At 49.5% G+C, this 57,671-nt stretch carries 49 protein-coding genes (2 of these 49 running past the window's edge); 18 read left to right on the forward strand and 31 right to left on the reverse strand.

Going from position 1 to position 57,671, the window contains the following annotated elements:
* Positions 1-14 carry the start of a tetratricopeptide repeat protein gene (locus tag AB9P05_RS24215; protein WP_371911483.1) on the reverse strand. 706 nt of this gene lie to the left of the window's left edge, so the window shows 14 of its 720 coding nt (coding positions 1-14); its start codon is at positions 12-14; its stop codon lies off the left edge, out of view.
* A 50-nt stretch (positions 15-64) separates the two neighbouring features.
* On the reverse strand, positions 65-1,474 hold the full coding sequence (locus AB9P05_RS24220; RefSeq protein ID WP_371911484.1) for a DUF4157 domain-containing protein: 1,410 nt from the start codon (positions 1,472-1,474) through the stop codon (positions 65-67).
* 310 nt (positions 1,475-1,784) lie between these two features.
* Between AB9P05_RS24220 and AB9P05_RS24225 the strand changes: the two genes are divergently transcribed.
* Entirely contained in the window at positions 1,785-2,870 is a 1,086-nt protein-coding gene (locus AB9P05_RS24225) for a DUF6544 family protein (protein WP_371911485.1), read from the forward strand.
* 46 nt (positions 2,871-2,916) lie between these two features.
* Here the strand turns inward: AB9P05_RS24225 and AB9P05_RS24230 are convergent, their stop codons facing one another.
* Positions 2,917-3,321 carry a DUF3592 domain-containing protein gene (locus AB9P05_RS24230; protein WP_371911486.1) on the reverse strand — a complete coding sequence of 135 codons (405 nt, stop codon included), beginning with the start codon at positions 3,319-3,321 and terminating at the stop codon, positions 2,917-2,919.
* Positions 3,322-3,801: 480 nt separating this feature from the next.
* Here AB9P05_RS24230 and AB9P05_RS24235 point away from each other — a divergent pair, with 480 nt between their 5' ends.
* Together AB9P05_RS24235 and AB9P05_RS24240 are read left to right on the forward strand one after the other, a co-directional pair.
* A complete protein-coding gene (locus AB9P05_RS24235) occupies positions 3,802-4,593 on the forward strand; it encodes an SGNH/GDSL hydrolase family protein (protein WP_371911487.1) in 792 nt (263 codons plus the stop codon).
* 68 nt (positions 4,594-4,661) lie between these two features.
* Complete coding sequence (locus tag AB9P05_RS24240; protein ID WP_371911488.1) at positions 4,662-5,300, forward strand: methyltransferase domain-containing protein; 639 nt, start codon at positions 4,662-4,664, stop codon at positions 5,298-5,300.
* Between the two features lie 221 nt (positions 5,301-5,521).
* Here the strand turns inward: AB9P05_RS24240 and AB9P05_RS24245 are convergent, their stop codons facing one another.
* The 3 genes from AB9P05_RS24245 to AB9P05_RS24255 all read right to left on the reverse strand — a co-directional run bounded on the left by AB9P05_RS24245 (position 5,522) and on the right by AB9P05_RS24255 (position 7,373).
* Positions 5,522-6,142, reverse strand: coding sequence for a YdeI family protein (locus tag AB9P05_RS24245; protein ID WP_371911489.1), 621 nt, complete (start codon positions 6,140-6,142; stop codon positions 5,522-5,524).
* Between the two features lie 87 nt (positions 6,143-6,229).
* Positions 6,230-6,751: a PRC-barrel domain-containing protein gene (locus AB9P05_RS24250; RefSeq protein WP_371911490.1), complete on the reverse strand. Its 522-nt coding sequence runs from the start codon at positions 6,749-6,751 to the stop codon at positions 6,230-6,232.
* A 4-nt stretch (positions 6,752-6,755) separates the two neighbouring features.
* A complete protein-coding gene (locus AB9P05_RS24255) occupies positions 6,756-7,373 on the reverse strand; it encodes a hypothetical protein (RefSeq protein WP_371911491.1) in 618 nt (205 codons plus the stop codon).
* Positions 7,374-7,508: 135 nt separating this feature from the next.
* Here AB9P05_RS24255 and AB9P05_RS24260 point away from each other — a divergent pair, with 135 nt between their 5' ends.
* Positions 7,509-9,293 (forward strand): mechanosensitive ion channel family protein, encoded by a 1,785-nt coding sequence (locus tag AB9P05_RS24260; RefSeq protein ID WP_371911492.1) that lies wholly within the window; start codon positions 7,509-7,511, stop codon positions 9,291-9,293.
* A gap of 208 nt (positions 9,294-9,501) precedes the next feature.
* Here AB9P05_RS24260 and AB9P05_RS24265 read toward each other — a convergent pair whose 3' ends face one another.
* The 5 genes from AB9P05_RS24265 to AB9P05_RS24285 form a co-directional block, all read right to left on the reverse strand.
* On the reverse strand, positions 9,502-10,197 hold the full coding sequence (locus AB9P05_RS24265; RefSeq protein WP_371911493.1) for a hypothetical protein: 696 nt from the start codon (positions 10,195-10,197) through the stop codon (positions 9,502-9,504).
* A 147-nt stretch (positions 10,198-10,344) separates the two neighbouring features.
* Positions 10,345-11,160 carry an IS3 family transposase gene (locus AB9P05_RS24270; protein WP_371911494.1) on the reverse strand — a complete coding sequence of 272 codons (816 nt, stop codon included), beginning with the start codon at positions 11,158-11,160 and terminating at the stop codon, positions 10,345-10,347.
* A gap of 8 nt (positions 11,161-11,168) precedes the next feature.
* Complete coding sequence (locus tag AB9P05_RS24275) at positions 11,169-11,471, reverse strand: transposase (RefSeq protein ID WP_371911495.1); 303 nt, start codon at positions 11,469-11,471, stop codon at positions 11,169-11,171.
* A gap of 89 nt (positions 11,472-11,560) precedes the next feature.
* Positions 11,561-12,115, reverse strand: coding sequence for a hypothetical protein (locus tag AB9P05_RS24280; protein WP_371911496.1), 555 nt, complete (start codon positions 12,113-12,115; stop codon positions 11,561-11,563).
* Position 12,116: 1 nt separating this feature from the next.
* Positions 12,117-14,252, reverse strand: coding sequence for an ADP-ribosyltransferase domain-containing protein (locus AB9P05_RS24285; RefSeq protein WP_371911497.1), 2,136 nt, complete (start codon positions 14,250-14,252; stop codon positions 12,117-12,119).
* Here AB9P05_RS24285 and AB9P05_RS24290 point away from each other — a divergent pair.
* On the forward strand, positions 14,220-14,366 hold the full coding sequence (locus AB9P05_RS24290) for a transposase domain-containing protein (protein ID WP_371911498.1): 147 nt from the start codon (positions 14,220-14,222) through the stop codon (positions 14,364-14,366). The genes AB9P05_RS24285 and AB9P05_RS24290 overlap by 33 nt on opposite strands.
* A gap of 31 nt (positions 14,367-14,397) precedes the next feature.
* Here AB9P05_RS24290 and AB9P05_RS24295 read toward each other — a convergent pair whose 3' ends face one another.
* The 4 genes from AB9P05_RS24295 to AB9P05_RS24310 form a co-directional block, all read right to left on the reverse strand.
* Positions 14,398-15,162, reverse strand: coding sequence for a PoNe immunity protein domain-containing protein (locus AB9P05_RS24295; RefSeq protein WP_371911499.1), 765 nt, complete (start codon positions 15,160-15,162; stop codon positions 14,398-14,400).
* Positions 15,163-15,167: 5 nt separating this feature from the next.
* The gene (locus AB9P05_RS24300) at positions 15,168-15,539 is read right to left on the reverse strand and encodes a hypothetical protein (protein WP_371911500.1); all 372 of its coding nucleotides are present in this window, start codon (positions 15,537-15,539) and stop codon (positions 15,168-15,170) included.
* A 551-nt stretch (positions 15,540-16,090) separates the two neighbouring features.
* Positions 16,091-16,723, reverse strand: coding sequence for a hypothetical protein (locus AB9P05_RS24305; RefSeq protein ID WP_371911501.1), 633 nt, complete (start codon positions 16,721-16,723; stop codon positions 16,091-16,093).
* Between the two features lie 3 nt (positions 16,724-16,726).
* On the reverse strand, positions 16,727-16,936 hold the full coding sequence (locus AB9P05_RS24310; protein ID WP_371911502.1) for a hypothetical protein: 210 nt from the start codon (positions 16,934-16,936) through the stop codon (positions 16,727-16,729).
* Between the two features lie 77 nt (positions 16,937-17,013).
* Here AB9P05_RS24310 and tnpA point away from each other — a divergent pair, with 77 nt between their 5' ends.
* Positions 17,014-17,460, forward strand: a complete 447-nt coding sequence (gene tnpA, locus AB9P05_RS24315; protein WP_371906921.1) for an IS200/IS605 family transposase — start codon at positions 17,014-17,016, stop codon at positions 17,458-17,460.
* Here the strand turns inward: tnpA and AB9P05_RS24320 are convergent.
* Positions 17,393-19,117, reverse strand: coding sequence for a hypothetical protein (locus tag AB9P05_RS24320; RefSeq protein WP_371911503.1), 1,725 nt, complete (start codon positions 19,115-19,117; stop codon positions 17,393-17,395). The genes tnpA and AB9P05_RS24320 overlap by 68 nt on opposite strands.
* Before the next feature lie 129 nt (positions 19,118-19,246).
* Between AB9P05_RS24320 and AB9P05_RS24325 the strand changes: the two genes are divergently transcribed.
* The 4 genes from AB9P05_RS24325 to AB9P05_RS24340 all read left to right on the forward strand — a co-directional run bounded on the left by AB9P05_RS24325 (position 19,247) and on the right by AB9P05_RS24340 (position 20,627).
* Positions 19,247-19,435 carry a hypothetical protein gene (locus AB9P05_RS24325; protein ID WP_371911504.1) on the forward strand — a complete coding sequence of 63 codons (189 nt, stop codon included), beginning with the start codon at positions 19,247-19,249 and terminating at the stop codon, positions 19,433-19,435.
* A gap of 63 nt (positions 19,436-19,498) precedes the next feature.
* Entirely contained in the window at positions 19,499-19,744 is a 246-nt protein-coding gene (locus AB9P05_RS24330) for a transposase (RefSeq protein WP_371911505.1), read from the forward strand.
* A gap of 66 nt (positions 19,745-19,810) precedes the next feature.
* Entirely contained in the window at positions 19,811-20,023 is a 213-nt protein-coding gene (locus AB9P05_RS24335) for a hypothetical protein (RefSeq protein ID WP_371911506.1), read from the forward strand.
* A gap of 31 nt (positions 20,024-20,054) precedes the next feature.
* A complete protein-coding gene (locus AB9P05_RS24340) occupies positions 20,055-20,627 on the forward strand; it encodes an IS3 family transposase (protein ID WP_371911507.1) in 573 nt (190 codons plus the stop codon).
* 90 nt (positions 20,628-20,717) lie between these two features.
* On the opposite strand, the gene AB9P05_RS24345 is transcribed toward AB9P05_RS24340, so the two are convergent.
* The 6 genes from AB9P05_RS24345 to AB9P05_RS24370 form a co-directional block, all read right to left on the reverse strand.
* A complete protein-coding gene (locus AB9P05_RS24345; RefSeq protein ID WP_371911508.1) occupies positions 20,718-21,119 on the reverse strand; it encodes a hypothetical protein in 402 nt (133 codons plus the stop codon).
* Positions 21,119-21,700, reverse strand: coding sequence for a hypothetical protein (locus AB9P05_RS24350; protein ID WP_371911509.1), 582 nt, complete (start codon positions 21,698-21,700; stop codon positions 21,119-21,121). The genes AB9P05_RS24345 and AB9P05_RS24350 overlap by 1 nt, the downstream gene beginning before the upstream one ends.
* A 170-nt stretch (positions 21,701-21,870) precedes the next feature.
* Positions 21,871-22,221: a hypothetical protein gene (locus AB9P05_RS24355; protein WP_371911510.1), complete on the reverse strand. Its 351-nt coding sequence runs from the start codon at positions 22,219-22,221 to the stop codon at positions 21,871-21,873.
* On the reverse strand, positions 22,221-22,613 hold the full coding sequence (locus tag AB9P05_RS24360) for a hypothetical protein (RefSeq protein WP_371911511.1): 393 nt from the start codon (positions 22,611-22,613) through the stop codon (positions 22,221-22,223). The genes AB9P05_RS24355 and AB9P05_RS24360 overlap by 1 nt, the downstream gene beginning before the upstream one ends.
* Positions 22,614-23,007: 394 nt before the next feature.
* Entirely contained in the window at positions 23,008-23,430 is a 423-nt protein-coding gene (locus AB9P05_RS24365; protein WP_371911512.1) for a hypothetical protein, read from the reverse strand.
* Between the two features lie 110 nt (positions 23,431-23,540).
* Positions 23,541-28,427 (reverse strand): fibronectin type III domain-containing protein, encoded by a 4,887-nt coding sequence (locus AB9P05_RS24370; protein WP_371911513.1) that lies wholly within the window; start codon positions 28,425-28,427, stop codon positions 23,541-23,543.
* Between the two features lie 260 nt (positions 28,428-28,687).
* On the opposite strand from AB9P05_RS24370, the gene AB9P05_RS24375 reads away from it, so the two are divergent.
* A complete protein-coding gene (locus AB9P05_RS24375; RefSeq protein ID WP_371911514.1) occupies positions 28,688-29,314 on the forward strand; it encodes a helix-turn-helix domain-containing protein in 627 nt (208 codons plus the stop codon).
* A 632-nt stretch (positions 29,315-29,946) separates the two neighbouring features.
* On the opposite strand, the gene AB9P05_RS24380 is transcribed toward AB9P05_RS24375, so the two are convergent.
* Together AB9P05_RS24380 and AB9P05_RS24385 are read right to left on the reverse strand one after the other, a co-directional pair.
* Positions 29,947-30,708 (reverse strand): hypothetical protein, encoded by a 762-nt coding sequence (locus AB9P05_RS24380; protein ID WP_371911515.1) that lies wholly within the window; start codon positions 30,706-30,708, stop codon positions 29,947-29,949.
* Between the two features lie 1,593 nt (positions 30,709-32,301).
* Positions 32,302-33,411 carry a glycoside hydrolase family 43 protein gene (locus AB9P05_RS24385; protein ID WP_371911516.1) on the reverse strand — a complete coding sequence of 370 codons (1,110 nt, stop codon included), beginning with the start codon at positions 33,409-33,411 and terminating at the stop codon, positions 32,302-32,304.
* A gap of 303 nt (positions 33,412-33,714) precedes the next feature.
* On the opposite strand from AB9P05_RS24385, the gene AB9P05_RS24390 reads away from it, so the two are divergent.
* The 4 genes from AB9P05_RS24390 to AB9P05_RS24405 all read left to right on the forward strand — a co-directional run bounded on the left by AB9P05_RS24390 (position 33,715) and on the right by AB9P05_RS24405 (position 41,907).
* Positions 33,715-36,798, forward strand: a complete 3,084-nt coding sequence (locus AB9P05_RS24390; protein ID WP_371911517.1) for a SusC/RagA family TonB-linked outer membrane protein — start codon at positions 33,715-33,717, stop codon at positions 36,796-36,798.
* Between the two features lie 22 nt (positions 36,799-36,820).
* The gene (locus AB9P05_RS24395) at positions 36,821-38,590 is read left to right on the forward strand and encodes a RagB/SusD family nutrient uptake outer membrane protein (RefSeq protein WP_371911518.1); all 1,770 of its coding nucleotides are present in this window, start codon (positions 36,821-36,823) and stop codon (positions 38,588-38,590) included.
* Positions 38,591-38,613: 23 nt separating this feature from the next.
* Positions 38,614-39,744: a carbohydrate binding domain-containing protein gene (locus AB9P05_RS24400; RefSeq protein ID WP_371911519.1), complete on the forward strand. Its 1,131-nt coding sequence runs from the start codon at positions 38,614-38,616 to the stop codon at positions 39,742-39,744.
* An 84-nt stretch (positions 39,745-39,828) separates the two neighbouring features.
* On the forward strand, positions 39,829-41,907 hold the full coding sequence (locus tag AB9P05_RS24405; protein ID WP_371911520.1) for a family 43 glycosylhydrolase: 2,079 nt from the start codon (positions 39,829-39,831) through the stop codon (positions 41,905-41,907).
* A 104-nt stretch (positions 41,908-42,011) separates the two neighbouring features.
* Here AB9P05_RS24405 and AB9P05_RS24410 read toward each other — a convergent pair whose 3' ends face one another.
* The 4 genes from AB9P05_RS24410 to AB9P05_RS24425 all read right to left on the reverse strand — a co-directional run bounded on the left by AB9P05_RS24410 (position 42,012) and on the right by AB9P05_RS24425 (position 49,091).
* Complete coding sequence (locus AB9P05_RS24410) at positions 42,012-44,363, reverse strand: T9SS type A sorting domain-containing protein (RefSeq protein WP_371911521.1); 2,352 nt, start codon at positions 44,361-44,363, stop codon at positions 42,012-42,014.
* A 104-nt stretch (positions 44,364-44,467) separates the two neighbouring features.
* Positions 44,468-45,676 carry a hypothetical protein gene (locus AB9P05_RS24415; RefSeq protein WP_371911522.1) on the reverse strand — a complete coding sequence of 403 codons (1,209 nt, stop codon included), beginning with the start codon at positions 45,674-45,676 and terminating at the stop codon, positions 44,468-44,470.
* Positions 45,677-45,828: 152 nt separating this feature from the next.
* A complete protein-coding gene (locus AB9P05_RS24420; protein ID WP_371911523.1) occupies positions 45,829-46,929 on the reverse strand; it encodes a helix-turn-helix domain-containing protein in 1,101 nt (366 codons plus the stop codon).
* Positions 46,930-46,940: 11 nt separating this feature from the next.
* A complete protein-coding gene (locus AB9P05_RS24425) occupies positions 46,941-49,091 on the reverse strand; it encodes a trypsin-like peptidase domain-containing protein (RefSeq protein WP_371911524.1) in 2,151 nt (716 codons plus the stop codon).
* Between the two features lie 320 nt (positions 49,092-49,411).
* On the opposite strand from AB9P05_RS24425, the gene galB reads away from it, so the two are divergent.
* The 3 genes from galB to AB9P05_RS24440 all read left to right on the forward strand — a co-directional run bounded on the left by galB (position 49,412) and on the right by AB9P05_RS24440 (position 55,184).
* On the forward strand, positions 49,412-52,204 hold the full coding sequence (gene galB, locus AB9P05_RS24430; protein ID WP_371911525.1) for a beta-galactosidase GalB: 2,793 nt from the start codon (positions 49,412-49,414) through the stop codon (positions 52,202-52,204).
* Positions 52,205-52,214: 10 nt separating this feature from the next.
* Complete coding sequence (locus AB9P05_RS24435) at positions 52,215-54,173, forward strand: sialate O-acetylesterase (protein ID WP_371911526.1); 1,959 nt, start codon at positions 52,215-52,217, stop codon at positions 54,171-54,173.
* Between the two features lie 84 nt (positions 54,174-54,257).
* Entirely contained in the window at positions 54,258-55,184 is a 927-nt protein-coding gene (locus AB9P05_RS24440; protein WP_371911527.1) for a hypothetical protein, read from the forward strand.
* 35 nt (positions 55,185-55,219) lie between these two features.
* Here the strand turns inward: AB9P05_RS24440 and AB9P05_RS24445 are convergent, their stop codons facing one another.
* The 3 genes from AB9P05_RS24445 to AB9P05_RS24455 form a co-directional block, all read right to left on the reverse strand.
* Entirely contained in the window at positions 55,220-55,759 is a 540-nt protein-coding gene (locus AB9P05_RS24445; protein WP_371911528.1) for a hypothetical protein, read from the reverse strand.
* A 248-nt stretch (positions 55,760-56,007) separates the two neighbouring features.
* The gene (locus tag AB9P05_RS24450; protein ID WP_371911529.1) at positions 56,008-57,309 is read right to left on the reverse strand and encodes a hypothetical protein; all 1,302 of its coding nucleotides are present in this window, start codon (positions 57,307-57,309) and stop codon (positions 56,008-56,010) included.
* Positions 57,310-57,321: 12 nt separating this feature from the next.
* Positions 57,322-57,671, reverse strand: the 3' end of a protein-coding gene (locus AB9P05_RS24455) for an endo-1,4-beta-xylanase (RefSeq protein ID WP_371911530.1). It continues 805 nt past the right edge of the window; 350 of the gene's 1,155 nt are visible here — the last part of the coding sequence; its start codon lies off the right edge, out of view; it ends in the stop codon at positions 57,322-57,324.

Here is a 57,671-nt window from a genome sequence, read left to right on the forward strand (position 1 = left end):
TAAAGCTTATTCAAAGCCCAAATTTAAATCATTTCTTTTACCCTCAGCCGGTAAACAGGCTGTATTATCCTTTCATGGTATCAATAAGGGACTTAAGCTGTGTTTGGCCAATCGTAATCCTGAGGGACACAGGCAGGTCTTCTAAGAGGGCATCCTGGTAATTCCCATACCTTTCTCTGCCCGCCTGGGTATCGGCAAGTATGTTTGAGTCAAAGTTCTGCTCTGTATCTTTTCCCGGAATCACCGCCTGCATATCTACCCCCTCCGCACCTCTGGCTGAGGACAGAAAGCGCATATGTTCGGGGATAATGTCCTGGGAGATGACGTTCTCATCGCGTGGCTGTACCGGCCTGGGGCCGAGCTTTCTGTTTTGCTGGAGCAACTTAGCGGCTTCCACACCCTCTTCGCTACCCAGCGATTTGCCTATAAGCTCCACCACCATTTTTATTACGGCTGCTCCCTGGGGGTTCCAGGAAAGCTTACCTTCTCTGCCGGATTTTTTCTTTTGAGCTTCCATCTTGCCATACACGAAGGTGAAAGCCCTGTAGGCATCTACAGGAGAAAAAGCCGTATCGTCTGACTTTTTTTCTACGTGCATATCTGCCTCGTTGGTCGCGGGTACATAGGTGCCCTTCACCAGACCAAACTTGAAGGGAATGCCCTTAGACTCATCTATGGGGTCTGATCCTTTTTGTATGACCGCCTGCCGTTGCACCGCTGTAGCACCGGCGTCTGTTTTTGCCTGCAGAGGGGAGCTTGCCGTGGCTGCATCGCTCTGCAGGGCTTTGCCGCCCATGATGTCCGCCTCTCTCTCCAGCTTCACGTCATCATTTACATTAACCCCCTGGGCCATTTGAGTGGTGGGTTGAACCCGGCCCTGCTTTTGCTGCACCACGTGCCAGGCCTCATGGGGCAGGTACTTTTCCTGTCCGGAGGCCACATGGATATCGGTGCCCTGGGCGTAGGCATGAGCTTGCAACTGGGCAGGCTTAGGGGAGTTATAGTGCACCTTAACATCGTCAAGGGAGTGGCCGGAGAGGTTTTCTATACCTGTCTTCAGCGAGTCGGGCATGCCCGTTTTGTTTTGCTTAGAGGCAGGACTTTCCATTTTTTGCGCCGGTGAGGGCTGGTTGGCGCCTGTTTTTTGCAACTGGGCCAGGGGGGACTGAACGGGGCTATTTGCCGCTAAATCTTGCATGGCTTTAAACTGCATGGCTTTTGGACCTGTGGCTGCCTTATGCTGCATGGCCTTAAGCTGGACGGCCTTAGGGGAGTGAGCCGACTTATGCGCCAGCGCCTTCATCTGTACGGCCATAGGACCGCCCGTTTGTGAGCCAGGGCCGGCGCTGGTAGTAGTCGCTGCCTTGGTAGCCTTATCAGGGTTATTATCAGCCACGTACGAAGGGTGGTTTTCGCTTGCGGCAGTCAGCGGGCGGCTAGAGGAGGCCTGCGGTAGATGGGTGTATTTTTCCATATAAGGGTACCGGTTGGTTGAGTAAGCGTATCAGCATGTACTTACTTATTACTAAAATGCAATTAATTATCCATAACAACACATGGGGAGTGCCAAGGGTGAGCTATGAGCTATTGCTTGGAGTACTATTTTACAGAAAACAGGCCTATTTGCAGGCATGTCTTACATAAGGGGGTTCAGTCACAGGGAGCCTGAGCCTATGCTAAAAACCGGAAGCAGATATGTGCGAAAAATAAGGGATATGTGTAAATTCCTGCCTGCGTTAGGGACAGGGGCTGTTTGGGCGTTTGTATTTTTTTAAATTCTACTAATGATAATCCGGATACTACTAATGGTTATCGCAGGCCTTCATGCCGCCATTCACCTGCTCGGCTTTGTCAAAGCCTTTGGCCTGGCCCGGGTAGAGCAGCTAAGTAAACCCATCTCCAAACCTGCAGGTGTATTATGGCTGGTGGCTGCCGGCCTGTTCTTCTATGGTCTCCTTCTGTTTCTATTAAAAAACAAACTTTGGTGGGCTTGTGGTCTGGCCGGTATTGTGCTATCCCAATCCCTCATCATGCTGTATTGGCAGGATGCCAAGTATGGGACTATCGCTAATGCCATCCTTCTGCTTGCCTGCATAGTTGGCTATGGGCAGTGGGACTTTATACGTACTGTAGAGAGTGAGGTGAATACGCTTATAAAGAGTGCAGGTCAATCACACGCCCTGGCAGAGGGGGTAAGTGCCGAGGCTTTACCTGCGCCTGTAAAGCGTTGGATGCAATTTAGCCGTGCGGAGAAAGTCAGGAGCTCCCGGACAGCCCATCTGTACCAGGCAGGCCGTATGAAACTATCTCCCGAGGGAGACTGGAAGCAGGTACAGGCAGAACAGTGGTTTACCCTGCAGAGGCCTGGCTTTTTATGGAGTGCGCAGGTAGGCAGCGGTTCCCTCTTGCAGTTTAGCGGGAGAGACCGCTACACGTCTGGTAAAGGGAGCATGCTCATCAACCTCTACTCCCTGGTCCCCGTTGTCAATGCTTCCGGCATGCAAATAGACCAGGGCGTAGCCGTCAGGTACCTGGCAGAAATGGTATGGTTTCCACAGGCAGCCATGAGCCCCTACCTGCGGTGGGAACAGACCGGGCCGCTACAAGCCAAAGCTACCCTCGCTTACATGAGCACTGAGGTAAAAGGTGAGTTTACCTTTAACAGCATAGGCCAGGCAGTACGCTTTGAGGCACTCAGGTATTATGACAAGACGGGCTCCATGGAAAAATGGGTGATCGATATAGATGAGGACAGCTACAGGGCTTTTGACCGCGTGCGTGTTCCCACAAGGGCCCGTGTCACCTGGCAGCTCGCCGGGGGCGGCTTTACCTGGTATGAGCTTGAAATAAACGGAGTGGAATATCAGTGATTAAGCCCGGTGAGCTTGGTACAGGATCGGGAAATGAGCAGATCCCTTATAGCCCGGGAGAGATAGCCAGAAATAAGGCGGCCATAAGCCCTATGCCCCCTATACTCATCAGCAGCAGAGGCAGGTAGGTCATAGTCAGAGGAGAGTCGATCATAACCTCCCCAGGATTATCCCTATCATACTTTACCGAGACGTTAGACCCTTCGGGTTTAGGAGAGTTGTAGCCAACTGATAGCTGTTTGGTGATCCATTCATCGGCCTCAGCAGTCTTAAAGCGTATCACCGGATAATACCGGATTTCCTTGCGGATGGAATATTTGGCTTCATTCCTGAATATGATCGCAGTGGCAGCCTCACCATTACGCCTCAGGTGAGAAGATTTTTGCCATAATTGCAGACCAAGCGCGGTAAATGCAAGGCCTATCAGACCGCAAATGATTATTTCTTCCATAGTTCTCTTCCTTTAAGCCCCTAACCGTGAAGCTAAGCGATAAAATTTCCCTCCTGTGGCAATAGGAGGGGAGCGGATAAAAATCGCTCCAGCGAGTTTTTATCCAGGGAAGTTCCGACTTTTGCTGGCCCGGCATTCCGGTGGTACATGCAGAATGTTCTTGGGCAGATACTTCGTTCTAATTACAACATTTGTTTAGCCTTCCCTGTATGCCAATCCCGCCGGAATACACTCCCTACCCACAAGGTGAGGAATGGTTAAAGAGCCTGTTCACACGCTTGTTTTGACAGATACGCTTTAAAAGCCGGCTCCACCTCACAAATATATACACGGCATCAGTCACTTCCACCCCCGGCCCTGCGCCATGTAATGAATAAAGAGTTATCCCGCCGTTTTTTCAACAGTCTGTGATACAGCGCCCTGCCTTCGAAACAGCTTAGTGGACTCATTCGTATGAATGGTCAAGCAGATACCCATTCTATGAACATCAGGTATACACTAGGCTGCCTTGCACGTATCCCCCTTTTGCCCCTCATGTATTATCAGGGAAAGCAGATAAGAGCCCGGGTTCCCAGGCTTCCCGAAGCTACAGGTACAGAAGGCTTTGCCGAGCCAGGCAAGGCTACCTCCAAAACGATCAGGCTCCTATCTGTGGGGGAGAGCACCATTGCCGGGGTAGGGGTGCACACCCATGAGGAGGGCTTCACCGGGGCATTGGCCCGCTTGCTGGCAGAGGCGCTGAAAGCGGTTGTACACTGGAAAGTATATGCACGCAGCGGATATACAGCCGCCAGGGTAGCAGGCAGTATCGTTCCTGCCATGACTGATGAAACCGTAAACCTGATTGTGATAGGCCTGGGGGGCAATGATGCATTTACCTTAAGGTCTCCACGCCAGTGGAGGAGGGATATCCGCCGGCTTATTGAAGGCCTGCAGGCAAAGTACCCCCAGGCCCTTATTGTCTTCTGCAATATGCCCCCCATCAAAGAATTTCCTGCCTTTACCCCCCTTATACGGTTCACTATCGGTAACCTGGTGGAGATATTAGGCCAGGAGCTAATGGCTACGGTAAAAGATTACAATAATGTCTATTATGCAGAGGAAACCATCAGCCTGCCGGAATGGGTGGCCCGGTATGAGCTGGATCAGGACGTAAAGGCCTTCTTTAGCGACGGCGTGCACCCCTCCGGACTTACTTACCGCACCTGGGCCCGGGACCTGGCCAGCCGGGTAATAATTGATAAGCTACTACCCTCCTTAGCAAGGGAATAAGCATATAATAAGGTGCCTTCCTGGAGCATAATAAAATAATCTCACCGCCTAATTAAAATCTGATAGTCATGACGAGCAACGAATGGTTGGATAAATGGAACGAGCGCTATAGCCAGGAAGGGTATGCCTATGGTACAGCGCCTAATGCTTTTTTCAAAGAACAGCTTCAAAAGCTGAAGCCCGGTAAGCTCTTACTACCTGCAGAAGGGGAAGGGCGCAACGCTGTTTTTGCGGCCGCTAATGGCTGGAAGGTGGAGGCTTTTGACATCAGTGAGGCGGGCCGGCATAAGGCGTATTCTCTGGCCAATGAGCATGGCGTGAAGCTCAACTATACAGTAGGCCCACTACCGGAATTAGACTTTACCCCGGGCTATTTCGATGCTATTGGGCTGATCTACGCCCATTTCCCGGCTGACATCAGAGAAAAATACCACCAAGTCCTGCAAGGATATCTGAAAGAGGGTGGGGTAGTCATCCTGGAGGCTTTTGGCTCTGATCATCTTCGCTACCGGGATAAGAATCCGGCCATTGGCGGACCGGATAAGCCAGAAGCATTGCTTTCGGTAGAAGAAATTCAGCGTGACTTCAAAGGATTTGATATACAATTGCTTTGTGAAAAAGAAGTGGAACTGAGCGAAGGGAAATACCATATAGGCACAGGCTCCGTGGTACGCTTTATCGGCAGGAAGAAAGTGAAAAACGCATAGCCCCCGCGTGGATAATCCTGGTAGGCTTGTAGAGCATTTATTTGCACCCTCGCCGCAAAATTTCTTTCACAAGGTGAAACTAAATGTGCTAAGAGAGCCATTTACTTGCTACAGGGGGCATTTTTGCTGGTCGCCCACTTCCCGCACCCCTACCCGGGAAGAGAATCTGGCACTTACCTTAAAGGCTATACGATAAGTTCGGGCTGACTATGCCGGCCGGTTTACTTATCGTGCATCCCTTTGCCTTCCAATATCCGGTCCCGGTGCTTCACTATTCGGCCTTCCAGTGTTTTACTTTGCTTAGGTTGTGAAAAGTGCAGTATGTAGCCCCTTTGCCTGCCGGGCGTAAGTGCTTCAAAGGCTGCTTTGAATGCACTGTCTTCTTCAAAGCGGGTCTTCAGTTCTGCAGGCAAGGGCTGAGGTTCCTTGCTGAAGGCCACCTTTTTGCCTTGTTTTTCCAGCCCTATAGCCTCATTTATATAATCTTGGAGAATGGAAGAAATGGCAGTCACCTCTGCCCCCGATGTAAACCGTACCTGCCTCACAGCCTGTGAGTTTTCTCCCGGAGCTTTTAGCAGATTCCTATCATCTTTTAGTAAAGAACCTTTAAAAAAGGCAACAGCAGCATATTCCTTAAAGGCCGATATGAGAAGTATATTTTTGTTCTCATACGTATAGCAGGGCTGTGACCACTTTAACTCCTCTTTCAGGCCCGAAGCCAGTACCACCTTTCGTAGTTCAGTAAGAGCCTCCCGGTGGGCGGTTACCTTGCACGCTGCCGTACCTGCCAGAGAACAGCGCCCGCACCCCTTTGTCAGGTAGGTATCTATTTTAGCATTCACAGGATAAATGTAAGCTACAATAACAAAAAAAACACCTGTTTCCACATAAGGGAATACAGGTGAGTATTGCGTTCAGCCTGTCAGCTTCTATCTTCCCTGATATTGCTGGTGCCTGAATACATCTCTGTCGTAAAAAGCGGCATCGGTCACTTTATTCCTGTAGCCTGTTTCTGAACCAGTAAAGTGCTCTACCACATAGACCTCGTAAGCAGGATCTATAGCTTTATTCTTTTCTACTCGCTCCGTAGTATCAAATGTGTTGCTATCGATCTTGTCAGTATAAACCTCTTTATGTTCATTATCCAGACGCACCATACCTATAGGTACAATCAGGTGATTGTCTCCCTCCTGATTTATATATTCATGGGTGCCGCCTGTCTTGCCCGTCTTCAGGGGTTTATGCTCCTTGTCAATGATTTTTTTATCTATTTCAACATCGAGGTAGCGAACCCTCATGGCATCTTTACTAACCAGAAAGTTATCTACTTTACCTATATGCCTGCCATCTCCATCAACCAGGTCCCATCCTCTTACATCAGGATCGTCATTGGCCACCTCATATTTAGAGAGTTCATGCAGGTAATGCAGGTTTCTTTTATCGTTACTCATAGTCTTAGCTGTTTTGGTTGTTCATTGCTTGCAGTATGCTGGCTGACTGATCAAAAAAGCCCTTTACAGTCTCTTTCTGATCAAGTGTAGGCTCATCAGGGTTCATACCCTCACTGTACTCTCTCAGCGTTTGTACCTCATCATTCAGGTCAGGATATTTTGCCTCCTGAATATTTGAGAAAGAATTTACTACCTGCTGGAAGCCATCTTTTATAGTATTGGCATGCGTCAGTTTCAGAGGGTCTTCACGGATGTTATCCGCTTTTTCATTAAGTGCCTGCCAGTCCTGATCAAAATTAAAATCAGTACCGTTGGCGGCAGACTGCATAGCCATAGTAAGCATGGTGAAGGCTCTATGGGTATATTCATGATCCAGTCCCATTTGCGCGCCATTCTGATTCAGATAGCTGACGTAATCTTCTATAGCCTCTGCCTGGTTGGTATTTTGAACCCCTTCCGCATCGTCTGTTGACTGCACTTCCTGCACCTCGGTGGTTTCAGCAAGTCTTTCGGTGTCATCATCGTCATTCAGAAGGAAAAAACCGAGGAGACCCAGTACGACTATAGCGAGTAATATCCAGGGCCATACAGGCTTCTTCTTCTTAAGTTTAATTTCTGCCATAATTATCTGTAGTTTGGTTGCTTGTATAACAGTATAAAAACCAGATAGTTAATTTTTATACATGGCCCCTGGCCGTAACTCTATTATGTTGGAAGCGTAGACAGTAGTTGAACCATTTTTTAGAGACAAAAACACATGCGCACAAAATTTCAGGGATTTTTTCTGATCACTTACCTGATATTATTCATTTTAACCCCCCTCCCCGCAACCCCCCAATCCCTACCTCTGATGGGCCGGCAGGATAACACCGAGGAGGAAAGACAACCTTCCTATCCGCCGGATGAGCTTAACCGGCGCACACCCAGGGGCGCCATACTTGGCTACCTGGATGCCATGTCAAATGAAGACTACGAAAAGGCCGCCCGCTACCTGGATACGAGTGATCTGGATGGCAACCTCCGAAACACCCCCGGTACCGAGCTGGCTCGAAGGCTGCAGGTATTGCTGGACCAGAACGGTAAGATAGAGCCCGGCGCCCTGCTTAGTGATCAGAGCAGCGGCCAGTACAACGATAACCTTGCTGCTAACCTCGATCAGGTAGGTACCATCCATCTGGAGAATACCTCCATACCCGTACTCGTGGAACAAACCACTGGTAAGGAGGGAGGCCCCGTGTGGCTCATATCCTCCACTACTTTGCAGCAATTGCCTGAAGATGTGGGTAAGGTGTCCGCCATAAGCGTCAATCGCCTGCTGCCGGATCGCTTTATCATTAATAAGTGGGGAGGTGTACCCGTAGGCCATTGGCTTGTTATGGTGGCGCTCATATTTGCGTCCTATATGCTGGCACTCCTCATCACGGCAATAGTGGTATACCTTATTAAACTATTGGGCAGAAAACGAATGAGCGACCGCGCGCTGAGGCTGGTAAATGCCTTTGCCATTCCTATACGTATCTACATGGCAGTATGGATACTTATATGGAGCGCACAGCGTCTGGGTATCTCCATTATTGTCAGGCAGTACTTCAGTCAGGCCACCGTGATCGTGGCCTGGATAGCCATCCTGATCCTTGTTTGGAGACTTATAGATGTGTTCTCCTCTTTTGGTGAACGCCGCATGACCAAGCGAAACAATATGGGGGGGCTCTCCGCCATCATGTTTTTCCGCCGTGGCTTTAAGTTTCTCCTTATTGCAGTTGGTATCATCACTATTCTCGATACCTTCGGTTTTGATGTGACCACCGGTATTGCCGCCCTCGGTATCGGTGGTATCGCCCTCGCCCTGGGAGCTCAAAAGAGCGTGGAAAACCTGGTTGGTAGCCTTACCGTAATATTTGACCAGCCGGTTAGGGTAGGGGACTTCTGTAAGGTAGGCGATACCGTAGGTACAGTGGAGAAGATAGGTATGCGTTCTACCCGTATCCGTACCCTGGGCCGCACCATTGTTACCATACCTAATGGAGACTTCTCAGCACAGCGTATTGAAAACTACGCCCACCGTGACCGCATCTTATTTAACCCCACTATCAGTTTGCGCTACGAGACCTCTCCCGACCAGATGCGGTATATACTCGTGGAAATACGTTCGCTGCTTTACGCCCATCCGCGTGTAGATCCTGACCCAGCCCGGGTACGCTTCCTCGGCTTCGGGGCCGACTCCCTTAATGTCGGCATTCATGCCTACGTTTTCACGCAGGATTTTAATGACTTTCTCGAGATACAGGAAGACCTTAATCTGCGCATAGCAGATATCGTGCAGGCCAGCGGTACCGGTTTTGCCTTCCCTTCACAGACCTTGTATATGGCGCGTGATACCGGCCTCTCAGAGGAGCGGACAAAGGCAGCCGAGGCCCGGGTAAAAGAGTGGAAAGAGAAGGGCGAGATGCAACTACCCAAATTTGACCCCGAGCGCGTGGAAGAGCTCAGGGGCAGTATCCAATACCCTCCCCTCGGGTCCAGCAGTCAACCAAAGGAATAGAAGAAAAAAGAGGCTGTCTCAAAAGGCAGTCTCTTTCTTTTTGTTCAAAATATAATTTTACATTCCTCGTAACTACCGCGGGGTTGCACCCCGTGGTTGCCATTTCCGCGAAGTTGTACTTCGCTATGCAGAGTGTTTCAGGTGATTCTCAAAATATTGTTTGGCATGAAAATAGGCGGTGCTACTTTTAAGACAGCCCCTTTTTACTTTAGTACGTTTGATCCAGCTCTTTCCGGATGTCTATATCCTGGTAAGTGGATATCTCATGGTGGCAGTTCAGGTCAAAGTAGTCCCTGAACCGGTTTTCCTTCATGCACAGGCTTATTTCCGGCGGTGTCAATATCCGCTTTGGCAGGGGAACCATGGGGGTGGCTATCAGCAGGTCAAAGGCATCCATCCCCGGCGTCCAGTCTATTTGCAGCAGGCCGCTCTCGTTTATCACAGGGGGTTCGTCACCTATCTGATAGTCACTTATGTCAAGGTTATAGGCATTATACAAAGACCTCCAGCCTGCACGAAGCCCTTCGGCCTGCTCATCAGGTACAGCCGGGTTTATGAGCAGCCCTACCGCACCGTGCGGTCTGCAAAGAGCAGGCTCGTCCTCAGGCGCAACCCCTTCTGCCACTGCCATGGCAAAGGCCTGCCTTTTCAGGTCTTCAAAGTCCGTCACCGGCTGGTTAAAGGGAAGTCCGTAAGCCTGTCCGGGCAGGGTAGTCGGGTGGTTGCACAGTACCATCGTGTAGGTGTTTTGCCGCGATACAGACTGCCTGCCGTAGCGGATTCTCACCGTTACCGGTACCTTATTTTCGGCAGGGAGCAGGCATTCCCTGCGCCACTTTTGCCTCACCGGACGTTCGTCCCACAGCAAGGACCCGACTACCATCACGCCTCCTTTTAAGTTCATCCTTTATGCTCTATGTTGGGTTAACCATGCAGCCTTTTATAGCCGTCAAATCCCGAAATTTACAAAAATATATTCAAAGGGCTGATTTGCTGGCTATTGGTAACACTCCCCATTTATTAGACCATCAGTTGGTTAGTCTTAGTTGAATTAGGCAGCTAGTTTGAACAACTCGACAGGTTTTATTCTGCCGATACCCTGATGCCTTCTTTTGTTGTTATACTTTTCGATAAACTTATTTATCCCCTTGTATAGGGTTAGCCCATCGTCTGCTGGGTATAAGTATACATGTTTGTGCTTTAATGTCCTGAAAAACCGCTCAATAAAGGTATTGTCCGTGGCTCTGCCCTTTCCATCCATACTTACTCTTATACGCCGCTCTTTCAAGGTTTCTACCCAGTGTGAACAGGTGTATTGGCTACCTTGGTCTGAGTTAATGATTTCTGGCTTACCATATTTTTCTATACAGGCTGTCAAAAGGGTTGTTTGGGTTTCTTTGTCCAGGCTGTTGGATAATTGCCAGCCTACTATATAGCGGCTATATACATCGATTATCCCCGTCAGGTACATAAACCCCTTTGCCATGGGAATATAAGTTATGTCAATAGCCCAAACCTGGTTCCTTCTGTTCACAGTCAGATTTCTCAGCAAATATGGATAGACATACTTTGCCTGCCCCAGCTTACTTAAATTACGCTTCGGATAGATCGGTTCTACGCCCATTTTGCGCAACAGCCGACGGATACGCTTGACATTATAAAATAAACCCTGCTCACGTAGCTCATCCTGCATACCGATAACACCCAAGGTAGGATCTTCGGTAAACAATCGATCCATGGTTTCCATCAAGTCCAGGTTCTCTATAGACTCGCCCACAGGCTTATAGTAAAAGCTGCTGCGAGGGATATTTAAAACCTCACTCTGTTTGCGTATACTAAGCTGATGACTTGGATCAACCAGAGCCAATCGCTGTTTTAAAGGCCGGTTTTCTTCAAGGGGGCGGCCCCCCGCCTTTTTTTTAGAAAGTCATTCTCAACCTGTAATTGTCCGATCTGCTGATAGAGCTGGTCCACATTAATCTGTGGCTCCTCTTTTGAGCTTTTCTCCCCAAAAGCTTTATCAGCATTTTGCTGAAACTCACGTTTCCACAACGAGATCTGATTGGGATGAACTTCAAAACGCTGAGCTAACTCAGACAACGTCTGTTGCTCTTTAAGGGCTACTATAGCCACTTTTGCCTTAAAGGCAGGTGAAAATTTTCTCCTACTTCTTTTCATTACTATCAGTTAAAGGTAACTAAAAATTATCATCTTAACTGATGGTCCCAATTTTGGGGAGTATTACACTCCCTGCAAGAACGGTTGGCTCATTTGCTTATCTCAGCCAGTCTCAAAAACATATCATACAATTCTCCAATTTTCTGCTTTACTTCGGGTTGATCGTATGATATTAAAACAGGAATTTTATCAGGCTTTATCCTTTCTGTATAGCTTTTAAAAGCTACTTCTATTTCTTTTTTTGATGGAAAAGTGATATCTCTTTTATACAGTGAAAAATCAATAATATTTAATTGAGTCTCGCAAAAATCGAGTAATTCTTCAGTTAAATGTTTCTGTTCGTTATTGATCTTATGACTTACTGCTTTAATGTAGGGCATTACTTCGATGATTTTAGAGTATAGATTTACCTCTTCCAGTTCCATTGACACATCTTTACCAGCCCTTCTTTCCCTAGCCAGCTTAAGTAATCTCTTGGATTGTTTATCTGAAGCACTTAGAGCAAACCACTCGTAATTTTCTTTTACAATTTGCAACAAATGCAACCTTTGTTCAGCAGAATCATCTAATCCGCCTTCCAACCTCCTTTTATCACCATTTTTTATTGTGGTGGTAAGAAATTCATAAAATTGTCGATTCTCCATATTACTCTATCAATTTAAGCAACACTTTTCTGCCCTCTGCAAGTACCGTCAACGGATCTTTAGGATCTAGGAATTTAAACCCATCTTTAATGTTGACAACCTCAAATTTTGTCCCACTCTTGAATAAAATTTCAGCTTCATGTGGTAAACATGAAACATCACAAATGTTATACCCTTTTGGATTTACAATTTCATACAATACATCCTCCATAAAAGCGGGTTTTAGTGCAGTACTCAACTCAGTCGAAGATGATTTAAAGTCAGAGAATGGGATTTCATCCCCCACGTTCCAGGTCTTTGCAAGTGCTGCTTCCTCACCCTTAATACCTCTAAAAACTTTATCTCCATTATACTTAGGGAGTTTTTCCATTCCAGAGTTAAGTAGTTCTTTAAACGCCCTGTATTCATCTGTCATTGGAATTTCACCCCTCAAAGCTTTATTCAAGTCTCTATGTGCATTTGTTGTATAATGCCTTATTGCTGTTAATTCTTCAAATGGAATTTCTGGAAAGGTGGTATGAATATTTTGAATAATTATTTCCTGGTATGATTCCAAAACTGCTGGATCGGAAAAGAATTTCAGTGTTTTAATATCAGTCCTTCTGGCACTGTTTTCTAAAAGTTTCCACGCCTCTACCAACCCCGGTTCGGCTTCAAATTTAGCCAAAAGGCTGGCATCTGAAAGGGTTTCGTCCAGTTTAGACAAGGTCGTGCCATCAAGGTTCAGACCTTTGATTTTAGCTATCAGCTTTTGGCTACGAATGCTGTTCAGGTGGGGGTAGCCAGCAAAAAGGGCCTCAGGAGTCATGGATTCCCCTCTCACTCTCTTCGCCTCTTCAGCCTGTTCGATGACCTCATCCAGCCTATCCGCGGCCTGGGACTCTCCCTGCGCGCGCAGGGCCTTGCTGGCCTTACGGCCATTCGTCACTAAATCAGTCAGCACATCCGCACTGAAAACGGTCAGGTCTACGGTGATACTGATCCAGTAGTAATTATCCACAAACCAATCGCCTCCTTCATCTCGAATGGCCTGCTGAATGTCAGGCCGCTCCATCGCTTCGTCCAGGGCCAGCTTTCCTATCTCTATGACGGCGAGCATACGTAAAAGGGCTGGCGCCCCGCGGGTGAGCAGTATTTTAGAAGCGGCGCCAAGGCCTAACAGGTTAGAGCCGGTGCTGATCACGCCCATCAGGTGCTCCCGGTTGCTTTGGGTGCCATGGTAGTACACGAACAGGGCGGGGACCAGTAGTACTTCTTCCTGGCTGCCGGTATGCAGCTTCACCAGGTCGAGGGGGTTTACATCGGCGATGCCGGGTAAGTCTTTAGCCGATTGAGCAGAGAGCCCAAAGTTGCGACGCCCGATACAATAGTGCAGACTCAGGTTGTTTTTATTGTTAAAGCGGGTGCCATCAACCAAAATATATTGCTTCCCTCTATAACCGGGTGTCACTTCATAAACCTCCGCAGGCACTTCACCTAAGCGGATAAAATGCTCTGACTGGCCCGGTCCGTACTGATTGGACAACTCCCAAAGGATGTTGACGAAGGTGCTGAGGTCTTCCCCATCCAGGCCGGCGTACAGCTTGTGGACTAATTCAGGAGTATCATATAGCTTCTGGTATAACGTCTGCTTGTCACTATAGGCTTTGAGAATGTTAATGACGGCTATCTCTTCATTGGTGCCGTTTACATAGAGGCCATCGTCCATTATGCAGTCTGATAAAGAGACTAATGCCTGATACAGGCTTTCATCCGGTAATTCGGAGGCGACGAAAGGGGGAATGGTTTCGTAGATGACATCAAGCTTGTCACAGTCGCCATCCGCATTGGTTATTGCTTGCTTGTAGATGTCCAGGTAATATGGATGAGCGATAGAGGGAATGTGAAACCCTATCCTGTGGAGCAGCTTTTCAAAATCTTCAAAAGTGTAAGCCCACAGGCGAATGGCGGTGCCTTCTTTATCCGCATAGGGTATGTCGAGGTAAAAGCCGGTGTGGGTATGGCGTTCGGGGTCAACGGAAAGGCCTGTTTTGAGGTAAATATCATCCGGATGGACCAGGTCAAGCACGCCATTATCGGACAGCTCGACGTATAGGCGGCCATAATGTACAATCTGTTCGGCACATGCAAGCTCCATGACATTAACCCGCTGGAATGGCTCACTGAGACCCTCAGAAAACCACCAGATTACAAAGTCAACCGCATGAATTACTACCTATTAAACATTAGGATAAAATACAATACGCCCTAGGCCGAAGGGATGCACGGTATGCACCGAAAGTCTAGTGATTTGCTCGGTAATAATCTGCCAAGTCCTTGGGATAGTACTGCTGATCTCTGTAGGTGCTATCATCTAATCCCTTGATGCAAGTAACTGCTGCTGCTTCAAAACACCAATAGCCACTGTAGGTATCATGTTTGCCTTTATGGTTGTCATACCAGCCGGCATTCTTATGCTCTTTGTACCAGTCTTTTTCTAAGAACGCCTTAATAAGAGATTCAGCTTTGGCTTTATCTTCGGTTTCCGTGGCTTCTCGCAGTTTGCCAAAGAGCTTCCAGCCATGTTTATAGCTCTCTTCCTTTAACTTAGGGCGGTTCGGAATTTTCGCTAAGGTGATAAACTCAAATAGCTTATCCTTTACCTGATCTTGATCAATAACATTCACCAACTTTTCAAATTGTACTTTGGAAACATCCAACAAGTAGCCTAATGAAAACATCCACAGCATTTCATCATATGGGTCTAAAGAATACTGGTTAAGTACCTTACCGTCATTATCAGCCATCTTCCAATACCCTGGCCAATATTTGGATATTAGATCAATGGCTATTTTTAAATCATCTTCTATATCACTTGCAGGTAATCCATATGAATACTTTGCCTTTATCCTTTGAATAAGACTACTTATCATCATGGTTCCAGCTGCGGCTACTCTTTCTGGTTTAACGTTCCCACTTCTTAATCTATCTTCACCTCTTTCGTGCCGTTCTATCGATGATTTAATATAGGCTTCAAAATAACTTTGGTCTTTTATATTATCTCTCATGATCACTAAGGAATAAAATCTCCAGCAGCTCCGCGTATTACCCTACCGCTTTCATTTATCAATCTATAAATCACTGATCCATCAGGAGCCACTTTAGCTAAAACCCTTATATAACCATCAAATACAATATCTTGAGCTAAATCAGCGCCCACAGCATCAGCCAATCTAGGCTGTATCCATTCATCACTCATTTGTCTGGGTAATTTGGTAGCAGGATTAGCAGAATTCAATGAAGCTGAACCCGAATATTTTCCTTCTACTATAAAATACTCTCCATTCTTTCTGTAAACCCCATCAATCCCATTATGGCCTGAGGCATCTATGTCATCAATCCTTTTCCTTAATAAAGATTCATATCCTTTACTATTCAAGTCCAAATCCGCTCCTATTTCTCCAAAATTACCCTTTCTGGCATTGGATGCATTGGCAATATCATCGGCATACTGATCAATGATACTGCATTGTTTCAGGTTGTCAATATTCCGTCTTGCAGCTTGTGAGAAACCTTATTCGTTCAGTTTCTTCCACGCCTCAACCAAGTCTGGATGACCTACAAACACATCTTTTTTTACCCACATTTTTCCAGATGGCTGATCCTTTTCGAAATTGATTAATCTCTAATTTTTGTATTAGTGATTTAGATACCGAAATAAGATTGAGCAAATCACTCGAAAGATAAAAGCAGAAACTTTCAGAGAATTTATTAGCGCAACTTTCAATGCATTCTTTATTAGAAAAATCAATACGTTCAGACTTATCGTCTTTTAAATGATGTAATTCAAGCCAGTCAGCTTCTTCAGCATCTACTGTTGCCTAACTTGACCGATAGATAAAAAGTCAAGATTAGAAACGTATACTCGTTCAGCCTGTACTGTCGGTAGAAACAAGCCAAGAAATACAAGAATGAAATATAGATTTGTGCAGAATCTCATTTGATAAAGAGTTTTTCAAAAACCTTAAGATGAGCCTGCGCTTGTTCTTTTTTAGCCGCTTGTTTTTTTATCAACTCATAAAACTCATCTCTTTTCTCTTGAAATTTGGGATGACCGGCAAGTTTCAATATCAAAATGGCCTTAGGGAGTAAAATAGCACCTTGTATAAATGGCACTATTTCTTTTGGCTCTTTGTCCGCCAATAGATTGGCAACTTCTTCTATGGTGTTATATTGGTCGAAGAAAGCCAAAGCTGCGGCAATCAGCTTTTGAAGTTCTCCTGATATTTTGGCAAAGGTGCTATCGTTATTAATCTCTTGATCTAACAGCTTGTAGTCAATACCTTCAATATTTACCAAACTGTTTTTAATTGTGTAATTAGTAGAGTTTTTAACCCTTTCTGCTCGGTATAATGGTATAAGCTCTTTTTCTACTTCTTCAAAAATTATATTTCCCATTGATCCAAAAATGTATGCCCCATGTGGAAAATATTCTCGTGTAGCTAAATGAATTTGTAGCTCCCTATTTGATTCTTTTTTTTGAAAAATTGCATGTCCATCTAAAATGCGAAAGCCTTCTGGTTTAACACTGTTAATATGATTTAAAAAATCCTTTTTTAAATATACCATAGATTAAAGCTTATCAATTCCAGAAATTACATCTCCACTATCTGAGTCATACACCTTGTACCACTTGATTTCTCCATCAAAATTCAGCTCATCAGTTTGTTCTAATATTTCTCCAGATCCAAACTCTGACTGTTTACTAACATTTCTCACCCCATAACTAGACTTTGATAAAGCATTACTTTGAGGTGTAGTAAAATTGGTCGATGACTTCAATTTATTAATCGAATTAAAACCACCGTCTTAGACGGTGGTCATGTTTGAGGGCTATGCCAGTAGGGGTATATTGTGGAATGAGCAAGTATCGTAAGCTATCGCATAGCTTTTACTATTGTGTCTATCATGTAGTATGGACCCCGAAGTACCGCCACCGTATACTTCGTGATATTGTTGCAGATACGTTGGAGAATAAGATAAAGACGATATGTGAATGGAAGGAGGTCAAGGTAGAAGAGTTGAACATTCAGCCAGATCACGTTCATTTGGTATGTAGTATACCTCCGAAACTTAGTGTATCAGACTTCATGGGTATTCTCAAGGGTAAGACAGCGATCATGATGTTTAAGAACTTCAAGAGTCTTCGCAGAAAACCCTATTGGGGCAATCATTTTTGGTCACGAGGCTATTTTGTAAGTACGGTAGGCATAGATGAAGAAAAGATAAAGCGGTATGTTAAGTATCAGGAGAAGGAAGATAAGAAAGAGGATGGGGATATAGATATCCCGCTATTCGATAACTGACTATCCCCCTTTGGGGGTAATAACCATTGAAAACCCCCTCCTTTGGTGGGGGTAATTTATTTTCGATCACAATAATGTCTTCTATGTCTCCAAAATCGTCATACTTCACAAAAACCTGATCCGCTACAAAATATTTATCTCCATCATATTTCAGCTGAACTTGGGAGAACATATCGTAATCATCCAGATTCTTTCCAAAGTCTGTTGAAACTTTGTTTTTCAATGAACCATACCACTGAGAAGTCCTGTTTTTAAGGGCATTCAGTACTGTTTCAGCTTCAAATTTTTTTCCTAAAGCAGTAACATCCTTAAAAAATTCTCGCTGGCTCCACTTCTGCCACCTAGCATCTCCTGTCTTACTAATCTCCCAGGCATAAGAAGGGTCATCTTTCAACTGCTTCCAGACATTGGTTACATCGTCCGGACTTTCTTTAAACAGTGTCTTTAATTCATCTGCCCATTTCGGGTTCAGCAAATCATCATCCAACCGCTTGAGTAGGTCATCACTGTAACCAGATATATTCTCTAAAAACTTGGTATTCGTCCTTAAATCAGCATGTTTCCCGACAGCCTTCCAAGCGTTGACCAACCCCGGTTCGGCTTCAAATTTAGCCAAAAGGCTGGCATCTGAAAGGGTTTCGTCCAGTTTAGACAAGGTCGTGCCATCAAGGTTCAGACCTTTGATTTTAGCTATCAGCTTTTGGCTACGAATGCCGTTCAGGTGCGGGTAGCCAGCAAAAAGGGCCTCAGGAGTCATGGATTCCCCTCTCACTCTCTTCGCCTCTTCAGCCTGTTCGATGACCTCATCCAGCCTATCCGCGGCCTGGGACTCTCCCTGCGCGCGCAGGGCCTTGCTGGCCTTACGGCCATTCGTCACTAAATCAGTCAGCACATCCGCACTGAAAACGGTCAGGTCTACGGTGATACTGATCCAGTAGTAATTATCCACAAACCAATCGCCTCCTTCATCTCGAATGGCCTGCTGAATGTCAGGCCGCTCCATCGCTTCGTCCAGGGCCAGCTTTCCTATCTCTATGACGGCGAGCATACGTAAAAGGGCTGGCGCCCCGCGGGTGAGCAGTATTTTAGAAGCAGCGCCAAGGCCCAACAGGTTAGACCCGGTGCTGATCACGTCCATCAGGTGCTCCCGGTTGCTTTGGGTGCCATGGTAGTAGACGAACAGGGCGGGAACCAGTAGTACTTCTTCCTGGCTACCGGTATGCAGTTTCACCAGGTCGAGGGGGTTTACATCGGCGATGCCGGGTAAGTCTTTAGCCGATTGAGCAGAGAGCCCAAAGTTGCGACGCCCGATACAATAGTGCAGACTCAGGTTGTTTTTATTGTTAAAGCGGGTGCCATCAACCAAAATATATTGCTTCCCTCTATAACCGGGTGTCACTTCATAAACCTCCGCAGGCACTTCGCCTAAGCGGATAAAGTGCTCAGTCTGACCAGGGCCAAAGCGATTGGTTAGCTCCCAAAGGATGTTGACGAAGGTGCTGAGGTCTTCGCCATCCAGGCCGGCATAAAGATCATGGACCAGGCCGGGGTGGTCATACAGGGTCTGGTAGAGGGACTGCTTGTCACTATAGGCCTTAAGAATGTTTATGACGGCTATCTCTTCATTGGTGCCGTTTACATAGAGGCCGTCGTCCATTATACAGCCTGATAAAGAGATTAATGCCTGATACAAGCTTTCATCCGGTAATTCGGAGGCGACAAAGGGGGGAATGGTTTCGTAGATGACATCAAGCTTGTCACAGTCGCCATCCGCATTGGTTATTGCTTGCTTGTAGATGTCCAGGTAATATGGATGAGCGATAGGGGGAATGTGAAACCCTATCCTGTGGAGCAGCTTTTCAAACTCCTGAAAGGTGTAAGCCCACAGGCGAATGGCGGTGCCTTCTTTATCCGCATAGGGTATGTCGAGGTAAAAGCCGGTGTGGGTATGGCGTTCGGGGTCAACAGATTGTAATACTCCCCAAAATTGGGACCATCAGTTAAGATGATAATTTTTAGTTACCTTTAACTGATAGTAATGAAAAGAAGTAGGAGAAAATTTTCACCTGCCTTTAAGGCAAAAGTGGCTATAGAAGCCCTTAAAGAGCAACAGACCTTATCTGAGTTAGCTCAGCGTTTTGAAGTTCATCCCAATCAGATCTCGTTGTGGAAACGTGAGTTTCAGGAAAATGCCGATAAAGCTTTTGGGGAGAAAAGCTCAAAAGAGGAGCCACAGATTAATGTGGACCAGCTCTTATCAGCAGATCGGACAATTACAGGTTGAGAATGACTTTCTAAAAAAAAGGCGGGGGGCCGCCCCCTTGAAGAAAACCGGCCTTTAAAACAGCGATTGGCTCTGGTTGATCCCAGTCATCACCTCAGTATTCGCAAACAGAGTGAGGTTTTAAATATCCCCCGTAGCAGCTTTTACTATAAGCCTGTGGGCGAGTCTATAGAGAATCTGGACTTAATGGAAACCATGGATCGATTGTTTACCGAAGATACTACTCTGGGTGTTATCGGTATGCAGGATGAGCTACGTGAGCGTGGTCTGTTTATTTAATGTCAAACGTATCCGTCGGCTGTTGCGCAAAATGGGTGTAGAACCCATCTATCCGAAGCGTAATTTAAGCAAGTTGGGTCAGGCAAAGTATGTCTATCCATATTTGCTGAAAAACCTGACTGTGAACAGAAGGAACCATGTTTGGGCTATTGACATCACTTATATTCCCATGGCAAAGGGGTTTATGTATCTGACAGCGATAATCGATGTGTATAGCCGCTATATAGTAGGCTGGCAATTATCCAACAGCCTGGACAAAAAAACCCAGACGACTTTGCTAGCATCCTGTATAGAAAAATATGGTAAGCCAGAAATTATTAACTCAGATCAGGGTAGCCAATACACCTGTTCACACTGGGTAGAAAGCTTGAAAGAGTGGCGTATAAGGATAAGTATGGATGGAAAGGGCAGGGCAACCGATAATGCCTTTATTGAGCGGTTCTTCAGGACACTAAAGCATAAACATGTATACTTATATCTAGCAGATGACGGACTTACCTTATACAAGGGTATCGACAGGTTTATCCAAAAGTATAACAATAAAAGAAGGCATCAGGGTATTGGCAGAATAAAACCTGCCGAGTTGTTCAAACTGGCTGCCTAATTCAACTAAGACTAACCAACTGGTGGTCTAATAAATGGGGAGTGTTACCCTTTGCCTATTTGAGCAATCCATATTCTATTAATGAAAATATTATTTAACTAAGGATGGCCAACTCTCGTCACCAATTAAATAGGATAAGATGAACTTATTAGCAATAAATAAGTAGTTTTTTATCTGATTGGTCACCTTTTCCTTTGAAGCAAAGGGAATATTCATTTTCACAGGATACTCATCCGATAAAACGGTTTGTGGATGAATGCTATTAATTAAAGATGGAAGCGTCACTTCATCTATTGAACTTAAATTTTTACTAACAAAACAAGTAATATCTCCTTCACCATATTCTGAAAAATACAAATACCCATTTGGAAATTCAATGATAATCCCATCAGGTAGGTCGTCTTCCAAATTGGATAGATCAACCATATTATTTTCCAATAATGCACTATGTATTAGTTCTTCAGTAAGAAATCTTTCTGGGTAATATTCCATTATTTTAAAGCAAGTCCACTTTCATCAATTATATAACCTTCAGATCGCAACAAGTCCACTTCTCTACCAAATATAGACTTAATTTTATTTCCGGATAAATCCAGAACAAATTCATTGGTCCCCCTTTTAGTTACATAAACAGCTAAATCATCATTCGGGTTAGATACTAATCGAATATTATCATTTCTTCTAATAGCCCCCTCAAGCCATGGCTTATTCACATCTTCCCAAAATTCATCTGTAACTTTTTTCCAATAAGCTGTCTCCTGCCCGGCATTAAGTAGAGAAATATACTTTTGCTGAATTAAACCCCATTTTGGAGAGAATAGGCTATTTATAGCTCTTGGGTTTGGACCCCTTGATGTAAGACCTGGCAAAGCCAAACCACGTTGTTTGACTATTCCCACCTGATCTAAATTTCCTGTTATAGTAGTTGTTTTGGTCGGGTCTAAATAAATTATATTCCCACCAAAAATCTTTCTTTTGCTTATTATTTCTAAGTAGTTCCCTTTATAGAATTTACATATTAGTTTACCTGATGATCTTTTTATATCTAGTAATTTAAATTGACCTTCAGCCACCTCCCTGGTCCTCCTTATCAAACTCTCAATGCCGTCAGCAGCAGACCCGGACAGCAGGCCTATCTGGATGTAAAAGCTCACTTCTTTCCATTTCTCGCATAATTCGGTGGCAGTGGACTGACAAGCGATGAGCGTTAGTACTTATTATTCATTCGAAAAATATTATTGTTTTAAACTTTTATCATATTATTTATATGATCCTCTTCATATATATGAGGAAAGCAATCAATTATTGACAAATCATTAGTAAGATCACCACCAATTTCTATTCCTGTTACCTTTTCTGTAAGGTATTTCCCACTTTCAAATAATTCATGATCGGGGAGAATCATCGAATCCTCATACTTTTCATTGAATTTTTTTATTAAAATTTCAACTTGATCAGCATTCAGTTGAAATTTTTGACCGTTGTACCAGATTATAGGACCACTATATTTCTGACCTTTACTATCTCCAATTTTCTTACCCAAAGGAAGAAAAATTGTAGTAATTGGAGAATAACAATAGTAATATACGCCCATTAGTTCATGAAAATTTTTTGCCTCTTTTCAATAATTTCACCTAATTCATTTAATATGATTACTTCAGTATTTCGATATAAATTAACTTTAGCTATATCAGATGGTTCATTGCTTTGAAGTAAGGACTTTCTACTTCCTCTAAATTTACCCAACCAGTTTCCAGCATCTATAGCTGACCTAACTTGTATGAAAATCAGATTGCCACTTGCTTGATTTTGTGCCGCATAACTTAATTCTCTATTAAAGCTATTAAAGCCCCCTCCAATAGATTTGACTTCTATTTTAAAAAGTTTTCCTTGTTTGTCAACAAAAACCACATCAGCACCAGCACCTCCTGTTCCCGCAATATTCAATATATCATATTTTTCCGGCTTCAAGTCATTAAAAATCATATTGGCATTTTTTTCGCTTAATGGAAATTTTGGATTACTATCTTCAATAAGCTTTTGAACTAATTGTCGATGTTTTACCTCCCTGGTCCTCCTTATCAAACTCTCAATGCCGTCAGCGGCAGAAGCGGACAGCAGGCCTATCTGGATGTAAAAGCTTACTTCTTTCCATTTCTCGCATATTTCGGTGGCAGTGGACTGACAATATTATGTCAATCCTTTGCCTATTTGAGCAATCCATGGTTTTTAGGTACTATTTTCAATGAACCTATGCCATTTTCTTCACCTGTCTTTCTTCTCCTCCTAATCTTTTAGCTAAATCATTTAACATGCGATATTCAGAGTCTGTATTACGTTTTCAAGTTCCAGAAGAACCACATTTGTGAAGCCTTTACTATTAAGTTTTTAAACTATTGATTTGTGCTTCTATTCTACTTTTGAAAATCTCAGGATTGCCCAAAATTTCATTCATTGGGAATTCCAAGTACTCGACTGCCTCTGGTGAATCATTAGGCAATGAAACTTGTAACCTACCATCACTACCATCTAATAATACTAAAACCTTGAAGACTCTTTCCTCGAAGTTGAACCTCATAAATGGAGGAGTTATCTCTATATTCTCTAACCTAAGAGTACCTAAGCATAGTTTAAGATTGTACAAAACCTTCTGCTGCTCTTGCAACTCAGAAGAGACGTAATTCTTCCCCAATTCGGTTACCTTAAATGCCTCTCGTTGCTTCTTTTCAGGGTCACATAAGCTAATGAAGTTGTTATCTAATAATATTCTATAATATTCTCCTGGTAAATGTCTCGCTTTCATCAATCTAAATCGGTTATTTACTATCATTTCAAACTGATAGATCGAGAGCTTTTGATCAAGAGTAACTAAATAGCTTAGTACAGATTTTAGGTGCCTTTCAGGAATATTCATTATTGCTCTACTGACGGATGATAAATTGATGTTACTCTTTCATCAATTTGATAATCTTCTAAACTTGCCGTGTGCGTATTATCCCATACCCCTGCTGGGTCTTCACCATCAAGGATATCTTTATTTTTATACCTCTGATACTCGATTAACTCGTGGGTGTAAAATCTCTTGTCATAATCTGTGGCCTCTATTTCACCTCTTTCTATTTTTTTGAGACGCTCTATCATACCTTTATTTTCTGGGGAGCCAGGAAACCTACTTAAATGTTTTTCAACATCATTTATTCCATTTTCGGAAATGGTAGCGCTTCTCCAATCAAGCTTTTGAATCGCTCCTCCTGCATCATCAGGATCAAAATGCCTTCCTGAATACTCGCCCACAACTTTAAGTTCACCAGGATTATAAACATCTTTATTATCCAATCTGCCTATGACTGTATCATCTGCTTGCTTCACAACACTACCTGGCTCAATGGTCAACCCATTGTCCATATATCTTCTGGCCTTCGTTAGAGCTGTAACATCTCTTGTGATATTGTCACCTAGATTGGATTCTTTTAACACCTTCCAAGCCTCAACCAATCCCGGATTACTTTCAAATGTAGCTAAAATATTGGCATCTGAAAGGAGATCGTCGAGCCTGCTGAGAGTAGCTTCATCGAAACCAGATGATACTATTTTGTTTCTTAAGGACTGATTTTTAATACCATCAAGGTGCCTGTAGAGGGCCAATGGATTATCAGCCACCTCCCTGGTCCTCCTTATCAAACTTTCAATGCCGTCAGCGGCAGACACGGACAACAGGCCTATCTGGATGTAAAAGCTCACTTCTTTCCATTTCTCGCATAATTCGGTGTCAGTGGACTGACAAGCGATATCGGTGAATGCTGCCAGATTATCACCTACGGCCAGCGTAAGCCTAAATAGGGCTCGCAAGGTTCTGGAACTTTGATAGGCCCGGTAGGCCGCTGAGATTTCACCTATGCCCACGGACAGCAGGGTAATATCCAGGGCCAGAGACATGACTGTTTCCTGTGCTTCCTGCTCTTGCTTGTTAATGATAAATGCTGCCAGTAAAGCAGGAACGCTTTCCAGCACGGTGCCCTTTGATAAGCCTACATCTTTATGACTATGGTTTATCCTAAGCCCTACCATTTCAAATGGCCTCAGGTTAAGGGTATCCAGCGTGAGGGTATGCGTTGGTCCAGGGCTATTGAGAGATAAGCTCGAAATAAGCTCAAAGTGCAGATGGCTTCCCAACTCTGATACCTGCCAGTGATTGGAAAATGATTCATCCTGGCTGGAGAATATAAAAGCGACTTTGCCAGGTGAGTGATATAGATCGGCAATCCTAATAATGGCTCGTAACAGCCCCATACGCGTGTCGGAATCATCTATGGCCCTAAGCATAGCGACTTGGTCCACATCTTTCTCAAAAAGTGGCACAAAGGTCTCGACATCCGATACACTTTCCAGCAACTTTACCAGCATGGTCTCCTGGGTGATGTCTGTATTAGCCTCACCTAAAAGTAAATTGATGAGTTCGACCCTGGTGGCAGCAGCAAATTCCTCGTAAACGCAGACAGGAGATGAGCTCAGTATGGTGAAGACCTCGTCTTCATCTTGTTCTGCGAGTAGCTTTTTGATCGCATCTACTTTGCCTTTTATGTAGTTACTGTAGGAAGTATTGGTTCTTTCAAATACCTGGATGAGTTTTTCAGCCTGCTCCTTATTTTCGGTATCAATCTCGATAGCCCCTCCCCCGGGGCTGGTAAACCTGACGCCATAACGGGGGGCTGTATATACGTTTCCTTTTTCGGCAACACTATGTCTTTCCTGCCTGTCTACATGGAAGTATTCTATAGAAGAGCGGTCAAAGTATTGCAGGCCATAGGCTGTATTGGGAAGTTGGATGTCTTCAATACTTATGCCTTCCAGCAGACTTTTATCGGCAACACCTGAAAACCATTTGAAAGGAGCTGCCCAGAATTTTGCCGGATCTTCGTAGTGGTAAAAGAGAAAGGCTCTTTCGCCATTATCTCTCGCACAGTAGTAACTATTGATAAGCTCAATTACATATTCTTCCCTGACTTTACTGTAGGCAGAAACCTCCTCATCCCCGGTCAGTAGCCCCCATACGGGTCGGGGGTTGTGGATGAGGTCCCACTGGTGTTTGTGCAGCTCGGTACCGAAAAAGGTGTAGTCCATCAGGTTTTTGGTGGCCCACTCCTCCAGGGCGGGAGCCTCCACGAAGGTGTGCGGGAGCCGGAAGGCGCCGTGGCCGAGCTCGTGGGCGATGGTCTTGTCGAAGTGGTCGGGGTTACCGATGCGGGAGGTGAAGATGAAGCCGAACTGGCGCTTGTAGGGCATAAAGCCGGCCCTGGCGTTGTGCGTTCCGTCTTCGTCTATGGCGCTTTTGGGGGTGTGGACCAGGAAGAGGTAGTAGGTGCCTTCTGCTGTCTTATGCGCCTGCTCATAGCGCCTGATGAGCTTTCTCATCTCAGGGGTGTAGTTGGAGAGCATGCCGGTATTCCCGTCGTCCAGGGCGCCGTCTCCATCGGTGTCGTAGTCGGCGGTAAAGGCTTTCTCGTAAGTGACGGTCCAGTTGACTACGGCGGGGCCATAGGTGGCTTTCAGGGCTTTTAAGATGTCTGCTCCACGGCGGGGCTTCATGTAGCCGGCCCCGTTGACGGGCACTACCTTCAGGGTGAAGTGCTCGGGGGCGTAGCTTACCGTATTGAGTTTCCCACTGAGGCTCTCAGTGCTGTCTTCAGCATTGGTGCGTATGGCCTGCAGGTAGCCTTCTTCTTTATCGCCCTGGCCGGTGAGTAGCAGGGTGTAGTGCTCATCATCGGTCTTTTCGAGGATGGGTACGGGCTGGCCTGTTTCTGTGTAGAGCTTAAGATTAGTTGTATCACCCTGTAGGGTGACTCTGTCGGTCTGCCCGGTGGCCAGGGCCTTCCAGGCGATGGGATAGGTATCTGTTCCTTCACTAAGGGGCAGGCTTTCGTAGTGCTCAGCGTAGGCGTCATGCAGTTGGGTATCGAAGCCGTAGTGCTGGCCTTCGAAGGCGGTGAAGTAGACGGGCTGGCTGATGCTTTCTCCTTCGGCCAGGGCGGTAGCCTGGGCGTCGGGCTCGATGATGGGGCCTATGCGGCCTTCCTCATCGATCACGATGGTACGGCCCTGGCTGTCAGTCACGGCTACGCTCTGGCCGGCGGGCTGCTGGATCTCGAGGGTCTCACCGCTGGCGAGGGTGACAACGTAGGTGCGTGAGTCGGTGGTCGCTTCGTTATTGCCTTCGGCCGGTTCTTTCAGGGTGACGGCTTCAAGGTAGCCGGAGACGGTGATGGTGGTATCGGCCAGTTGCTGCCGGTCTTCCCAAAATTCTTCTATGCCTTCCCGCCACTCATCGAGGGGCTTGCTGAGGGCATGGACGAGCCCGTCGGTCATCCGGTAGTCGGTATTGATGGCGATGCGGTCGAACTGTACAGGAAGGGTAAGGCCCATCCAGGGGACGTAGATGGTGCCTCTTCCGCTGAACACACCGTCGCCACCGCGGACTTCCTGCAGGCGCATGGTGAACTTGCCTACAGCGATCTGGTCACCGACAAGGGCATTGGGCAGGGGCTCCCGGTTGGTGATTTCGGGCAGGGGGCCTTCATCATCATAGCAGGCCTGCTCAGGTGGGGTCTGGGTGGTAAAGGCGGTGACCGGGCTCCATTGGCTGGCGATGCCGTTGCGCACCACGCCGGCCTTTACTTCGTAGGGGGTGCCGGGAGCCAGCTCCCGGGCGATGAAGACCGTGTCGGTGATATCGACGCTGTGCCAGGGCCAGTCGGGCTGGTGGGTAGGGCGGTACTGCAGCCGGTAGGTGGTGGCCTGGCGACGCCGGTTGTCTCTGTGGTAGCCGGCAAAGGAGAACCTGGCGTGGACGTGGCTGAGGGCCTCGGCGCTGAGGTCGCTGAGGGGAGGCAGGTCGGCTACGGGGGTGCCAGGTACGAAGGCGCAGACCCGGCTGTAGCCCTGGTTTTTGAAGGTCTCTTCGGGAGAACCGGTTAGTACAAAGCCGGATTGGTCATTTAGCTGTGCCTGCACGCGCCAGGCGTAGGTAAGGCCTTCCTGCAGGGGCGGTAGCTCGAGGCCGTAGGTGAGGCTGGTCTGGCGGGTGACGGTCTGGTAGAGAGGAGGCAGGCTGCGCATCGCTTCTTCGGGCTGCAGGCCCCCGCGCACTTCTACCAGGGTGAATTCGTAGGCGATGCCGCTAAGACCGCTGCCCCGGTGCATAGGGGTCCACTGGAAGAGCAAAGGCTGGCCGGGTGGGCAGGTGACCTGGCTGTGGCAGGCGGGCAGGTTGAGCAGGGGCGGGTCGGCAAGGACAAGCCAGGCGGTGGCGGTAGCGGGAGCAGAAAGAGGTACATCCGGCCTTCTGAAGTCGTAGGCCTGTACCGTGAAGCGGTAGAAGCCTTCTGGGAGCTGGCCGCCACTTTGGAGGAAGCGACTGCGGTCGTAGCCGCTGAAGTCTAGTGCCTCGGGTGAGAGGCCACTAGCCAGCTCGGGGGCGGAGAGCAGGCGGGGCATGCCACCCTGCAGGGTGATGACATTGCCCTGGTAGCCCTGTCGCGTGCTGAGCCGTATGCCGGGGCCTTCGATGGTCCAGCGGAGCTGCACCGGGTAGCTGGCCTCACTAAGGTCGCGCAGCAGGAGCTGCACCTGCAGGCTGCCGGGCTGGCCGTAGTGGCTCAGGTAGACGCTGTTGGGCGGAAAGATTTGCAGGCTGGCCTGCACGGCGGACTGGGCAGCGGCCTGTCCGAATATGCCCAGCAGGCAGAGCATACACACCCATACCTTCACCCACAGCCGTAAAAACGGCCTCCCTTTCATCATAGCTCCCATGGTACTGTCACCGGATATTATTGCACAATAAAACCAGTACGCAAATAGGAGACACCGGTACACTAATGCACGACAATATGAGCGGATTACTTACCTGACTGGGGGAATTTACTTCAGCAATATATAGCACACTTCACAAGAGAGGTGTTAAGGCACAAGAGCCATTCACAAAACATGCATATAGTTTTAAAATTTCCCTTACTCATGCGACATTGCCTTCATCTCCTTTAACCGAACCTTAAAGACCGAACATGAAAGCGATACACTATCCCAGCCTTTTCAAATACGCCCGACAGAGCATGGGCCTGAACCAGAGGGAGATGGCCGAGCGCCTTCTCGTACACCAAAGCACCATAAGTAAGATAGAAAGCGGCAGGCATTGCCCCCACAGAGGTACCATGATGGGCCTTGCGCGCCTGACCGGCCTCTCCATGCACCTGCTCACCCAAAGGGCAGCACACCATACCCGGCAGCAGGAATCAAACAAAACCACCCCGGCCAACCGCCCCGCCATCAGGTTTAAACCCGCAGACCTGCAGGTCGCCCGCTTTCGCCAAAGCGAGCTGCGTAACAAGCTGAAGGCCACCCTCTACCTGAAAGAAAAAGCCCTGCAAAGGCTACAGGCCCAGCGCTATATGCATGACCTGGCAGAGACCAATGCCCTGCAAATACTCAGTGAAGCACAGGAGATTACCAGTCACCTCCAACAGAATAATGCTCCCCCCGCCCTGCTGGCTACAGCCCGTAAAACACAACACGAGGCCGCCAGCCACCTGGCCCTGCTCCGCAAAAAAGCCATCCGCATACCCCCAGGCTACAAACTACTGCTTATGGAGGCAGAAGTGAGGCAGCTAAAAGCGAGAATAGAGGTTCTTTGAAAAGATAATGGCTAGTGGATAATTAGTGTCCATTATCCATACCCAAATAGCACCAGTCCCCGTCGTATGACGGGGCCCCCATCGGTGAGAGATGCTGTTGGGAATCGCTAAAACCTAACCCATCATCCCCACACTAAACCCGCGGAGTTGTCCCATCCGGCCTCCGGTGGTCCAGACATTTTGCTTTACCCGCACAGGTGTCCATAGCCGCAAGCTAAATCACCTCTGCCTGTAGAGGCGCGATTCATCGCGCCTTGTCCCGTCCGGCAAGAAATCAGGGAAGGGTCACAAAACCCAAAAAATGCTCATCAGCCGCCCGTCTGCAAGCCCGGCCCATAAGCTAAGCACCAAAATTCCCCTCCTGAGTCCAGGAGGGGGGGATAAAAACGCGAAGGCGTGTTTTATTTCGGGGTGGCCCGACACTCGGTGGCCCGACACTCGGTGGTCCGACTTTCGGTGGCCCGCATCCGGGAGGTTCGACTTTCGAGGTCCGACTATCGGGGTCCTACTATCGCTAGGCCTACTACCTATGGTCCAACAATCCACCTTTCAAAACCATGCAGAATGTTGCATGAGAGCCCCCACCAGTCCCATCGGGACCACGCCTTTGTAGCCAATAGAACCGAAGAAACCTAAGTGCCGTAGGCACGCAGCCCACTTTGTCGCCAGGGTATTTTTAATCCCTCATCGCCTGCGCCTAACACCATAACGGCCCCATCGGAACCTCGCCTTTGTAGCCCATAGGCACGCAACCCATCCACCCCTCTGTCCCTATCCACAGAGGCCCCACCATTAGCCGGTAAATTCGATCCAACCCCATCACCCCCTGCCACTAGTTCCTCCTCATATACCGTCACATTTCCTGCTGCGTCAGCCGCTTCCACCCGTACCCTTACCCCATTCACCAGATCCACATCCCTTTTCAGGTTATAAGCATACACCTCATTCACCATCAACTCGTTGCACTCACCACTTTCCAATACAGCACCCCTGCCATCCATCACCCTCACCTGCAAAGAACAAATGCCAAAGTCATCAGACCCATACACCTCCAGCACCTCACCCGCCTTCCCCGTAAACTCCTCTGCTACCACCTTTTCCACCACCGGAGCATGCATATAGTCCCTCACCGCCAGGTTCTGCCACGAAATAAAGCCCTCCGCCGCTGCCGCATACTTCGCAAACAGCCCATCATCCTCCTTCACCCGCTTGCTATACGCCGTAGCCTCCCTGAACCGTCTGTGATGCGCCTTTTGCTTCTCACTCAGAGGCCTCGATGATGTGGCCGGCCGGGCAGACACAATCGTCCTGCCCGCCCGCTGCCGGTACACGATCGCGCCCCGCACCATACCTCGCGCCCCTTCTATCCATGGATTATTCTCTATGACAGCCATTCTTTCCTCAGCTTTTATTTCATGTTTATTGCTGTCAAAATTAATCCCACACACTGTTCCCCCGTATTTCAGGTAAGATTATCAGTATATAGTATGAGCCTATAAGAAAGCCCCCGGCACCTCAAAGTATAATATATTTTATATCAGTCCCTTTTTTACCCTCTGCCCATCCTGTGGGTATCCCGTGGGTATCCCGTGGGTATCCTATAAGCATATGAGCATAACCTATGTGGAGATGTATATATAACTATTTCATGAAACAGTAAACAAGCTACCTCACCTTCTCAGCAAACCATTCTATATGATCACCCCATGTACCTTCCCCCGTAAAAGGCAATTCAGTCCTCACAACCCAGGCGCCTGCGTCAATCAGCAAATAATAAACCCACCAGGTCATCTAAACCACCCCTGCCTGTAGAGACGCGATTCATCGCGTCTTGTCCCGTCTGGCAAGAAAGCAGGGAAGGGTCACAAAACCCAAAAATGCTCGTCAGCCGCCCGTCTGCAAGCATAGCCCACAAGCTAGGCGGTAAAATTCCTCCTTAGCTACCGCGGAGTTGCACTCCGGGAGTCGCACTCCGGGAGTTGCACTCCGCGAGGCGTCGTCTGGCTCTTTGCCCGGAGGTAGCTCCTATCCCCACTAGCCTAACAGGCGCATAGTCCACAAGCTAAGCACCAAGCTCCCCTCCTGAGTCCAGGAGAGGTCCGACTTTCGCTGGGCCGACTTTCGGAGGTCCTTGCAGAATGTATCTCCATGCAGTCAGATACGGCAACTTCTAATTCTGTCCCCGCCGGTATGTCGGTCCAACCCTGGCCTAACAGGCGCATAGTCCACAAGCTAAGCACCAAAATTCCCCTCCTGAGTCCAGGAGGGGGGAAATAAAAACGCGAAGGCGTGTTTTATTTCGGGGTGGCCCGCATACGGGAGGTCCGACTTTCGGTGGTCCGGCTATCGCTGGGCCCGCCATCGGATGTCCAACAATCCACCTTTCAAAACCCATGCAGAATGTAGCATAAGAGCCTCCACCAGCCCCATCGGGACGACGCCTTTGTAGCCAATAGAACCGAAGAACCCCCTAAGTGCCGTAGGCACGCAGCCCACCCGCCTCTGTTACAGTGAGCCTTGTCGCACTGATGGCACCAAAAAGAAAAGCCATATAGAAGTAAGGCATTAAGTCCCAGTCAAGCACTAATCCCCGCTGTATAGCGGGGTCCCCACCGTCTGGCACACTGTTGCTATACCCACAACTGCCCTATGCACACTGTTTGCTTAACGTCTGGGCGGCATTCCGCTGGGCGGCATTCCGCTGGGGTCGTTTTAAGGCAGCAGGGTGCAAATAGCCGACGGATCCTATGCAGGCCGCCTCGGATCAGAGGCTATAGTAGCCATCATTGGAATAAGAGTGAAACAGCAGGCTTTACTTATCGGATGCTCAGTGGCAAGGGTAATCGCCAGGGCCATAGTAGGTTCTATGTACGGAACAGCTCGCATACTCTGTCGCAGCGCTTGCTACCGGTGTATATAAACTAAAAAAAGCCAGGCAATAAAATCACCTGGCTTTTGTAAGTGTTAGCAGAGTTGGATCAAGGGAATCAGGGCTCTGCCTTCACCATTGCATCAATCGTATGTATGGTGCCGTCTTCATTGTAAGTAAGTTCAGTTACTTTTACACTGCGCAAGTGTGTCTGTCCGCCACTCAGTGAACTGTCGTGGAAGAACAGGTACCACTTGCCATTATATTCTACTATCGAGTGGTGGTTTGTCCAGCCCAGTACAGGCTTTAGTATCACACCCTGGTAAGTAAAGGGGCCGTAAGGGCTGTCACCCATCCCATAGGCAATATTGTGAGTGTCTCCTGTAGAGTAAGAGAAGTAATACGTGTCATTATACTTATGTACCCAGGCAGCTTCAAAAAACCTGCGGTCGTTATCACTTACCATAATAGGGTTACCCGCTTTATCCAGCAGGTCCACGTCCCTGGGGGCTTCGGCAAATGAGGTCATATCATCGCTGAGCTTCACTATTTTTGCACTTAGAGCCGGGGCATCCTCTGCGGGGTACGTGTCTTCCCCGCTATACTCCCCGGAGCTCCAGCGCTGTAGCTGTCCTCCCCATATACCGCCAAAGTACATATAATAAGAGCCGTCCGTGTCCTTAAATACGGCAGGGTCTATGCTGTAGCTGCCCTCTATAGGCTCAGGCCGGGGGGTAAAGGGACCTGCCGGATTGTCTGCTGACGCCACTCCTATATGAAATATGCCCTCCTTATCTTTGGCAGGAAAATAGAGATAGTAAGTGCCGTCCTTCTCGGCTGCATCAGGCGCCCACATTTGCCTTTCTGCCCAGGGTACATCCTCTACAGAGAGAGCCACCCCGTGGTCAGTGATTTCGCCGCCTACGCTGTCCATAGAAAAGACATGGTAGTCTTTCATATCAAAGTGGCTGCCCAGGTCATCCTCAGGTATGCCGGATTCATAGTCGTGTGAAGGGTACAGGTATAGCTTGCCCTCAAACACATGGGCAGAAGGGTCTGCCGTATACAGGTCCGTTATAATAGGTGTAAGGCTGTCGGCCGGCTCTTCCGTTTCATTGACGGGCTCCTGTATATCAGAGGTGTTATCAGATGTATCATTGCTGCATGCCGTGCCGAGCAGGACCGGCAGCATCATGGCTGTCAGGGCGGTAAATGATCTCAGGTGCATGTGACCTTTATTTAATTGGGTTAATGAGAAATAAGTTTACGCAACTTTATTGCTTTGATTGCATGATTTTACACAATTGATTGTGTAGAAACCTTGTCAGCTTTTAAATGTAGTTTAAATCTTTTAAAAAGCAATTTTTTGCGGATTTTACATTTATCATATAGGGCAATTTACGCTTTTTTAGAAATAAGTTTACGCAATCGATTGCAAATGAAAAACTTTTATTTATTTTTATGAATGAAAGCTCCGGTAAGTTCCGGGTGATCAAAGTTAGTGGCAACCTAAACCGTAAAAATTACAAATATGAGAGAACGTCTACTATGGTTCAATGGCGCCCGGAGAAGCCGGCACAGGGTAGTGGCCCTTGTGTTCCTGGTTTTCGGACTGTCCATAGGATCACTTCAAGCGCAGGACAGGATCACAGTATCCGGTCAGGTTACAGGTGGCGTAAGCGATGATGAAGCTTTGCCAGGCGTAACTGTTCTGCTGAAAGGCACCACTATCGGTGCCACCACCGACATAGAGGGCCGCTATACACTTTCTAATGTACCTGCCAGTGATACCCTTGTCTTTAGTTATGTAGGGTATGAATCCATAGAGGTGCCTGTCAATGGCAGACGGACCATCGACATTCAGTTGGCCGAAAGCCTTGAGATGCTTCAGGAAGTGGTAGTAGTTGGTTACGGATCCCAAAAACGCAGTGACGTCACCGGCTCACTCGTGTCTGTCGATGCTGAAAAAATAGCTGAAGTTCCTGCTGCAGAAGGGGTAGCCTCGGCTCTTAAAGGCCGCATAGCGGGTGTGCAGATCACCCAGACCTCAGCACGCCCCGGTGGCGACCCGCAGATCAGGATCAGGGGCAACCGCTCACTTAGTGGCGGAGCCAATGAGCCTTTTATTGTGGTGGATGGTATTCCCTACAGCGGAAGCCTGAATGATATCAACCCCAATGACATCGTATCCTTTAACGTGCTTAAAGATGCCTCTGCAACGGCCATTTACGGCTCAAGAGGGGCTAACGGGGTAATCCTTATTACCACCAAGAGAGGTCAGCCCGGACAAACATCATTCAGTTACAATGGCTATACCGGTTATACCACCACCCTGGGTGAATATGACCTTATGGATGGACAGGAGTTTGCCGCGCTGAAATTATATACCGAGTCAAACTTTACGCCTGCTGAACGTGAGTCTCTGCTGAACGGACGCAGTACTAACTGGCAGGACCTCCTGATAGATGATGGCCTTATCAATAACCATAACCTCAGCGTCAGTGGCGGTAGTGAGACCACCCGTTATGCAGTTTCTGCAGGGTATTTTAACCAAACCACCGTATTTCCCGGCCAGGGATTTGAGCGATATAATGCCAAGCTATCGCTGGATCAGGAAGTAAATGACTGGTTATCAATAGGCATTAGCTCGCTGAACTCTATCTCATACCGTGATGGGGAGAGCGCCAGCCCTATGTTCAATATCCTTACCCTGAGCCCTCTTTATAATCCATATAATGAGAACGGTGAGATAAATGAAACCCCTGCCGTAGGCAGCCTTGACCCTAATCTGGTAAACCCCCTTACGCTATACCGGGAAGATAACTGGATTGAGGAGCGCCGCAGAATTCGCACCTTTAATACCGGCTACCTGCAGATCAAACTTCCTGTAGAAGGCCTGAGCTATAAGCTGAATGCCGGCTTCGACTACAGCCAGGATGAGTACGGGGCATTTTACGGTGCAGTAACCCCTATGAGAAATATAGACAATGGCAATGCTGCTTATGTGCGTAACAGCGACCGCTGGAGCTATACTATCGAGAACCTGATCAACTACGAGCGCTCATTCGGTGACCACTCCCTTAACTTTACCGGTCTTTACAGTGTACAGGAAGAAGAGTATAACCAAAGTGGGGTCAATGCAGTAGGCCTCCTGGCGGACGATCTGTTGTATTATAACCTTTCACTTTCTGCGAATACAACCGTACCCCAGGATGTGTTTAACTACACCCGATGGGGCATCATGTCATTCATGGCGCGCGCCAACTATAACTATAAGGACCGCTACGTAGCTACCGTAACCGTACGTCGTGACGGCTCCTCCCGTCTGGCCGATGGTAATGAGTGGTTTACCTACCCTGCCTTTGCGGTAGGCTGGAATGTTCACAATGAGCCTTTCCTGCAGGGTAACCCCGTATTATCCGCTTTGAAGCTGAGAGCCGGTTATGGCCGTACCTCCAACCAGGCCATTGCCCCTTACCGCTCTATCGGTCAGCTTGACCAGATCCGCTATAACTTTGGCCCTGAAAACGGGGTGATAGGCTTTTACGTATCTAACCTCCCTAATACCGAGCTTACCTGGGAGTTTACAAACTCCATGAACGTGGGGGTGGACTTCGGCCTGTTTACCAACCGTATCACGGGTAGTGTGGACTACTTTAATAACCGCACAGATGGCGTACTGCAGGATGTAGACCTGCCCATTACCTCAGGTATCGTAGGTAGCTATACCCAAAACATCGGTGAGACCATGGGTGAAGGTATCGAAATTCAGATGTCCGGCGAGGCTATAGAGGCCACCAGCCGCGATGAGTTCGGCTTAGGATTTGACCTTAACTTTACCAGCTACCGTACCGAGATCCTTCAGCTTACCGAAGGCCGCGACCAGAACATAGACAATGGCTGGTTCGTAGGCGAGCCTATTAACGTACTCTTTGATTATGAGAAGATCGGTATCTGGCAACTGGATGAAGCTGACGAAGCTGCAGTTTACGGACAGGCTCCCGGTGACATCAGGGTGAAAGACCAGGATGGCGATGGCGACATTGACGGTGACGACCGCGTAATACTCGGTCAGCTCGATCCTAAATGGAGCTTCGGATTTACAGCAAGAGCCAGATACATGGGCTTTGACCTGGCAGTGGTTACCTTCGGTAGCTTTGGTAACGAGCTCGTAAGCACCCTCTACCAGATGAACTCCGCCTACCCTGTCAACAGTCTTGAAGGCAGACGTAACGGCCCTGATGTGGACTACTGGACAGAGGACAACCCTACCAATGAGTTTCCCCGCCCCGGCCGTAACACCGTACGTTTCGGTAGCACCACCGGCTATTTCTCCGGTGACTTCATGAAAATACGTAGCATCAACCTTGGATATACCCTTCCTCCGAGCTTCCTCGACAACCTCGGACTGAAATCGGCCCGTGTGTATGCAACGGTGAGCAATCCGTTCCAGGCATTTTTCTCTGACTACGTGGATTATGGCGGGCTCGACCCCGAGCCTACCGGCAGAGGTACCACTAACAGTGTCACGCCCGGCCTGGGCAACAACCTGGTGGTGTCACCGGATACACCTCCTGTCAGAACCTACCTGTTCGGTGTAAATGTGTCCTTCTAATCAGACTTTAGTGAAAATGAATATGAAGAGGTTTAAATATCTTTTAACGATCGCATTAATATCCATGTCTACCTATGGCTGCCAGGATATACTGGACGAGCAGCCAAGGTCTGACCTTACCCCTGATTACTTTAACACCGGTGCGGGTGTGGAGCGAGGAGTGAATGCCGCCTATGCTTATTTCCGTTACTGGTATGGTTCTATGGGTGGGATGGACATGACTGACTTCGGTACAGACGAATGGACCGAAGGAGACCAGGCGAATAACCCTGAGGTAAACACCTACCTGCTTACGCCCGCCAGTGGTGTTGTTTCAACAGCTTGGAACCGTGCTTATCCGGCCATCAATACCTGTAATGGAGTGATAGAGCTCGGACAGGATGTGGATGACCTGGGCGAGGCCGAACTGAACAGGCTTATCGGTGAGGCCAAATACCTTCGTGCACACTGGTACTTTATCCTCGTCCAGCAGTACGGGGGCGTGACCCTTGACCTGGGTGCCGGACCCCTGCGCTTTAACACCAACCCTACAGTGGCCGCGTCACGCGCTTCTGAAGAAGAGGTGTACGAAGCCATCATTCAGGACCTCAAGGATGCCGAGGAAGCATTACCGCCTTCTTCAAGCGGAGACGGACGCGTGTGGAAAGCTTCTGCTTTGCACCTGCTCGCCAAGGCTTACCTTACCCGTGCCTGGTTGCTGGATAATAATGCAGATTATGACAGTGCCCTCATGGCCGTACAGCGCCTGATCCCTGACCCTAATTCACCTACTGCGAATTATGGTGCCACCCTCCTAAGCGATTATGCTGATGTGCACAGAGAGGGTAATGAGTATAATAATGAGATACTCTTCTCTGCCAACCGTAACGGGGATCCTGATTACACCAATATTGAACCCTTTGTAGGGGGCGATGAGCAGTTTCTTCAAAACCGCGCCAACTTCTACTACAGGTGCTTCTACTTCCGTGATGTGGACGGCCTCATCCGTGATGTGACCAATGGCCGCCCATGGATTCGTATGAAACCAACCGATTTCCTGCTGAACAGTGTATTCGTTAACACAGACGTTGATTCACGCTACCATAAGTCCTTCCAGACCGTATGGTATGCCAACGATGAGGAGACACTGCCTGTATGGACCGAATCTGATGTAACAGCCGGTTATATTGACCCCTCCATGGTAGGCGAGTACAAATACGAGGTGGGTGATACAGCCCTTTACATGCCTACCTTTGAGCTGTCTGACCTTGAGCAGGGCAGAAGAGGCTATGTAGTGTACGACCCCAGCGAAGTAGCTGCACAGGACGACTACTATCCTTCGCTTAGCAAGCACAATGCGGTCGAAAGACCCCAGGACGGCACAGAAGATAACCCTAACGTGGGTTCTTACCGCCCTTACCTCGCCCACAGGCTTGGAGAGACCTACCTGATTGGTGCAGAGGCTGCCCTTATGTCCGGTAACCCTGGCCTCGCGGCCCAGTACATAAATACACTTCGTCGCCGTGCTGCCTATCCCGGTATGGAGAGCAATATGGAAATCACTGCCGGTGAGGTGGATATCGACTTCATCCTGGATGAGAGATCCAGAGAACTGGCGGGCGAAATGAAGCGCTGGTTTGACCTGAAGCGTACCGAAAAGCTGGTAGAGCGTGTACGCCTGTACAATTCCATAGCCGCACCTAACATCCAGCCTTTCCACAGGTATCGCCCCATTCCGCAGGATCAGATAGACCTTGCTATCGACCCTACCACACCGGATGGAAGGTATCCTCAGAACGAAGGGTATAATTAAGCACAATGAACCGTGAATCAATAATGAACTATTTAACACGACATATACTCAATATTTGCTTTCTGATGGGCCTTAGTGTATTTGCCTTCAGTTGCGATGATGAAGAGACCGATAAACTGACGGGACCGCCTCCCGGCAATAATACGGTAGACGTAAGCAGCCGGATCACTGGCTTTGAAAACAATGTGACCGGCGCCGGAGCCGAGAGTACAGTGCTCGGAAATAACCTCAGTGGAGTGGAGTTTGTCATGATAGACGGCCAGCTTTCCCCCGACGTGGAGGCTTCCGAAAGTGCTGTAACCTTTACCGTACCCATAGACCCCGCTCCTTCGCTGGGTATGGTGGATGTGGTATTGATATTCTCCGGACAGGAGAGAGCCTATGCCCAGATAGAGGTTGTGGCTAACCCTTCTGTTAGCCTCGTATACCCCATGTCAGGGTTTGCCGGTGATGAAATTACCCTGATAGGGACTAATCTTGATGCGGTAGAGGAAGCCGGTATAGGCGCTGCTGCCGGTACAATAGTGAGCCAGACCGGCAGTAGCCTAACCCTCAGTGTTCCCTCAGGAGCGCAGGATGGGGATAATTTTTACCTGATATCCAGCTCCGGTACCCGTACCGATACAGAGTTTTCCTTTATAAGCTGTGAAGCTAACGGTAGCCTTACCGCCTGCCAGCCCTCTGTGGTGCTGAGTGGCGGATTTGAGCAGGGGGATGCTTCCTCCCTTGAGAACTGGAACATTTACAATACAGGTAACCCTTCCGGCGATGCTACCGTCACAGTAGGTACCGGATCCGATGAGGTGCTCACCGGTAGCCGTTCCATGAAGGTAATAAACCCTACCGCATACCCCGGCCAGCAGTGGCGCGTACAGGTAGCCAGTAACCCGTTCCCTACTACAGAGGGTAAGACCTACTTTGTCAGCTACTGGGTAAAGGCTGAGTCTGATGGCGGTAGTATCAGACTTTCTACCCAGCCCAATGCATCCTATCAGGGTGACCAGAGCATTGGTACCCAGTGGCAGGAAGTGACCTGGAGCTTTACCGTTAATGATACTGACCCTGACCAGACCGAAACGGTGATCGTTTTCGATATGGGCCAGGAAGCCAATACGTATTACATCGATAATGTTCGAGTAGTAGAAGAGCAGTAATTAGTGCTTTTGTTGTTTCCGTTTGTGTAATATTCTTCATGTTAAAACCCGGCCTGAGTGCCGGGTTTTCTTTTACTACCTATCATGATAAGACCCGCCCTGCTACTTGTCCTTTTACTTTTTTCTCATGCCATCATTCATGCCAGGCAACCTGATGCCGGTCCCTGGACGGCCGATAACGGCAATGGTACCTTTACCAATCCCCTCTTTTACGAAGAGTTCTCTGACCCTGACCTCATCCGTGTAGGCGATGATTACTACATGACAGGCACCACCATGCACGCCATGCCCGGCCTCCCCGTGCTGCACTCCCGTGATCTGGTAAACTGGGAGCTACTCACCTACGCCAGTCCCGTACTCGACCTGGGGCCCGCCTACCGGCTGCAGGATGGTCAAAATAAATATGGACAGGGCATATGGGCCCCCTGTCTGCGCTATCATGAAGGAGTCTTCTATATCTTCACTAATGTAAACCGGTACGGTACCCTCGTCTTTACAGCCACAGATCCCGCAGGCCCCTGGAAGCGGCAAAAGATGAATGCCACCCTTCATGACCTCTCCGTCCTGTTTGATGATGACGGAAAAGTGTATGCCGTATGGGACTATAACGAACTGAAAATCGCCGAGCTTACCCCTGATCTGATGGACATAGTGCCCGGTACCCAGCAGGTAGTAGTGCCCGCCGGTAGTGGAGCAGGAGAGGGCTGTCATTTCTATAAAATTGACGGGCGCTACTACATCACCAATACCAATTATGATCCCGTCTGCTACCAGGTATGCCTGCGCGCAGACAATCCTTACGGGCCCTACGAAGTAAACGTGATGAGTGCCGAGGAAAACCTCGGCGTAGGTACCGGCTGGCGTCTCTGGGACACAGGCGGAGAACCACCTTACAATCTCACAGCCTATCCACCCAATCATGTCGGGTGCATCCCCATGCATCAGGGCGGCATAGTACAGACCCAGTCCGGAGAATGGTGGGGCTGGTCTATGCTGGACCATAACTCCGTGGGCCGGGTTACCGCCCTCTCACCCGTCACATGGAAAGACGGCTGGCCCCACTTTGGCCTGCCCGGAAACCTGAACCGCTCCCCCCGCACCTGGGTCAAGCCCGAAACAGGGTTTACCAGTGAGCCAAAAGCTCCCTTTGAGCATGACGACGATTTTGCCGGTCCGCAACTCGCCAATGCCTGGCAGTGGAACCATGTGCCCGACAGTTCCGGCTGGTCTTTGCAGGAAAGGGAAGGGTACCTCAGGCTACACCCCCGGGCAGCACCCTCCTTCTGGGAGGCACCAAATACCCTCACCCAACGCGGCCTTGGGCCTGAGGCCTATGCCCTGACCCTGCTGGATGCTTCTGGGCTGCGGGCCGGTGATGTGGCCGGCCTCGGCCTGCTTAATCTGCCCTATGCCTGGCTCGGCGTGAGGAAAGAAGAGAAGAAGCTCACACTCCGCTTTTTTGATCAGCAGAAACAGGAAACGCTGGATCAGCCGCTGAAGCAGAACAAAGTATGGCTGCGGGTACATACTGATTTTGATTCAGATACGGCACAGTTCAGCTACAGCCTGGACGGCAAACGGTATGAAGCTATAGGCGGTAAGATCGTGATGCCTTACCAGCTAAAGACATTTCAGGGTGTACGATATGCCCTGTTCGCCTATAATGAAACGCATACCGATGGAGGCCATGCAGATTTTGATAGGTTTAGTATGATCAGGCCGCGCCCTACCCGCCCTATCCCACTAGGAAAGGTGGTAAAGCTTACAAGCCTGGCAGATAGTACAGTACTGGTAAACTGGCGTAACCACCTGCGGCCGGTAGCGAAAGGATCGCCTTTTGCCGCCGGTGACGCTGCGCTCTTCAGAGTAATAGACAGGGGCAGAGGCCGTATTGCCCTGCAGTCCCTTGCTTCCGGTGGCTATGTAACCGTAAAAGGCCAGGCAGGCATGGCAGAGGTACGTATAGAAGAAGAGGACAGGGGAGAAGCCAGCACCTTCCAGTGGCAGGACATGCTGCGCGGAGACCTCATGCTCATGTCATTATACAGCCACCGCTACCTTTTTGCTGACCCCCATGCCGGAAGCCTTTGCTCCGCAGATGCCCCGGGCGCGCAGCCCGACAGAAAAGGAGGCGCCTGCTTCTATTATGAAGTAGTGGAATGAGGGGCCTTCACCTACTTTGCCTTTAAAGCTAGCTCATAACAAATAAGAAAGGGTGCCCTGATGAAGGCACCCTTTCTTATTCGTACATATGGTGCTAAGGCGCATCACCTCCTCAGTAACTTCCTCGTCATTACCTCCTCCCCCTGGCAGATACGGAGGATATACACACCTGACTCCAGCCCGCTAAGGCCTATCTCATTTTTACCCTGCGTTAGGCTGACCTCCCTTGCCAGTTTACCGTTGATATGATAAAGGGACAGGCTTGCCTCCCCGCCGGGAGAAGGTACGGTGGCCGTGAGCACATCACACGCAGGATTTGGGTAGATACTCACCTCCGCGCTTCGCTCATCTGTGGGTGAGCCGGGTAGCCGTGAGCCACTGCCACTGAACTCAATGTAGCCATTACAGTGCAGCATTTCGCTGTTCCCTCCCCCGCAGGATCCGTTCTGCCACACCCCCGTGTTTACCGGCTGGTTCTCGGCCTCGTACGTCGTGCCGTTGATAATGGCATAGTCTACCTGCACATCCCGGGTGCTGTTATCATTAGTAAACGCTATTCTCACCGTGCCCGAGCCGGGGGCGCTGTAGGTCTGATAGCTCGTGCCAAGCGTATAAGTCGCCGCTATTGTGCCATCTATCATGATGTTGATGATCTCACTGCCCGTCGTGCCCCGTGCCCTCACCGTCACACTGCCTCCGCCGGAGCAGTTAGTAGCTGCAGAGCCGCTTCCGGAGGGGGCAACCCCGGTATTGCTTATTACCAGCTTGTCCAGCAGCCCACCGTCTTCCCGGTAGGCGATGCTCAGCGTATGGCTACCCGCACTAAGGTTATAAGAAACAGCCTGCCCGCCATTATTAGAATCATGCACATCGTCCCACTGCCACGAGGTAGAGGCAGGTATGCTGTTCCAGTTTACCCAGCTTCCGCCATCCATTCGCACCCAAAAGGAGTCATCATTGGGGCCCGGCGTTATCGTCCTTCCCCAGACCTTATAGCTGCCACCTTCCCTGACACTGAAGGTGTAGCTGAGCTGTCCGCTGGCAGCAGGGGCACCGGCCGTGCTGTTATTACCGGACCGTACCGTAACATAGCTGTTATTAGAAGCCGCACTACTGCTCACTTCATTAAATAATGAACCCACCGTGCCGCATTCCGCCTCCAGCCATACCTGCTCATTTCCTCCCGGATTAGAGGGTGTCGAGCCCCCCCACCAATCATACCAGCCCGCGTGGTCTACATTCGCAAAGGGGTGCTTCGTTACATTAGTAGTTACAGAAGTGTTGCCCAGCAGGAATTTATCCACAAAAGCCTCCACCTCAGGGTACTGACTGGCCGGTAGCTGGCAGTGTCCGTGGCCCCCCACGATAGAGAAGCCAAAGCGGTCTCCCACACCAAACGCCTTCCATACCTCATGGGCAGCCCGGGCCGATACATACCCCGACTCTTCTGCAAGCCACTCATAATCAGGATTACCCAGCACCAGCAGCGCGCGCGGAGCTACCATTGCCATAAGCTCATGGTGGTCGTGCGGTAGCTTGGATACGTTGCTGCCGGCGAACTGGAACATACTTTCCATAAACCACGAACGATTCGTAGCCCCCAGGGTCTCCACCTCTCCCAGTGTTTCCGACACGCGCCAGGCGGCAGCTCCGCCACCTCCCGGCTCCTGCGCTATAGTAAGGGCGATACGTTCATCAAAAGCGCCGGCGAAGAGGGCCATTTTTCCCGCAAATGAGCAGCCCGTCACCCCGATATGGTCCAGGTCTATCGGAAGCTGAGCCTGCACCAGTTCCAGTCCGTCTATGATGCGGCTAACGCCCCACGACCAGGCACTGTAAGAGCCCATGTACTCCAGTTCAGGGTGAAGCTGATTGATAGGCTCGCTGCCCCGCTCCTGTGTGTGGGCCGTTACCTGGCCGTAGTTAAACGTAATGCGGGCAATATTACGGCTGCTGAAAATGGCCGATGGCAGGCTGCCCGAACTTCCCCCCATACCAATCACCGCCGGAAAGGGCCCGCTCCCTGAGGGGAGCACCACCTGCGAGGTGAGTGTGAGTGTATGGCCGTTTTCCGTAACATTTACCGCCAGAGTGCCACCTGAGTAGCTGGCAGTGATGTTTTGCGGCCGGTCTGGCTTGGGGCCTATCTCGTAGTTTTCGATCTCGGCCTTTATCTCAGCCCGGCGGCACCTCCAGTCGCTGAAGCTGGTAGAGCGGCCACTGCCGTCCGACCAGGCAAAAGGATCAGGTAACAGCGGGACGCTCGGCAGAGCACTGAAAGAGGGCAAGACGGGCGACGGACAGGTGGCACCGGTGTTTTCCTGATTATAGACCAGCGGTACCCCCTGTCCAAAAGCAACGGTGCTTGCCAGAATACATAAAACGCTGAGAAAGGCTAGGCCGAATGAATGACAGGCAGGAAGCCTGTTTGCCAGAGGTGGTCGATTTACATGCATACCAAGTATTTTTTTGGCGATAGAGATAAGGGGGTAAAAGATTCCCTCCCGCCCCCGGTACAGAGAGCGGGAGGGAGCCGGATGTATTCATACTACCCCGGCCTTTAGTAGGAAACCAAAGTGGTAACGCTGGAAGGAGGAAGGTTTATGCCGAAGTTGCTACCCGAAACGGAGAAGCTGTCATTCTGCAGGTTAGAAGAGCTGGTAGTACGGTAGCGACTGAAGCCCGACACAGAGGTACCATTGACAGAGAAGGGCTGGTACGTGGTGGATGAGTTCATATTCACCGCCACAATCACCAGTTGAGAGCCATTCCTGTACGCAGTCGTATACACCCCGGATGTAGGGTTAGCCGTACAGGACACCTTATTAAAGCCAGGGCGTATCCACTTCGCAAACTGGGCCACCACGTAGCCGCGTTTCGTCACGTTGCTGCTCTCATCCAGCAGGCCGTAGCTTCTCCTGATATACCAGTGAGTCCACATGCTGTAACCGGCCACCATACAGTCATGAATCTCCTTCGCCGTATTAAGCGCACCGCCCCAGTTGTTGGCATTATTCGTGTCCGTAATATGCTCAGTCATCCACACCTCCTTGCCCCAGTTATAGTAATAAGGAGAGGCACCGTATATATGCCCCGCTATGTAGCTCGTCTTAGAGTTAGCAGTAGCATTGCTCAGGTACTGGCTTATGTACGACTGACTCATGTTAAAAGGCTCCGGTGCCATGATCGGCGCACCGCAATTCTGTCCCTGTGCCGCCACGAAGTTAGCCACCTCGTACGGAGTCATTTCCATTGACTCATAATTCACCACGATGTTCGGCTCATTGATCGGGCTTATGGCTGCCACTCCGCCCACTGTGCTTACAAAATTCCGCAGGTGATTGGCATACGCAGCATAGGAGGAGGGGTTCAGCGTACCACCGATCGTGTTATTATTAGACTTCATATACGCCGGAGCCGTCCATGCTGAGGCAATCACCGTCGCTCCGTAAGACTTGGCCCGGTCTATAGTCGTCCGTTCGGCCGCAAAATCTGAGCTGTTAGGTGACACACGCACGCGCAGTACACTAAGCCCTATACCATTATTTCTGTCAAAGGCTTTTTGCGTTTCATAAGCAGTCAGGTCCGGTATCCATCCCCGGATACTGGCCCCGCCAAAGCCACGGATATTCTGCTGGTAACTTCCTGCATTGATGGTAGCCGTACCTTTAGGTATAATTTCCTTTTCCGGTTGGATCTGGTCCTCTTCAGAACATCCAAAGAGCATGCCCGCTACCAGGGCCATGAGCATCAAAAATTTAAGTTTCATAGAGATAAACTTGGGTTAAACATATCTCAACATACCAGTTAGAATGCCGTTTAACCGCCACAAATGATACTTTTGATGCGACAAATGATGCAAGACGGTAAAAAATCCTTCCTGTCAGAAAGTCCTTTTTACCCCAGCGAAAAATAGCCCCTTTACAGCCCCTTTTTCTCACGGGCAGGCCGGTACTGGGAGGGGGTAAGGCCGAATTGTCTCTTAAAGCAGCGCGTGAAATATCCGGGTGAATCAAAGCCCACCTTAAAGGCGACTTCGGATATATTATTATCCCCCGTCTCCATATACTTCAGCGCCCTCTTCATTCGCACCGTGCGGATATATTCGGTAGCCGTCTGCCCGGTAATCGCCTTTATCTTTCTGTATAGATTGCTGCGGTTCATATGAAAGTGAGCGGCAAGCCTCTCCACGCTAATGTCTCCGTCAGACATATTACGATAGATGAAGTCCAGCGTTTCGCTCAGAAATTGCTCATCTGCGTTGTTTCTGCTTAGCTTTTCAGGCAGGATGCATGCCTCCGGTGCTGATTTAGTAAGTGATATTCGCCCTCGGGGCTGCTTTTTTTCCCTAGGTCCTTGTGTACCGGTTAGCTTCGCCCCCTCAGGCGTGTGGCCAGCGGAAAGTATTTCTTCCTCCGCCCTGTCTGTGACCTCAGTCTGCACAGCAAGATCCTTCCTCGGCTTTATGGTATATAAATTGGCAAAACCATATATCATACCGGGTATCAGTATTATATATAAAATGTAGGCCTTAGGGCTCTTCCAAAAGGTAGGAGGGATAGTGATCTCTACCGTGTCAGATACCCCGCTATACATAGATTGGCCTTCTATTTTCACTTCAAATACATAAGTGCCGGGAGGTAGGCTTGTATAAGAAGCAAACTGTTGTACCCCTACTTGATTCCAGTCCTCCTCAAGGCCCTGCAGCCTGTAGGCATACCCCGGCGTGGAGTGGGCAGGTTCGCATGAGTTAAATTCTATGACAAAGGAAACATAGTCAGGAGGCAAGCTCACCCCCTGCCCGTTTATTATATTCTTTTTTATCACACCATCATTTGCCCCCCTGTCCACCGGGCCGGTGAATACCTTCAGCCCCGTAATGTATACACCGGCATTCTTATCATCTACAGAGGGCAAGGGGCCTTCATAGGGATAGGCAGTGGTGCTGACAATACACAAGAGTACAGTGCCAATAGCTTTGAGTAATATATAGACATGCTGATATGAAAGAGGAAAATACATTATTGGGTTAATTAATTAGGTAGTACAAGTAGCCTCGTGGTATACACATGTGAATAGGTTATAAGCGTTAAGTAATAGCTTCCCGGCGGCAATGAAAAGTGCAACTCCTGCCCAGCCGGATCATATGAAAGCGCTACGGGTACAGTCCGGCCTTTACTATCCGTGCAGCGTGCCTCATACACGACCTCACCCGCTGGCGTATTTATAGAGACATAGTCCCTGGCAGGGTTAGGATATATATAATGGCCCTCTCCTTCAGGCCCGGCTATGTTTCCATAACAGTGTACCTGGCCTATTCTCAGAGATAAAGGAGCCAGATCGGGGTATAGCTCATCGGCTTTATGCCAGGTCCCATCATACACATACATAGAGCCTGCACGGGAGGGGTTTCCCCTGGGGCTGTGGTAGACCGCAAAGCGGCTGGCCCCATCATCATAATCGATCTCATAACCCGTAAAGAAAGTACCCTGCACAGTCACCAGCGAATCAAAAGCGATATAGTGTAGGCTGTGTGCGCGTAGCTCATCAGAGAAAATAAGCTTTGAGTAGACCTCTTTTTCAGGGTAGGAGGTGCCTTCCCATACCGTCACTTTTATAGGGAACAGAGGCTTATCTGCAGGTACTTCAGCAATATGAAAGTAGCACCCGGGAAGGCGGTTGGAAGTGACAGACCTGAACTTTTCTGCAAAGCGGGTGTGGTGAGCCGGGTTATGTCCGGAAATTGATCCCCAGGCAAACCCCTCCCGGCTGAGTGCCGGCGGTGCTGCCCTCTCCAGGTTCCATACCGTATCACAGTATGAGGCGCTGAATCCATAGGGATCATACCCATCAGTGGTGGTGGCCCCGGTCTGTAGCGGGTCCAGCCAGTGCCTGAGCTGCCCGGCAGGGTCAGGCGTTTGCTCCCAGGCCTGCGAGAGCTTACTGAAGTAGTCATCTGCCGGATCGCTGCAGTCCGCACCGCCACCTGCCAGCACCCCCGTGAGGCGGTGGTGTTCATTAAACAGTGGTGCCCCCGAGGAGCCGGGCTGTGTGGTACCTGCCTCCCAGTGAGCCACCCGCCACGCAGCAGAGGACGTATTGCCGATGGTAAAGACCACACTTTGTAAAGGGTGGTATTCCATCGCAATCTGCTTGTCTGCTCCCCAGGGATGGTGAATGGTAGCAGCACGGCGCGGCCTGTTGCCTGAAACATCCCAGCCCGCATAGTAAGGCATGTAGGAAGCCGGCGGCACCTCGTGCAGCCTCAGCAGCGAGAAGTCCTGCGCCTGGTCAGTGGCTACAAGCGAGCTGCCGCTAAGGGTATAGGAGGTAACGGCCGACCCCTTATCGCAGGCGGGGTATTCATCGTTGAAGTAAAAGACAGCTTCTGCCGCCTTTGTCCTGTTAAACATCGTGTGGTTAGCCGTAATTACGTAGGGCTCAGACGTGCCTCCCGTGTTCGCAATAAGAGTGCCCGTACTCATCTGACCGTCCGAAACAATCCTCACAACCGCCCTTTTCTCCGTCTGCCAGTTCCTGCCCTGCGCACAGTTAATCCCTTCGTAGCAAGTACCTGTACGGGTATCCGTTTGGCCGCCATACCCCTCCTGGCCGGGTTCTCTGAAGCCCCTGTATACCTTTGATATGATTAGAGAGCCATAAGTATCATGGCCCGGCGGGATATTCAATTCCACAATCAGCCGGTCCCCCCCAATCACCGGCGTAGAAAGCGTTCCCCACTTATTAGTATCTTTAGCGTCGTAACCCATCATATCATGGTACCCCGGTGCATAGAGATACAGGCGTACGCCTTCAGTCAGGTGAAACGAAGAGAGGGTAAGGTAAAGTGACCGGGCCTGAGGGGCATGAAGACCTATTCGCCACACCTTGCCATAAGCTCCCTGCTGCCATTCCCCCGCATCCTCAGGCTGCAAATTCGTCAGGTACCTGTCCGCAAATCGATAGCTACCCCTGCCCGTCGTTGCCTGGTCCTGTAGTACGGGCACATAGGTAGATAGCCGCGGCAGGCCATACGTGGCCGAGTAAGGCAAAGCAGCCGGTAAGGGCTGGGCATATACATGGACCTGCAGCAGCACGAAACACCCTACGCCCCATGCGACCCGAAGGATAGAGGCCGGGCGGAACAGATATATCAATAAATATGTCGGAAACAGTCCTGACATAGCTGGTTTCGGGTTATGCACCATAAGTTGCGATCAGCATTTACTGATCAATAATTCACACAATCGATTGCTTTTAAAAAAGACAAATTTGTCTGGGAAAACGGGTTCAACCCGCCATCCACACAACCACCCAGAGTACTGCCTTTATATGGTTAGAGCTTCTAATGACTAAACTAATGAGCTTTGTCCGGCGCCCCTCCAACATCATTTGTATGCAATACATCGTCTGGCCGACCAGGCAACGGTACGCTAAAAGCAATCAATCTATGGAAATATACACAATCGATTGCATAAATAGAATTACTTAGGTAGTTTGAGTTATGAAAACAGCCGTAAACCCGCCTCACCGGCAATTATTTGGTTTAAAAAAAGTACAAACACCGTTTTTATTACTGCTTATCACGCTCCTTTGGGGATGTGAATCCGTCACTACAGTACAAACCCTGGAAAAAGACCAGTCTGAGAGGCAACGGCTATCACTAAACTCAGATTGGCAGTTTAAAAAATACGGCCCTCAGGAGACGCCGGATACCCTCATCTATGATGTGAGACCACAGGTGGCTGACGCGCAGGATGATAAGCCGGCCGACTCCAAACCGACCGAGGCGGTGGAAGTGATCGCTGAACAGCAGGTGCTGAAGCCCTGGATCATGCCTGCGGGCAACGCCTTCATATCCGATCCTGCTACACGGTATGAGCGGCCTGCTGGTGAGCCTGGCAGCGACTTTCCCTTTGTGCAATATGATTATGATGATTCGGCCTGGGAGACAGTGGATCTGCCGCACGACTGGGCTATCAAAGGCCCATTTCTGCAAGGGCCTGACGCGGCCGTGGGGGGAGGCATGGGACGCCTCCCAAGCCCTGGCGTAGCCTGGTACCGCCGCCAACTTCATATTCCTGCCTCTGACGAAGGCAAATCCATATTCCTGGACATAGAGGGAGCCATGTCATACGCCATGGTATGGCTGAATGGTCACCTCGTGGGAGGCTGGCCCTACGGGTATTCTTCATTTCGCCTGGACCTGACGCCCTATCTAAGCTACGGCGGTGAGAACCAACTGGCCATCCGCCTGGATAACCCACCCAACAGCTCGCGCTGGTATCCCGGCGGAGGCCTGTACCGTGATGTGTGGCTGGTAAAAACCAACCCCGTGCATGTAGACCAGTGGGGCACCCGGATAACCACCCCGCAGGTATCTGAGACTTCCGCCACCATCAATCTGGCCCTAACCCTGGCCAATGATACTGATGCAGAGGCAACCGTGGAAGCGCTTACGCGCGTCTATGAAGTAGATGAAAAGGGCAGGCCCGGGCCCGAAGCCGCCACCTTTGATAAGCCAAACATCAGGATAAAGGCAGGTGCCAGGAACCGTACTGAGTACAGCCTCAAGCTATCTGATCCACGCCTGTGGGGACCCCCTCCCACACAAAAGCCCCATCTGTACACCGCTGTAACGGAGGTGCGCCAGGAGGGTCGGCTCATCGATACGTATGAAACTACCTTTGGCATTCGTTCCATCACCTTTGACGGGGAAAAGGGGCTAATGGTAAATGGAGAGCCTGTGTACCTTAAAGGTGTAAACATGCACCATGACCTCGGCGCCCTCGGGGCGGCGTTCAACGGGCGGGCGGCGCAGCGCCAACTGGACATGCTGAAAGAACTCGGGGTAAATGCCATACGCATGGCCCATAACCCCCCGGCACCTGCTCTGCTGGATATGACAGACCGCATGGGCTTTCTGGTAGTGGATGAGATGTTTGACTCCTGGGAACGTAAAAAGACCCCGCTGGACTTTCACCTGATCTTTCCCGACTGGCACGAGCAGGACCTGCGGGCACTCGTGCGGCGCGACCGTAACCACCCTTCCGTCATCATGTGGAGTACCGGCAACGAAGTAGGGGAACAATACACCGGAGAGGAGGGCGCCGCCCTGGCCATGCGGTTGCGGAATATGGTGAACGAAGAAGACCCCACCCGCCCCACCACAGCCTCTATGAACTACGCCAAGCCGGATATGCCTATGCCGGAAGCCATGGAAGTCATCAACCTTAACTACCAGGGGGAGGGCATACGCAATGCACCCGCCTATGCACACCTTAAAGGCATCAATACGTCGCCTCTTTATCCCGCCTTTCATGAAAAATACCCTGATAAGGTCATCATCAGCAGTGAAAATGCAGCCGCCCTCAGCAGCCGCGGCACCTACCTCTTTCCCGTGGCAGAAGGCATAAGCTCGCCTGTCAGCGACGGCGTCGGGGGCGATCCCCAATCGGCCCATGTCAGTGCCTATGAGCTATACACAGCAGACTTTGGCTCCAGTGCGGACAAGGTCTTCCGCTCAATAGACCAGCACCCCTATGTGGCTGGCGGCTTTGTGTGGAGCGGATGGGACTACCTGGGGGAGCCAACCCCATACTATAGTTCGCGCAGCTCCTACTTTGGCATCATAGACCTTGCTGGCTTTAAGAAAGACCGCTTTTACCTCTACCAGTCCCGCTGGCGGCCGGACCTGCCCATCGCACACATACTGCCTCACTGGAACTGGCCGGACAGGGTGGGGGAGGTGACCCCGGTCCATGTATTTACCTCCGGCGATGAGGCTGAGCTTTTCCTGAACGGTAAGTCGCTCGGCAGGAAAAAGAAAGGAGCCTATGAATATCGCCTGCGCTGGGACCATGTCACATATGAACCCGGTGAGCTAAACGTTGTCGTATATAAGGACGGGAAGGAATGGGCAGAAGATGTAGTGAAGACCACCGGCGCCCCTCACATGCTTATTGCCAGTGCCGACCGGAATGAGATTGTGAACGACGGCAAAGACCTGGCCTTTATCACCGTAAAAGTGGCAGACAAAAAAGGGCTGACAGTGCCCGATGCCAATGACCCCGTGAGTGTTACGGTGGAAGGCCCGGGTGAGCTGGTCGCCACCGATAATGGAGATCCGACCAATATGACCCCATTTCCTTCTGCCACCCGTGAGGCCTTCAATGGCTATATTCTGGCGATAGTTCGTTATAATCAAGGCGCCAAAGGTACCCTGACGGTTACGGCCAGTGCACCTGGCCTGCAAGAGGCGACCATTACTGTAAACCCGACAAATACCAACCCATAACCTGATCTGTATGTTGACCAAATTTATAAGCACCGGCCTGCGATTGGTACTGTTGCTGATTTGTTTCACTACCGCCCCGGCTTATGCCGAAGTAAGCCTGCCCCGTCTTATCAGCGATGGCATGGTCCTGCAGCGCGATACAGAGCTGACCATATGGGGCTATGCGCATAAAGGAGAGCGGGTCACGGTCTCTTTCAGAGGCAGTAACTATACGGCCCTGACAGACAAGGATGGCCGCTGGTCCGTAAAAATGAAACCCCAGAAGCCCGGTGGCCCTTACGCCATGCAGATAAGGGGTAAAAACCGGATTGAGCTAACCAATATACTGGTAGGAGATGTGTGGCTTTGCTCCGGCCAGTCAAATATGGAGCATTACCTCGGGCGCCACAGCATTCGCTATGCAGATGAGATCGCAGCCGCCAATAACACCCGCATCAGGCAGATCAAAATTCCGAATAACCCGGTGTTCATTCAACCCGCCTATGATGTGCCGGAGGGCGTCTGGCTGCCCGCCACGGCCGACCATATCCTCGATTTTTCAGTAGTGGCCTACTTCTTTGCAAAACATCTTCAGGAGCAATATGACGTGCCGATTGGCATCATCAACTCCAGCGTGGGAGGCTCGCCGATAGAGGCTTGGATCAGCGAGGAAGGGCTAAAGGAGTTTCCGGATTTTATAGCTACCCTCAATGAGAACAAAGACACCGCGTATGTATACGGCACCAACCGCCGGGCAGACAGTATAAACCGGGAGCGGGCCAAAACCCTGCCTGAAGACCAGGGCCTTGCCGGGGATAAAAAATGGTATGAACCTGCCTATACCCCCAAAAACTGGAGCCGGATAAATGTGCCGGGCTACTGGGAAGACCAGGGTGTACGTGACCTGAACGGCGTAGTGTGGTACCGTCGTGAGATAGAGATACCCGCTGATATGGCAGAGAAACCAGCCCTGATCGAGATGGGCCGTATAGTAGATGCGGATGGGATGTACGTAAACGGCGAAAAGATAGGGAGCACCGGATACCAGTACCCGCAAAGGCGCTATCATGTGCCCAGCGGCCTGCTGAAAGCCGGAAAGAACACGCTCGCCATTCGCGTCGTGAATAACTGGGGTAAGGGCGGTTTTGTGCCCGATAAACCCTACTACCTGGCTACAGCAGGAGACACCCTCGACCTCAAAGGGTACTGGCACTATAAAGTGGGCGCGGCCTACCCCGTACCCCCACCGCCTCCCAAAAGCATTGCCATGCGTAACCAGCCAGGCAGCTTCTATAACGGTATGATTGCCCCGCTCACGAATTTTGCCATAAAGGGCGCCGTGTGGTACCAGGGAGAAAGCAACGCAGGCCGGCCAGAGCAGTACGGGGAACTGCTGCCCGCGCTCATCAATGACTGGCGCAGGCAATGGGAGATGCCTGACATGCCCTTTCTCTACGCTCAGCTACCCAACTTTATGGAAGTGAACTACCTGCCCGCAGAAAGTAGCTGGGCGCGGCTGCGCGAGTCGCAGCTCAGGGCCCTGGCATTGCCTCATACCGGCATGGCCGTGACCATAGACCTCGGCGAGTGGAATGACATCCATCCCGGCAATAAAAAACCGGTAGGCGACCGCCTGGCACTGGCGGCCCGCCACGTGGCCTATGGGGAAGATGATATTACCTACTCCGGCCCGCTTTTCCGCTCAGCGGAAGTACAAGGGAATAAGGTAGTGCTTAGCTTCGACCATGCCGTCAGCGGCCTGGTGTCCCGGGACGGAGAGCCCCTTCGCTGGTTTGCCATAGCCGGGGAGGATAAAAAGTTTGAATGGGCCCGGGCCGAAATCCGGGGCGACAAGGTGGTAGTATGGAGTGATGGTATTGATGAGCCTCAGTACCTGCGCTATGCCTGGTCTGATAACCCCGACAAGGTCAACTTCTACAATAGCGAGGGGCTGCCAGCCTCCCCCTTTAGAACGGGTAAGATAGAGTAGGCAGCAGACCAAACTTCCATCACCACCACCAGCTCTGTGGCTTTTTGCTAGTTTAGCGGTGCGTTTAAATCAACAGCCCTGTGAATGCCCAAACGAGAAACAGCCGGTAGTAACGTCATAAAGAGCCGGTATAATCTGCTCTTTATTGGCTTTATACTCATTGTAGCGATACTTTTTATTGGGTTGGGGACACTGTTAATTACCATTAGCTTTGGTGAGAAAGGTATCACCATAGCCGCGCTTCCCGCCTTGCTGTGTTTAGTAATGGGGCTGTATGTTTTTGCCATGTATCACAATAACCTCCTCAGTGTCCGGATGGATAATGAGGGGATATATGCAGGCAGACTCATTCCCCGGACCTTTGTGCCCTGGCAGAATGTGGCGGATATAGCGCTTTTTCATGATACCCTTCGAACCGACGCCCTCAACGGTCCTGCCTGCAGGGTTACACTTAAAGATAACAAGCACCTGATATTGTACAAAAAGTACTACCGCAATTACCCCGTACTATTGCAGGCCCTGCATGCAGTCATTGAGCTAAGGAAAAGAAAAAAGCCGGTGGATCTTTTGTATAGAGATAAGCCTGCTCCGAAGCCTGTAAAGCATGCAGATATGACTGATGCCGAGCGGTTCGGGGCTAGCTTCCTCAGCAGCGGCCCCGGGGTGTGGGTTCTGGTAAATCTGGTCGCCTGGGATCCGGCTATACTTATTTTTAGCACAGTCTTTTGCCTCTGTCTATCCCTTTTATTTCTGTTCGATACCCAATACGTTTACCTAAGCAGGGAGTACCTGGCAGTAAGCAGCTACATTAACCCCTTTTACAAGCGGGTATACAGGCTTCAGGACATCAGAGGGGTAATAAACGAGCAGCCTCGTATTAGGGCGAAGGGAATTCGTATAGTCCTGAGTGATTTCCGCATGCCTCTGCACTGTTCTTCAGTAATGAAGGACGAAGCCTGGCAGGAGTTGACCAGTCGTTTCAGGCAATACAAAGTAAAGGTATTCAGGTAAGGGGGTATTGGGGCTATAGCACCTGTCCGGGGTGCTCAGAGGCTTTTCAGGAGTACAATTTCTTTAATCTTTTTATTCCGCCACTCCTCTTCCGGGGCAGATTCACTTTTAACAGGTCTCTTTATTCGTATATCTCTATAGCTTAATTCTACACTAATCGAATCATCCATAAGGTTATTAAATACCACCTGGGGAGAGCCTTGCAAATATGATTCGATCGCTACAGGAGACGATAATATCCTGACCCTGGTTTTGCCAGGGGTGATGTTATATAATTTGATGGTTCCTGGTTTCAAAAAGTACAGATTTATCGCTCCCACCTTATCTCTACCGGCAAGTAACACCCTGATTTTCGCTTTCCTGACTTTTATGTAAAATAATCTGTAGTGAAAAGTCCTTTCAGCACCGCTTGAATAGGTGAAATAGCGAAAGGTATTTAATGGCTCTTTGTAAGAATAGGCTAGTAGAATAGAATCAGCCACTTCCAGGCTTGTATTACCTAAGGTAATACCCAGAAAGGTGTCCGGTGTAATTATATCGGGTGTACTGCCAAATGCCGGGGTGAAACAGGGCATTAAGTTTATTAAAAGCAATAAATAAAACAGCCTCATAGATAGTCCGGATGATTACGTTTTTTAACAATATAGGAATATGTACAGGAGAAAGGGCCTTAAATGAGAAAGTGGCGATCAAGGATGTCATTAGTTTATACCGAACAGTATAAACCATAGTAGATTGAAAGGGCCTGTTTTAATTAGGCACGGCATAAAAAAAAGAGACGCCCGTATAAGCGTCTCTCAGGTGTTTACGAAGTGAAAAAGTTTTATTCCAGTACGAAGGTGACTACGCTGCGCGGCAGAATGTCCACCATGATCAGCCCTTCCTCCACCTCCGGACTGGCCTCTACCCGGTCAGACGTAAGGGTTGTGGTATAAGACGTGGCGCTGGTAAGCCCGCTGGGCAAGCTGATACCCACATCCGATACCGTAGAGGCACCGGGGTTAATGGCCACAATGATCACTTTGCCGTCGCCTTCGTAGGCAGTCATGCGCAGGCTGCTGGAGTTGCCCTGCAGGCCAATGCGGGTATAGCCTGGCCTGATAAAGTAAGAGTAGTGAGAGAAAGCATAGCCACGCTTCAGGATGAGGCCCCGGGTGGTGCCCTGCTCGCCATCGCCTATGAAAGAGTAATACCGCTTCAGGTACCACCAGATGTACGCATTCCAGTTATAGCCCATGGACTCATGTATGCTGTTAAGCATAGTAAGGGTTTCTTCCCATTTCGTCGACTCGTCAGCGCCCCGCCAGTCACCTACATTCAGGTTAAGCAGGTACTCCGTCATCCATATGGCCTTACCCTTTTGCTCAGCAATCGGGAAGGGCCCCAGTCCGCCGCCATACAGGTGGCCGGCAGCAATGTCCATGTTTTGTGCTGACTCATTATTACTCAGAATGGCATTGGTAAAGTCATCACTGAAATTCAGTGACTCAGGTGCTGCCACCAGTACCCGGTCATCTATCTGGTCGCCATAGTCTGCCAGGAAAGTCACCATCTGGTCCGCCGTCCAGTCACATGACTCATACGTTGCTTCCCAGTCCGGCTCATTCTGTATAGAAATAGCATACAGGTCCACCCCGTTAGTCTCCATGAAGTCAACAAAAGCATTGAGGTGGTCTACATACTCCCCATAGTTAGATTCCAGCAGGTAGCCACGTACGGGGTCATTATTGTTTTTAAGGGCCGGGGGAGGGGACCAGGGCGAAGCAATGATCTTCACATTATACTTCAGTGCCTCCTGTGCCGGAGCTATCAGCGCCTGCCAGTCACTTTGGTTATAGGGTATCTTTATTCGGAAGATACTCAGCCCCAGGTCTCCGCTGCCCGTGCCAAAAGCCTTTTGGGCATCTGAGGCCGTAGGGTTGAGGGAGTTGTTAAAAATGCCATTGGCTCCGCCGAAGCCATCAATGGTCTGGTAAGTCGTAGCAGGGTCCGGTGTTACCGTAAAGGCCGGTTCCTCCACCACCTCTTCCGGTGGTTCGGGCGACTCATCATCTCCGCCACAGGCCATAAAGCCCATGGCTGTCAGGCCCAGTAGAAAATATTTAATGGATTGTATGTGTTTCATAGATCGGTCTGGTTACAGCCCTTCCGCAAATCCGCGGTGGGCTATTTTATAATCAAAGTCATTGTCATACATGAGAGGCCACTCTGTGCCCCCGTCATACATCCAGCTATCCTGGTCGCGCATGCCCCAGATAGTGATGCCATACTGCTGGTTGGCAGGTACGTTGGCATACTCTTCAGCTACTTCCTTGTATTTGGCTTCCTGCGAGGCCGCCCGTTCCTCCGTCAGTTCACTGATGTCGTCATTGTAGTTTACCCGGATGTCCAGTTCTGAGAAGTGGATGAGCAGGCCGGTGGCAGTAGCTTCCTGCACGGCCTCCGCAATATCCGCACGGGGTGGCCAGTCATGGTTTATGTGCATTT

It is taken from the genome of Roseivirga sp. BDSF3-8, assembly GCF_041449215.1.
Taxonomy (GTDB): Bacteria; Bacteroidota; Bacteroidia; order Cytophagales; family Cyclobacteriaceae; genus JBGNFV01.

Coding starts and splice junctions, on each gene's coding strand:
- AB9P05_RS24220 (WP_371911484.1), bottom strand. CDS start 1,474: ATGGAAAAATACACCCATCTACCGCAGGCCTCCTCTAGCCGCCCGCTG.
- AB9P05_RS24225 (WP_371911485.1), top strand. CDS start 1,785: ATGATAATCCGGATACTACTAATGGTTATCGCAGGCCTTCATGCCGCC.
- AB9P05_RS24230 (WP_371911486.1), bottom strand. CDS start 3,321: ATGGAAGAAATAATCATTTGCGGTCTGATAGGCCTTGCATTTACCGCG.
- AB9P05_RS24235 (WP_371911487.1), top strand. CDS start 3,802: ATGAACATCAGGTATACACTAGGCTGCCTTGCACGTATCCCCCTTTTG.
- AB9P05_RS24240 (WP_371911488.1), top strand. CDS start 4,662: ATGACGAGCAACGAATGGTTGGATAAATGGAACGAGCGCTATAGCCAG.
- AB9P05_RS24250 (WP_371911490.1), bottom strand. CDS start 6,751: ATGAGTAACGATAAAAGAAACCTGCATTACCTGCATGAACTCTCTAAA.
- AB9P05_RS24255 (WP_371911491.1), bottom strand. CDS start 7,373: ATGGCAGAAATTAAACTTAAGAAGAAGAAGCCTGTATGGCCCTGGATA.
- AB9P05_RS24260 (WP_371911492.1), top strand. CDS start 7,509: ATGCGCACAAAATTTCAGGGATTTTTTCTGATCACTTACCTGATATTA.
- AB9P05_RS24265 (WP_371911493.1), bottom strand. CDS start 10,197: ATGAACTTAAAAGGAGGCGTGATGGTAGTCGGGTCCTTGCTGTGGGAC.
- AB9P05_RS24275 (WP_371911495.1), bottom strand. CDS start 11,471: ATGAAAAGAAGTAGGAGAAAATTTTCACCTGCCTTTAAGGCAAAAGTG.
- AB9P05_RS24280 (WP_371911496.1), bottom strand. CDS start 12,115: ATGGAGAATCGACAATTTTATGAATTTCTTACCACCACAATAAAAAAT.
- AB9P05_RS24290 (WP_371911498.1), top strand. CDS start 14,220: ATGTACAATCTGTTCGGCACATGCAAGCTCCATGACATTAACCCGCTG.
- AB9P05_RS24285 (WP_371911497.1), bottom strand. CDS start 14,252: ATGGAGCTTGCATGTGCCGAACAGATTGTACATTATGGCCGCCTATAC.
- AB9P05_RS24295 (WP_371911499.1), bottom strand. CDS start 15,162: ATGAGAGATAATATAAAAGACCAAAGTTATTTTGAAGCCTATATTAAA.
- AB9P05_RS24305 (WP_371911501.1), bottom strand. CDS start 16,723: ATGGTATATTTAAAAAAGGATTTTTTAAATCATATTAACAGTGTTAAA.
- tnpA (WP_371906921.1), top strand. CDS start 17,014: ATGAGCAAGTATCGTAAGCTATCGCATAGCTTTTACTATTGTGTCTAT.
- AB9P05_RS24320 (WP_371911503.1), bottom strand. CDS start 19,117: ATGGACGACGGCCTCTATGTAAACGGCACCAATGAAGAGATAGCCGTC.
- AB9P05_RS24330 (WP_371911505.1), top strand. CDS start 19,499: ATGAAAAGAAGTAGGAGAAAATTTTCACCTGCCTTTAAGGCAAAAGTG.
- AB9P05_RS24340 (WP_371911507.1), top strand. CDS start 20,055: ATGGGTGTAGAACCCATCTATCCGAAGCGTAATTTAAGCAAGTTGGGT.
- AB9P05_RS24345 (WP_371911508.1), bottom strand. CDS start 21,119: ATGGAATATTACCCAGAAAGATTTCTTACTGAAGAACTAATACATAGT.
- AB9P05_RS24355 (WP_371911510.1), bottom strand. CDS start 22,221: ATGGGCGTATATTACTATTGTTATTCTCCAATTACTACAATTTTTCTT.
- AB9P05_RS24360 (WP_371911511.1), bottom strand. CDS start 22,613: ATGATTTTTAATGACTTGAAGCCGGAAAAATATGATATATTGAATATT.
- AB9P05_RS24365 (WP_371911512.1), bottom strand. CDS start 23,430: ATGAAAGCGAGACATTTACCAGGAGAATATTATAGAATATTATTAGAT.
- AB9P05_RS24370 (WP_371911513.1), bottom strand. CDS start 28,427: ATGATGAAAGGGAGGCCGTTTTTACGGCTGTGGGTGAAGGTATGGGTG.
- AB9P05_RS24375 (WP_371911514.1), top strand. CDS start 28,688: ATGAAAGCGATACACTATCCCAGCCTTTTCAAATACGCCCGACAGAGC.
- AB9P05_RS24380 (WP_371911515.1), bottom strand. CDS start 30,708: ATGGCTGTCATAGAGAATAATCCATGGATAGAAGGGGCGCGAGGTATG.
- AB9P05_RS24385 (WP_371911516.1), bottom strand. CDS start 33,411: ATGCACCTGAGATCATTTACCGCCCTGACAGCCATGATGCTGCCGGTC.
- AB9P05_RS24390 (WP_371911517.1), top strand. CDS start 33,715: ATGAGAGAACGTCTACTATGGTTCAATGGCGCCCGGAGAAGCCGGCAC.
- AB9P05_RS24395 (WP_371911518.1), top strand. CDS start 36,821: ATGAAGAGGTTTAAATATCTTTTAACGATCGCATTAATATCCATGTCT.
- AB9P05_RS24400 (WP_371911519.1), top strand. CDS start 38,614: ATGAACTATTTAACACGACATATACTCAATATTTGCTTTCTGATGGGC.
- AB9P05_RS24405 (WP_371911520.1), top strand. CDS start 39,829: ATGATAAGACCCGCCCTGCTACTTGTCCTTTTACTTTTTTCTCATGCC.
- AB9P05_RS24410 (WP_371911521.1), bottom strand. CDS start 44,363: ATGCATGTAAATCGACCACCTCTGGCAAACAGGCTTCCTGCCTGTCAT.
- AB9P05_RS24415 (WP_371911522.1), bottom strand. CDS start 45,676: ATGAAACTTAAATTTTTGATGCTCATGGCCCTGGTAGCGGGCATGCTC.
- AB9P05_RS24420 (WP_371911523.1), bottom strand. CDS start 46,929: ATGTATTTTCCTCTTTCATATCAGCATGTCTATATATTACTCAAAGCT.
- AB9P05_RS24425 (WP_371911524.1), bottom strand. CDS start 49,091: ATGTCAGGACTGTTTCCGACATATTTATTGATATATCTGTTCCGCCCG.
- galB (WP_371911525.1), top strand. CDS start 49,412: ATGAAAACAGCCGTAAACCCGCCTCACCGGCAATTATTTGGTTTAAAA.
- AB9P05_RS24435 (WP_371911526.1), top strand. CDS start 52,215: ATGTTGACCAAATTTATAAGCACCGGCCTGCGATTGGTACTGTTGCTG.
- AB9P05_RS24440 (WP_371911527.1), top strand. CDS start 54,258: ATGCCCAAACGAGAAACAGCCGGTAGTAACGTCATAAAGAGCCGGTAT.
- AB9P05_RS24445 (WP_371911528.1), bottom strand. CDS start 55,759: ATGCCCTGTTTCACCCCGGCATTTGGCAGTACACCCGATATAATTACA.
- AB9P05_RS24450 (WP_371911529.1), bottom strand. CDS start 57,309: ATGAAACACATACAATCCATTAAATATTTTCTACTGGGCCTGACAGCC.